The organism is Paenibacillus sp. FSL R7-0210, assembly GCF_038009085.1.
GTDB classification, from domain to species: domain Bacteria; phylum Bacillota; class Bacilli; order Paenibacillales; family Paenibacillaceae; genus Paenibacillus_AQ; species Paenibacillus_AQ silagei.
Window position 1 is genome coordinate 2,594,976 of sequence record NZ_JBBPAR010000001.1, and the last position, 57,671, is coordinate 2,652,646.

Below are 57,671 nucleotides of genomic sequence, written 5' to 3' on the forward strand. Positions count from 1 at the left end.
GACCAGCTGGCGGTGCGCTGCGCCCAGGAATTTCTCCAGACTCTTGAGTGAACTCAGACCGTCCACCCCAAATTCACTGTGCAGCAGATTATCGTTGCTGCCATATAGCTCATAATGATACGGGTTGCCCATGTACTTCCAGTGACCGTGTACATCATGCCCCTGCCCCTTGGTCTCGCTAATATACTCCACCGGACCGGAAGCCGAGGTTGGCAGGAACAGCCGCTGCGGATCATACTGCTCAACGAGTTCCTTCAGCATTGCCAGATTGGAATCGCTTAAGTCCGAAGGCTTATTCGGCTCGCTCATTAATTCATTGCCGCCGCTCCATATCGTCATGGCGACATGATTACGCTTCGCCTTGAGTGCTGAGCGGGCGGACTGGTGCAGCAGCTCAAGGAACTCCGGCTGCTTGGAAGGAATATTGTCAATCCCCGAGCTCGACTGGATGAATTCCTGCCAGACCATAATGCCGTTCGCATCGCATAGGTCGTAGAAGACCTGCTTCTCAATGATCCCCCCGCCCCATACCCGGACAAGATTGACATGAGCCGCCTTCATGAGACGGACCATAAGCTGATACTGTTCGACTGTTACATTTCCATAGAGATGGTCCAGAGGGGTCATATTCACCCCTTTCATATAGATCCGGCGGCCGTTGATGACTACTGTATAGGGCAGCGCATTGTCAGGACTGTCAACATTTCGGATATAGTCAAGTTTGCGGATGCCGGTTCGTATAACCCGAGTATCCAGCTCCTTCCCGTCTTCATCCAGCAGCTTCAGTTCAAGACTGTAGAGCGGCTGCGCCCCGTAACTATTGGGATACCATAGCTCAGGTTCAGGGATGTCCAGCGTGGTCTTGAGCACCGATCCAGCACAGACGGGATGCGTCTGCATCAGCAGCAGATTACCTCCGGGATCAGAGCAGGTGATATTCGCCGTCAGTGTCCGGGCAAGCTCTGCTCCAGAAGTGGATGAAACGGCGGCCTGTATTTCAATACAGCCAGCCACCTGAGTGCTGCCGTCCTCTTCAACCTCAGCATCGGTCGTGATGGACATTTCACCCCACGAATAATCCTCATGTATCCTTAGCAGCACATCATCCCAGATTCCAACGTTAACCAGCCGGGTAGAGAAATCCCACTTATAATTGAAACGGCTCTTCTGCGTGAAGGTGGCCGAGGTTTTGCCGATTTGCCCCATTTCATCAGGTGCCTGCTTCAGAAGCACGGAGATCTCAAGCTTCTCCCGAACGGAGAGCAGCTCTGTAACATCGTACACAGCCGGATCAAACATTCCCTTATGCTCTCCAAGCAGGATATGATCAGCGTATACCACTGCTTCATAATCGAGTCCCAGAAAGACCAGCTCAACTCGGGACCCCTTCAACTCCGGTCGTTTCAAGGTCATACGGTACACCCACCAGCGATTCTCTACCCATTCGCAGCTCAAGCTGTTCAAGTCCTCATAGGGATTGGCAATCCAGCCCTGTCTGTAGAGATCGTAATGAACTCCCCCCGGCACCGTTGCCGGCATCCAGTCGGTCACCCCCATTAATTCCTGGCCTAGCTCCATGCTTGTACCCTTCAGCGGCACCCAAGGCCAGTATCCTTTGACTTCCCAGTTCAATTCGTTCAACAGAATTTCTCTCATCGCTTCTTCCGTTCCCCCAGACCCTGGTAATTTGGCGCTGCCTCTAACCAAGAACGGCTCTGGCGCCAGCCCGTTAATGCGCTTACAATCCATAATTCCTGCCGTTTCATTACCAATGATAGCACCGCGCTCCCGAATCCGAAGGCCCCCATATCTGTGAAATCGTTTGTAAATCTGCTCAATTGCGGATGAACCTACAACTTCTTATATTCACACGCAAAAAATGCCCCCAAACTGCATGGGAGCATTTCTCTTATATGCTTATATGCTTATATGCTTACATTATGAGGTCATTCAGTTAACTGACTTGTCATATTGCAAGTAGACAACATGCGTCTGGAGGTATTCGTTCAAGCCATGCTTGCCGTCAGCGCCGCCGATGCCGGATTTTCTCCAGCCTGCATGGAAGCCCTGCATCGCTTCGAAATTCTCACGGTTGATGTACGTCTCCCCGTATTTCAGCCGCTTGATTACTTTCATGGCGACATTCAGATTCTGGGTGTACAGCGATGAGGTTAAGCCGAATTCACTGTCATTGGCGAGTGCAATCGCCTCATCCAGGGTTGAGAATGAGATGACAGGAATAACCGGACCGAAAATTTCATCCTGCACAATCTCCATCTCATTCGTAGCGTCTGTGATTACTGTCGGCTCGAAGAAGCTGCCGGTTCCTTCTACCTTTTTACCGCCCAAGGCGATCTTAGCCCCTTCCTGAACGGCCCGGTCCACCTTCTGCTGAACCGATTCCTGTGCGGCCTTGTTGATGAGCGGTCCCATCTGGATGTCTGTGTCCTTGAGCGGGTCTCCGTACTTCACGGCCTTCATCGCTTCAACCAGCCGCGTAGTGAACTCCTCCTTAATATCTTCATGGACATAGACACGCTCCGCACAGTTACAGACCTGGCCTGTATTAATGACCCGGGAAGCCACAATCGCCTGAACAGCCAGCTCCAGATCGGCATCCTTCATGACGATGGCAGGCGCTTTGCCGCCCAGCTCCAGGCTGACCTTGATGATATTCTCAGCCGCCGCCTCCATAACCTTCTGCCCTGCCGGTACGCTGCCTGTAAGACTAACCATGCCTACCTTGGCATTACTGGACAGCTCGTTGCCCACTTCCGCGCCTCTGCCAGTAATAAGGTTGAATACCCCCTTAGGCAATCCGGACTGATCCACGATCCGGCTGAACGCCATGGCATTGTTCGGAGATTCCGCGCTGGGCTTCACGACAATCGTGTTGCCGGTGATGAGCGCCGGGGCCATTTTTCTCGCGATCAGGAAGAACGGGAAGTTCCAGGGCAGAATGCCCGTGGTGACGCCAATCGCTCTTTTGAATACAAAAATATGCTCATTATCACGGTCGCTCTGCACGATCTCCCCCTCATAACGCCGTGCCCATTCCGCCATATAATCCAAATAATCCGCAGTGAAATGAACCTCTACGGTGGATAATTCCAGGGTCTTGCCGACTTCCTCCGAGATCAGCCTGGCGATGCTGTCCGCCTCTGCCCGAATCCCGTCAGCAATCGCATGCAAATACTTGCCGCGCTCTACCGCCGGAGTCTCCTCCCACGCTGCCTGGGCCTGCTCTGCTGCATCAATGGCACGTATGACATCATTCCTTGTAGCCTTGGGAACCTGTGAGATCACTTCATCGGTTGCCGGATTGGTAACATCCATCCACTCTTTGCCTTCGGATTCCGTAAATTGGCCGTCGATATACATCAAATGCTTGGTCACTGTTTCTCCCCCTCAAGGTAGATTATTCCATTATCCCAATTACCCAATCATAGTGTAAACGCTATCAATATTTATTGTCAATAAGTTTCACATTTTTTATTTGTTTTTGTGTTGTTTTTCATTGACTTATTGAGTTAAGCTGAGGATATAGGTTTTCATTGATGGGAGGGGTAGGAGTGCGAGTCAGTATTTTTTCTACTTGTTTGGTAGACCTTATGAGCCCGAATGTCGGGATCGCCATGGTGGAGGTCCTGGAACGGCTTGGCTGCGAGATCGATTATCCCGCTTCACAGGTCTGCTGCGGCCAGCCTACTTACAACAGCGGTTATCTGCAGGAATCCAAGCTTGCTATGCAGAACATGATGCTGGCGTTCGAAGCTTCGGATTATGTCGTAGGTCCCTCCGGCTCCTGCATTGCGATGTTCCATGAATACCCGAAGATCTTCCGGGGTGACCCCGATTGGGAATTGAAAGCGGTTGCTTTGAAAGAGAAATCCTACGAGCTGACCCAATTCATTGTCAAAGTACTGGGGGTGACCGATGTGGGTGCAACTCTCGAAGGCACCGCAACCTACCATCGTTCCTGTCATATGACCAGACTTCTCGGAGAGAAGGAAACCCCCTTCCAGCTGCTGGAGCAGGTGAAGGGACTGAAGCTTGAGCCACTCAAGAACAGCGATAACTGCTGCGGGTTCGGCGGAACCTTTGCGGTGAAGATGCCTGAAATCTCGGAGCAGATGGTGGATGAGAAATGCGGCTGTGTCATGGATACGGGAGCGGATATTCTAATCAGTGCAGACATGGGCTGTCTGCTGAATATCGGGGGACGCCTGTCACGTAAGGGTGAGCCTGTAAGGATCATGCATATTGCAGAGGTATTGAATCAACATCAGCCTGTAGTTAGCAAAGGGGGAAGCCGGACTTGAGCCTGCAGACGGATTCACGTAATTTCAGCGAACGGACGACGGATGGCCTTGGGGATGCCTTCATGCGCAGTGCCGTGGGTTCGGCGCAGGACAGTCTCAAGACAAGACGTCTGTCTGCGGCCACTGCGCTCGGTGACTGGGAGCAGTGGCGGAATGTAGGCCAGCTTATCCGCCAGCACACTCTGGAGAATCTGGATTATTATCTGGAGCAGCTTGCCGGCAATATTGAGCGACAGGGCGGGCATATCTATTTTGCAGCAACCAAAGAAGAAGCCAGCTCTTATATCCGGGATGTTATTGTGCGCAAACAAGCCACGAAGATCGTCAAATCGAAATCCATGGTCACGGAAGAAATAGAGCTAAACCGCGTTCTGCTTGAAGCAGGCTGTGAGCTGACGGAAACGGATCTTGGAGAATATATCCTCCAGATGGATGATTGGGACCCACCCTCGCATATCGTGGCTCCCGCCTTGCATAAGGACCGGAGGCAAATCAAGCGGGTATTCACAGAGAAGCTTGGTTATACAGGCGATGAAACTCCGGAGAATCTGGCCGGATTTGCCCGCACGGTCCTGCGGCAGAAGTTCCTGGAAGCGGAGGTCGGAATTACAGGCTGCAACTTCGCCATAGCCAATCTCGGAGCGATTAATCTCGTCACCAATGAGGGTAATGGCGATCTTACGGCTGCCATTCCCAAGACGCATATCGCGGTAATGGGCATGGAGCGGATTGTGCCGACTCTGGAGGAGATGGAGGTACTGGATAATCTGCTCTGCCGCAGCGCCGTCGGACAGAAACTAACCAGCTATATCACAGTAATGGGACCCTCCTCCGCCGGTGAGACAGACGGCCCTGAGGAATTCCATCTGGTAGTCGTCGATAACGGGCGATCCGATATTCTCGGAAGTGAATTCAATGAAGCGCTGCAGTGTATCCGCTGCGGTGCCTGCCTGAATGTCTGTCCGGTCTACCGCCATATCGGCGGCCATGCTTACGGATCGATCTATCCGGGGCCGATTGGGGCGGTCATCACCCCGCTGCTTGGCGGTTATGACGATTATAAAGAGCTGCCGTATGCTTCCAGCCTGTGCGGGGCGTGTACAGATGTCTGTCCGGTAAAAATCCCGCTGCATGAGCAGCTCATTATGCACCGCCAGAATATTGTGAAGCAGAAGAGGACCGGTGCTGCCGACCGAATCCAGATGAAAGCCGCCAGCAAGCTGCTCTCTTCCCCTGCCCTGTTCGGCAAAACCCTGCGGTTCGCCCACTCTGCAAGCCGGATGATGAGCAAGCAGGGCCGTATTGTAAGAGGACCAGCCTTGCTTCAGGGCTGGATTCGTTCCCGCGACCTGAAGCAGCCCGTCAAGCAGAAGGACAGCTTCCGGGCATGGCTGGAGAAGCGCAAAGGAGGGGCAACGCAATGACAGCATCCGCGAATACGAATCCAAACATGAACACGAATACGAACAAAGAGGCTTTTCTGAATACGATTGCCGCCAAGCTGGGCCGGGCACGGAAGTCAGAGGTTCAGCGTCCTGCAATCCGGGAGTTCATTCCTGACAGCTACGGCCCGCTTACCACGGACAATCTGGTGGAGATTCTTAAGGAACAGTGCTTCTTCATCCACACTCAGGTGATTGAGACGACGCGGGAGCTGCTGCAGAGAACGTTAGATGATCTGTTAGAGGCAAATGGCGGCGGGAACGTGATGACTTCCGGTGATCCCCGGTTCAGGGAGTACGGGCTGGCCTTCCCGGATGCGACCGTATGGGAAGAAGCTGCGGGACGGGCGGAGAATATCAGGCGTGCTGAATCGGCGAATACAGCCATAGTCTTCGCCGACTGTGCACTTGCGGAATCTGGAACGGTTGTTCTGGAGAGCCGCCCCGATCAGGGACGGTCGCTCCATTTCCTGCCTGCCCATTATATTGCGGTGGTTGAACGTGAGAAGCTGGTGCTCCGCTCCACGGATGCCGCCGCAGCGCTTAACCGGAGAATTCAGGACGGGGAACCGGTGGGTTCATCGATTAACTTCATCTCTGGTCCCTCCAATTCCGCCGATATCGAAATGAAGCTTGTCGTCGGGGTGCATGGGCCGCTGAGGGCTACCTATGTGCTTATTTAGAACGAATCCTGTCCCTTAAGGACGGTATAGCAGCGATTCTACACGTAGTCCGTGACGTCAAACTCTCTATCCTTGTAATAGAATTTCCGGTCTTCCTCCGTGATCTCACGGACAATTCTGCACGGGCTGCCTACGGCGATCACATTATCCGGGATATCCTTGGTCACTACGCTCCCCGCTCCGATAACTACATTATTCCCGATGGTTACCCCCGGATTCACAATGACATTGCCGCCGATCCACACATTGTTGCCGATGGTGATGGCAATCCCGTATTCATAGCCTGAATTCCGGGAATCGGGATGGACAGGATGTCCTGCTGTGTAAAGCGATACATTCGGAGCGAACATGACATTCTCGCCGATGACCACCTTGCCTACATCGAGAATCGTACAGTTGAAATTGGCATAGAAATTATTACCTACAGTGATATTCGATCCATAATCGCAGCGGAAGGGAGTCTCAATATGCACAAGCTCCCCCGTCTTGCCGAAAAGCTTGCGGATCAGCCCGTCTCTCTCCTCATGAGCGTCTGGAGAAAGTGAATTGAGCTGGTGAACCAGCAGCCTGGCGGCTGTCCGTTCTTCGGTTAATCCGTCCAGCCATGCTTTATAGGGTAATCCTGCAAGCATTCTATCTTTTTGATTCATTAGATTCATAGGTGATTCCTGCCTTCTCTTAGTGTTGTGTGTTCATGGGATAGGTCCAGAAGGCTTCCTGCCCGAAGCGGAGCTGAATCTCCTCCGCCGTCAGCTCCTGATTGCCGACAAGCTCCGCCGCTTGGAATTGCGAACGGTGTGCCTGGATAGAAGCCATCTTCTTGTCCAAGTATGCGGTGACATCGACATGCACATCCGATAGTCCGATATGCTCCTCATGGCCGATGGAGAAGGCGCAACAGTGGACAACCGGCCGATCAGCGGCAGGCAGGCGGTGGACTGCCCGGATGACCGCCGCTCCGGTGGCATCGTGATCCGGATGCACGCTGTAGCCGGGATAGAAAGTAATCACTAGGGACGGCGTCAGCTCCCGAAGCAGGGAAAGTATTGTATTCTCCAGCAGGCGCGGGTCGTCGAATTCGATCATTTTATCGTGGAAGCCTAGCATTCTTAAGTCCTGTATCCCGATAGCTTGACAGGAAGCACGCAGCTCCTCCCGGCGGATCTCCGGCAAGGTTACCCGGTTCGCGAATGGAGGAATCCCCATATTCCGGCCCATCTCGCCCAGCGTCAGGCAGGCATAGGTTACTTCTGAGCCTTGCTCAATATACTTCGCCAGTGTGCCAGCCGCTGTAAAAGCCTCATCGTCAGGATGCGGGAACACCACCAGTATGCGCTTGTGTTCTGTAATCTGTGTGTCGTTCATAGGTTCATTCCTCCCGGTGACATTATAGCTTAGCGAAATATTCGATAACAACCTCGCGGAAAATCAGGCCCGCCTGTGAAATATAGCGGTTCTTATGCCATAACAAGGCGATTTCCCTGACCAGTCCCTCGTCTTCCAGCGGAATCAGACGGATATGATCCTGCGCATTCCTCGCCGTACCCGGGATGAAGGCTAAGCCGATTCCGGCTTCCACCAGGTCAATCAAGCGGGCCGGTTCGTCTCCCTCATACACATAGCGTGGCAGGAATCCTGAAGCCTGGCAGACGGAATCCACCAAATCTCGAATCCCGTAACCTTGTTTGACACCCACAAACCACTCATTCTTAAGCTCTATCAAGGCGAGGCTCTTGCGGTCCGCCAGAGGGTGAGCGGCTGGAACGGCAAGGTAGATGTGATCGTTACAGACCACCTGACATTCCAGCTCTTCCCCTCTGACCGGAGGAGAGGACAAGCAGAAATCAACTTCTCCCCTCTGAAGAAGGGGAATCATCTCCTGCATGGGCAGCATTTGTACGTGAAAATGTATGTCCGGCAGCTTGAGGCGAAACTCCCGGAGAATACCGGGCAAGGTACTCGCGGTGGTTACCGCTAATTCAAGGTTGCTGGACTCCAGGCTGGACAGGTCTTTAAGCTCCTGCCTCCCCTGCTCCAATTCGAACAGCGCCTTCTCTGCACGTTGAAGAAATCGGCGTCCCGGCTCGTTCAACCGCAGCTTCCTCCCGCTCCGGTCAAACAATGGAACTCCGAGATCCTCCTCAAGCCGCTGAATGGTCTTGCTCAGTGAGGATTGGGTAACATGCAGCCTGTGTGCAGCCTCGGTCATATGCTCCAGGCGGGCAACCGCGATGAAATACTGCAATTGAAGAAGCTCCATATCCCGCCTCCATTCATTCCCTCAAGTCTATGAAATCATAACATGAAATGCGTTGGAGTAAATAACTCATATCCTGTACGATAACTGTACAGCACTTGAGGGGGAATAACAATGAATGCACGCAACTGGTGGTTAATGATATCCGTTGGGCTGGGAATCATGCTTAACCCGCTTAACTCTTCGATGGTAGCTGTGGCGATCCCCAGGTTACAGCATGTGTTCGGGCTTGAGTTCACTGTGGTTTCCTGGATCATTTTCTCGTTCTATATTGGCAGCGCTGTTGCCCAGCCTGTCATGGGCAGAGCCAGCGATATCTTCGGCCGCAGGAGAATATTCATGGCCGGACTGGTAATCGTCTTCGCAGCCTCCCTGCTCGCCCCTTGGTCTCCGGGCTTCGGGGGACTCGTTGTTCTGCGGATTATCCAATCTATCGGAACCAGTATGGTGGTGGCTGTAGGGATGGCTATCATCCGGGTGAATATTACAGACAGGCAAGCCTCTGCTCTGTCCGTGCTGTCGATGTTTACATCAGGAGCGGCAGCGGCAGGACCGTTCATCGGCGGGGTCTTGATCCATGTGTGGGGCTGGTCTTCCATTTTCTACATCAACCTGCCGTTTGTAATGGCGAGCTTCCTGTTAGCCTGGAGAACCATCCCGCAAGATAAGCCGCCCGCAGCCTTATTACCCAAGCCGTCCTTGCGGCAATGGATGAGCCGGATGGATGTGCCTGGAATCCTGTTGTTCACTGTGGGGCTGGTGGCTGTACTTGCGCAGATGCTGTCGGCCAAGTCCTCCGGTCATGTCTCCCTATTCAATGTAATCATCGGCCTGTCCGGGTTCATCCTGCTTGCAGTCTTCGTAAGGCATGAGTTAAGAACAGCCATGCCCTTCATTCCTCTGCGTACCTTCGCCGGGTATCCCGGGCTGATCCGTGTCAATGTCGAATTCATGCTGGTTAATCTATTATTTTATTCCGTCTTCTTCGGTCTTCCATCTTATTTGCAGCTCGTTCGTAAGGTCAGTGAATTCCACACCGGGCTTCTGATGTTAAGTCTGGGTCTATGCTCACTCGCCGTTTCTCCAATCGCCGGAAGATGGATCAATGCCTCAGGGCCCCGGCCCGCGCAGGCAGGTTCGGCAATCCTCATGACCATCGGGTCGCTATGGATCGTGATGCTGAATCCGGCATCGCCTGTAATCAGCATCATCCTGGCCCTGGCTGCCTTCGGAATCAGCAACGGACTGAACAACGTCGCCATGCAAGCCGCCTTGTTCAACCACTCGCCAAAAGAGATCATCGGCGTAACCTCCGGCTTATTCAGCACCTCCAGATATTTCGGGACGATCCTCTCCTCCCTGCTCATCGGAATCATTATGGGCGACCAGTTCAGCTTCAGCGGATTCCGGCTGCTGGGAATGATCCTCACCGTGATTGCCCTGTGTCTGCTGTTCATGTCCCGGCGGCGTTCCCGCAAGACTAAAGACTCCCATCACAGTCTTGATGACCGCTAGGGAGCGCTTGGAAGACGGGTCTTACCCCACTGAAAAATCTAGTCTTCGTCCAAAAGCTGCTGCAGCTTGCCTGCAACGGCTTCACTGTCCGGGTATATTGTAGCAGCGCAGGTAAGAATGCGTATTGCTCCCTCCCGGTGGCCGCCATAACTTAAGGTATCAGCAATCCGCATAAATTCAAAATCCGCTTCATAATACTTATCCTGCTCTAAGCGCCGGATACGCTGGTATTCGTTAATGGCCTCACCTGCGCCGCTCGTGACAACGGTCTTGGCAAGATGATGTACCATCGACAGCTTAAGCTGGCGGACCTCCATGCCCAGCAGCAGATCCAGAATAGGACGGGTCACACTGCCCAGCCACACATGGTCACAGTTGGTCATTACAGAGATGCCGAGATTCTCATCCGGCAGCAGAATAAGCTCACTAAGGAATCCGGTATCCCAGCCGGAATGCGAGAGTATCCGTGAGCCATTATAGTGGCCCAGGAACCAGCCCAGCCCCACAGCTTCATGCTCCGGCCCCCAGCCTGTAGCCATAGTAGGGTTCCACATCTGATCATAACTGCCGGGCTGTAAGGCGTTATATCTATCCTTAGCTTTGCCCTGACCGAGCTGCATCAGCATATATTGGCACATCTCCTGCGCATTGGTATACAGTGTGGAGCTGGGAGCATGCGCTCTATTGTAAGGGAACACTTCACTAACGTATGGCCCGTACCCTGCAGAGCTCCTCAGCACATGGGGCGCAGCCAGCACCTGTTCAACCTCCATTTTCAGAAAAGAACTCGTGCTCATCCCAACAGGCTCCAGAAGATGCTGCCGCATATACTCCTCGAAGCTGAGGCCGCTAACCTTGGCAATCAGATCTCCAAGAATTTCATAAGCGATATTACTGTATGCAAAATGAGTACCCGGATCACTCAGCAGGCCGAGATGGCAGATTCCTCTGACATACCTCTCAAGACTCTCTTCATCATATTCAGGCCGGTCCCAGGCATAATCCTCCTCATCCGGCATCCCGGAGGTGTGATTCAACAATTGTCTGACTGTAATCTGATGATAGCGTTCATCATTCATTTTGAAATACGGAAGATAGCTCACTATAGGTGAGTCCAGCTCTACCTGCCCACGCTCTGCCAATTGCATCACAGCCGTAACTACGAAGGTCTTGGAGACGGATGCCTGGTGAAAAAGAGTGCTGTTAGCCACTGGCTCCCCTGTAGACACATTAGCGCTGCCATACTCTCCTGTAAAAAGAATCTTGTCCTCACTAACGATCCCCACCTGCAATCCGGTAAACGGTCCATTCTCCATAAAGCGGGTCAGCATCGTGTGAAGCTCTTGTACTCTGCTCTGATATGTATTCATTCTGGTTCCCCCAGTTCTTATATGTACTGGATCAATATAACATCCGGGGAGCATACAGAATGTGTAAAAAACAGCTTAATCCGAACTTTACTCAGCCTACCCCTCAACCACATCGGCCCGCAGGTCCGTGGCAATCTCAAGGATCACGGGTACAATAGCCTCCGTTGACAAAGCAACGTACAGATCGCCCATATACAGACGGAACGGATACTCCGTCCCCTCATGGCTCCACATGAAAAAATCTCCATCAATCGACATCGTGCTCTCCGCACCTTGTACGGTGTAGACCCCGGAATAGCTGAAGCCCGATTTATCGGCAAAGTATTGCTTGCATTCCTCTAAGGTTAGCGCCTGCTCTGCATTCTCTTCCTGCATGGAACGGGTAATTCGTAAACGCTGGCTCATTGGTGATCCTCCACAAGGTTAATATTTAAGCTACTAATCCGTGCGTTAACTCCGTTAACTAATATCCGCCGGGTTGATAATCGCGAGAATCTGGTGGTCCTTCCACACCCCGCGGATCTTCACATTCAGACGGGCAATGCCTTCCTTATGGAAGCCTGCATTCTCCAGCACACGGATGGAGCCGGGATTATCCGGTGAGGCTTCCCCAGTAATCCGGTGGAACTTCAGCTCCTCGAAGGCATAGCGCACGACCTGCTGCACCGCCTCCGTCATATAGCCTTTACCGTTATAGTCCTTGTCCAGACTGTACCCGATCATACAGCTCTGCAGCGGTCCCCGCACCACAAAAGACAGACTGACAGTACCGATAATCCGGCGGTCAGCCTTGTGAATGACCAGGAAGTCGTATCTCTCATCCGCTGCCCTGAACTCTTCATACTGCGCAAGCTTGTCAAGCTGGTAGTCTTCCGTATAGAAATCCCCGCTGATCTCCGGAGAATGTTCTTCAAAAAATTCACGGTTACGCAAATACATCGCCGTCAGCTCCGTAGCATCTCCCGCCTCAGGGTAGCGGATGTATACCCGTTGTTCAGTCATCTTTACGCCTCCATTCTTAATTGCAGCACAATGCCGCTTCCTCCGGCTGTTCCTTGCATTCTGGGAACCGGTAGGTCCAGAAGCGTTCCGTACCATACTTGCCGCAGATTACTGGATCAGTTGGCAGAAGGCTACCAAGCACTTTATCCTCCTGGAACTGGGTGCGGTGCGCCAGAATGGAGTTGATTTTGACAGTGATAAAAGGCGTTACATCGATGACTACATCGGCTGCTCCAATCCGCTGCTGATGGTTATTCGAGAAAGCCACACTATGTACAACCGGACGTTCCGCTGCGGGCAGCCGGGCCATTGTACGGATCACCGCAGCACCAGTGGCATCATGATCCGGGTGCACGCTATATCCGGGGTAGAACGTAATCACCAGCGACGGGGTAAGCTCCTTCACGAGCGATTCCATCCGCTGATCCAGAAGCGCCGGGTCTTCGAACTCAATCATTTTGTCATGGAAGCCCAGCATCCTCAGGTCTTGAATTCCAATGGCCTTACAGGAAGCTTCGAGCTCCGCTTGGCGGATGGCCGGCAGAGTGATACGGTTCGCGATCAGCGGAACGCCCATGTTCCGGCCCATCTCTCCCAGTGTCAGACAGGCATAGGTCACCTCTGCACCTGCTGCAATATACATCGCCAGCGTCCCGGATACGAAGTAGGCTTCATCGTCAGGATGGGGAAGTACCACCAGGATTCTTGCATGGTCCATAGATTTATTATTCATGTCTGCTTACTCCTCCAGTATCATTAAAAAGGGCTCCGGCTAAGCTGCAACGCCACGATCAGCTTGCCCATATTGTCATGTCCGGCCAGAATCAGCCGCTCGTTATCCTGCTCATCCACATGGGTCAGGCCTTCTGCATAGATCCAGCCCTTCTCTGTCTTCAAACCCACCCGGTAGGGTCCTGTCCCTGAGATGGAGCCGTTCGTGTATCGGATCTCGGCATTGCTGATGAACACCGAGCCCGGAGCACGGGAGCTGTCGAAATGGCTGGCGTAGGCTCCGTTTGTAAGTTCAAGATGGATATATAGATCCTCAGAGACGAAATCGTCGATCCGGGTCTGAATAGCTTGGGGTTGAATGAGCTGCATAATGTCCTCCTAGAGTGTAAAAGAATAGCTGGTTCCAGTGCATTTATTATACATGAAAAAAAGAGCCTGCCCAAGGAACTCTAAGAATTCCTTAAGCAAGCCTGGAGATGCTAAGAATTAAAGATTAACTATAGAGAAGACCTTATCATTGATGAAATAGACGTATTGGTGGCCGTACACTACATACCCGTCATAAACTTCGTCCGGGTCTCCCCAGGAGAGCAGAAGCTCTGTGATCGTCATGCCGCTGACCGCCCGCTCTTCACGGATGGCTGACCACATTTTATCGCTGATCTTGAACTTCGTTTGCGGATTCTTGAAAAACAGTACCTCTTCGACATACTCACTAGGGTCATCACGAGGTTCAATCTTGAGCGGAACCTCCTGCCCGTTGGCCCGGCGGATGATCATTTCTAAATTACCACTTACTGGGTTCGGGCGGAAATTGGCGATGGTTGCTTTCTCAAAGTTCTTGAACGGACTATCGGTAATCATGGCGTTCCGGGTCCACACCGTTAGTCCATTATAGTAATACTTCAAATAATCAATATTCTCCATGGTGTACATAGTATTGTCCACAAAATCGTTCAAGTCCAGAACCCACTCGGTTCCGGCTTCATTTTGCATCACAAAGTTCTGGTTGTTGTCATCAACATACTGTACACTTTTCACCCAATGGCTTCCCGGATGTCCATATAAGTAGACCTTTTTGCCAAGCACAATGCCCATCGTTCCAGGCAGCTTGCTGATCGCGTAGAGCATACTGTTGCTCTTATTCTTGCCGTCCTCTGTACTCCAAACGAACAACGCTATGGCGCTGGAGGCATATTTGCCGTCAATCGCTCCGAGCTTGAGCAGGGTTTTGAAGGCTACGTAATTGGTGCTTTTGTACAAAATAGAGTTATCCTTGTTCAGCTTGGCGCTTCCTTTGCTGCCTGTGAGCGTTACGCCAGTGGCATCTGCCGCCACAGTGAAGCCCGGGATCTGCCCGGCCAGCTTAACCGGAACATAGGCAGAGCCATTCACGAGTACAGATTTGGCTGGCGAAATAAGCAGGTTGCCTTCGACAAACGTAGCAATCTCCGTGTACACTGGTGCGGCTGCGGCGGCTGCCTGTCCGGCGCCTCCCGGATAGACCAGTCCGAGCGCAAGCAGCAGAGTGGTGAGCAGTAATGCAAGTTTTTTCATAGATGTTCTAATTCCTTCCCCCGATGTAAGTTAGGTGTCCCGGCAAGGTGCCGGAATCTTCCAGATCAGTACATTCGACAAGAAGTTAATTATTTCCTCTATATAAAATCACTTATCTGTATTCCTTCAGCCGTTCGCTACTTCGGAATACGGATCACAAATACCGTCGGCTCCCCTTCCCTACTCTCCAGTAGCAGCGTGCCCTCCATCTTCTCTACGTTCTTCTTGGCAATGGACAAGCCCAGACCGGTACCCCCGCTTGCCGTTGTCCGGGCTTCATCTCCCCGCACAAACGGATCAAAGATCGTAGTCCACAGCTCCTTCGGAATGCCGACTCCATTGTCCGCAATCTCGATCCTGATCTGTGTATCCTCGGGAATCACGGATACCCGGATGCGCGTCCCTTCGGGATTATAGGCCAGAGCATTAGAAATTAGATTATTAATGACACTGGCGAACAGCTCGGGATCATAACGGGCATAGACCTCTTCTTCGGGCACCTGCAGGTGAAGCTCGAATTCTTTTTGCTCAATCTCGCCATAGGTATCAGCAATAATCTCCCGCAGATGGTCGCCCAGCTCAAGGCGCTCTATACGCAGGATGAAATCCGGTGAGTCCAGCTTAAGCAGATCCAGCATATGCGTAATGAGCTTCGTGACCTGCACGGACTTGGTGTAGATGTAATTCAAATATTTCGTCTGCCGCTCCGGGTCGGTAACGCGTCCTTCGATAAGGGCCTGCGCGTATCCCTGGATGCTGGTAATCGGGGTCTTCAGGTCATGTGACAGATCGACCATCAGCCGCTGTTTGCTTTTCTCGGCCAGGCGCTTCTCCTCGGTGGTCTTCTCAATCACATCAGCCATGTAGTTGAAGCTGTGGCCGATCCGCAGGAACTCCGTCTCTGCATAGAGAGCGATTCGGGTATTGTAATGCCCTTCCATCATACGGTTCAAGCCTAGATTCAGCACCCGCAGCGGCTTCTTGATCCGTCTGGAGACCCAATAGCTGTATACAAAAATCAGCAGCAGAATCAACCCGCTGACCAGGAATACATAAAAGAACACCGAATGATTCAGATAGGAGACTAGAAACTCGTTATTAATAGAGACATTGATTACATCGCGGGGAATCTTAAGCAACATCCAGGCTGCCCCGCTGTCCTGCTCCGTTACGCTCGTAATAGAATAATAAAAGGGCTGGTCGCTGCCGTTCTCCAGTCCCTGAAACAGGCTGTCCTCGTCATAAACCTGAATCTCATCCTGCTTCTCGCCAACAACACGGATCACACGCTTGCCGGAATCCAGCAGCTCCAGCCAGCCTCCGCTCTTCAGCAGACGCTCACTCTCCGGCCCTTGGCCCAGCTCCTCCCGGTACGCCCCGGCTTCCACAGACAGATTGGGGTCAGGCGTCATTTGCTCCCGGATAACCTCAGCAATATCCTTTTGTACGAATAGATAGACCACTAACACCAGCATCAGCAGCATGCAGTTGAACAGCAGGAAGTCGATGGTCAGCGACGTCTGCAGCGGGCGGTTATCTCTACTTTTCCACGGGTGCTTCAATTTTGTACCCCAATCCCCTGATCGTCTTCAGGTATTCCGGTCTCTTGGAATCTCGTTCGATCTTGTCGCGGATGTTGCTGATGTGCACCATAATGCTGTTGTCCTCATAGACGTAGAAATCTTCCCAGACGGTCTCATAGATCTTCTTGCGTGTAAAAACACGGCCCGGCTGCTGCATCAGCAGCTCCAGGATTTTATATTCGGTAGAGGTCAGAGCGACGGCCTCCCCGGCTACCTCAACCTGACAGGTACTCCGGTCCAGCGTCAGCCTGCCGAGCACGATCTGCTCACTTGGCTTCTCCTCCTCCGGTGCCTTGGCATCGAACTGATGCACCCGCCGCAGCATGGCCCCGGCACGCGCCACAATCTCCAGCGGATTAAAAGGCTTAGCGATATAGTCATCCGCACCAAGCTCCAGACCCAGGATTTTGTCATGATACTGGCTCTTGGCGGACAGAAACAGTACGGGGAAATGCTCATGCTCCCGAATCCGCTTCAGCAGCTGCAGCCCGTCCATCCCCGGCATCATAATATCCAGAAGCGCCAGGTCAATCTTGTTATTCTGCATGAGCTTCAAGGCTTCAATTCCGTTCTCTGCCGTCAAAATGTTATATTCCTTCTCCAGATACAGCTGCAGAAGCTCAACAATCTCCGATTCGTCATCGGCTATGAGAATGGTATACATGGTGAATCCCCCTCTATCTTGTCATGCAAGCCGCGCTCTTTGTAACTATAGCCTGCCATTCTTAATCCAGTCTAAACCAAATCTAAAGAAAAGATAAAGAATATATAAGGCGCACACAAGATTTGAACTTGAAGCTTCATCGTCACTGCGGTGAACATTTGGACTTCCGGCCGCTGTTGACTCCAGATTTCTTCTATTGGACCGCTGTGCGCGGTTGAAATCCGGAGTCAAAGGCGGTCGCTACCGCTCCTACAGTTCCAAATTTCCCCTCCGCTTCTTTTGCTTTTTGTTTATTTCCTAAGTGCTTCTTATACTGGGTGGACCTTTAGCTCAGCTTCGCTGCTAATAAGAAATAATAGCCCGAAACAGACAAAAAGAACAGCCCGCCCAGCCAATGAATGGCTTAACGGACTGTCTTATGAGGTATATGCTGGCTTATGCAGCTCTTACCGGTGAGGATGAAGAATCACCTTACACCGTAGGTACGGTTCCCCCGTCAATCACGTACTCAGCACCCGTAATGGAGGCTGCGCGGTCGGAAGCAAGGAAGGCTACCAGCTCGCCCACCTCCTCGGGGAAGCCGGGACGTCCGATGGGAATGCCGCCCAGCGCGTCCATTACGGACTGCAGCGCACTTTCCACACTGCCGGTTACCTCCGCAATACTCTTTAGGAAGTCCTCGCTTGCTGTGGTTTGAATGAAGCCCGGCGCAACCCGGTTCACCCGGATGCCCTTCGGAGAGAATTCCTTAGATAAGCTCTTGCTGTAACTGCTTAACGCAGCTTTGGCGGCTGCATAGGGGATGGTCGATTCGATCAGCGGCAGCACTCTTTGAATGGAAGAGATGTGGATGATGACTCCCTTGCCCTGCTCCAGCATGAGCGGGATCAGCCCCCGGTCCAACCGCACAGCTGCCAGCAGGTTCAGATTCAGCGCATCCATCCAGTGTTCATCGGATGCTGCGAGAAATCCCCCCGCTGGTGTTGAGCTGCCGCCAGCGTTATTCACCAGAATGTCGATCCGCCCGAACCGGGCCTTGACTGCGGCAATGACTCGCTCCACGCCTTCGGGCGTGGACAGATCGGCCTGGACGAACAAATCCGAAGCGGGCCCTTCCGTCGGAAGTGTCCGGGCAGTAGTCATGACTTCAGCGCCTGCCGCAGTGAATCGGGCAGCGATTGCCTGTCCCATCCCCTTGGTACCGCCTGTTACCAAGATTCTTTTACCTTCGTATTCTGTCAGCGGGCTAGCATAAGTTATAGTCATGTTACGGCCTCAATTCATTAGGGATTCCTCAGGGTAGGCTGCAAGTCCAGCCGTCTAAGGTCTGTATGTCTATCTTAGACTTGATTAATATGTGCGTCTAATTTATTATTTTCATTAAATCCATTAATAATATTAATGTATAAAGGGGCTGTCTGCATGGAGCTTACACAACTGGAGTACTTTCTGACCGTAGCCCGGCTTGAGCATATGACCTCTGCGTCCAAAGCGCTGCGAATTACGCAGCCTGCCTTGAGCCATGCGATTTCCAAACTGGAGAGTGAACTGGGGGTTCCTTTATTCGAGCGCAAGGGACGCAATGTCCAGCTCAACCGCTATGGGGTTATGTTCAGTTCGCGGGTCGAAGAAGCGCTGCGCAATATCGGGAATGGGGTGCGGGAGATTGAGGAGTCGTCCAATGCGGAGAGTGGAACCGTTCATCTGTCTTATCTGAATATTCTTGGCGTGGACCTGATCCCATCGCTTATCAGAGATTATCAGGCTGACCATCCGAAGGTACGGTTTGATCTGTATCAGGGGAATCACGGGGATATCGACGAAGCGCTGGATAACGGGACCTCGGATATGCTGATTACGTCCAGAGAGACTACGGCGGAGAATAAGGAATGGATGGTGATTCGCAGATTGCCGATTTATGTTGTGGTCTCCAGTTCCCACCGGTTCGCCTCGCGTTCCTCGCTGAGTCTGTTCGAGCTGTCGGGTGAGCCGTTTGTAGGACTGAAGACGAATTGCGGACTCAAGAACACAATCACCTCCCTTTTCCAAAATACTAATTTCGAGCTGGCCTCTACCTATTATGCTGAGGATCTGATTACTGTGGCCGGCTTCATCAAAGCCGGGCTTGGCGTCTCCGTGCTTCCACAGACGCTCGGACTGATGCTTGACGGTCTAGTCTGGATTCCCATCAAGGAGCCGGGCTGGGAATGGGAGGTGGGCTTGCAATGGCGCCGGGACCATTATCTGTCCCCCGCCTCCAGAAGATTCATGGAGTATATTCGGCAGAATAGAGAAGTATAAAGAGCTGCCCCAAGCAGCCGCTTCACGGCTTTGGGACAGCTCTATTAGGTCATTTTAACGAATCAAAGTCTGAATCTCTTCAATGGTTGCCTGGTACTGGGGCTGGAAATCAGCAGAATTCATATAACCGGCTATGCTGGTCAAGAATTGTCTGCCTTCAGTGGTCCGGCTCACCTTAGCGGCATCCAGTACACACAGCAGCAGATTACCGTTACCTACACGGCACTCTGTGAGGAAACTTAGCTTGTGATTACGCTCGAAATTATCGATGGTCTGTACGATGGGATTCCAGCTGCTGTCAGCCTCATCCATGATAAGCGATTTGGAATGCTGGGCGATGGTCCACCACGGGTAGGTGGAATGCGCTTCACTCGGGAAATCACGCAGCACCGGATGCCCGTTATCGATCAGCAGGCCCATCGTACCGATGGGAACCGGCCGGTTCATGCTCTCCGAGATCGAGCGGAACATTGGATAACACCAGAAATCCGTGCAATAATAGCCTTCGATTCCGTTCTGAACCGACTCCGGCTCCGGCATCAGCAGCACGTTGCCGCCTTGCTCCAGCAGGGAGACGGCCTCCTCAGACAGCTCTGTGAACACATAGATGCCTTCAGCTTCAAGCGGGTTATCCCTCTGCTCAGGATATATCCACAAGTCATAGCTCTTACGGATATCGGTTCCCTCGACCCGGAGCGTCAGCTCCGCACGGCTCATCCGGTCAACCGCCGGAAGCTCAATCGCCAGATCGCAAATGTCAATGTAATGGGTTCCGGCAGGAATCCAGGCTCCGGCTGAACCCGATGTCCGCACTCCCCCTTCAACCGCAAGCTCCCAGTGCAGCTCAATGGCATCCGGCATGCCGCTGCGGAAGCAGCTCAGCTCCACATGGGCCTCGAAGGTCTCACCAGCGCCGTAGTTATACTTGGGGAATCTTGCCAGCAGCACGGCATCATTACAGAAGGTCCGCCACTCTTCCGGGCTAATCAGCCCCTTGGAATCCATGAAGGCATCCAGAACACCTACCAATGCTGTACCCTGGCCGCTGAAGTCCTGGAGATCCAGAAGCTGGAACCCTGCAAGCCGGCGGGAACGGAAGGCAGCCTCAAGCTCTTCCTTGTAGCAAGCGACAGCGAGCTGGCCTGAGCTTTTGAAGTATGCATCGGCCAGATGACCAAGTCCCTTGCTCTCCAGCCGTTCCCGGAAGATGGCGAAGTTCCCCGCCTTTAGCGGGCCTGTGTACTTCCCGATTTCCTGGAAATCCGGAAACGTAGCATATTGTCCAATCTCATGCGAGATTACCGGAACCTGTGGTATCCATTCGCCGGACTCACTGCCGGATTGTACGGCCTTGGCTTCGGTACCGTACTGGATCAGGATCTCGCCGCCTGCCTCGACGGAGACTCCTTCACCATTCCCGAAGCCCGGCGGAATAATCTGATCGTCGTAATCCTTCATTGTACTTGGCAGCGAAGTCTGGACATGGCCAAGCGGAGCATCGCACATGGCATAGGAGCCTCTGAACAGCCTGTCCCGGGTGAAGCGCACACCGCTGAAGAAATCGTCATGCTCCAGCACCTCCGGCACCCATTGATGGTTATTCGAGCCTTGGGTGTAGAGCGGACGGTCATCGAACGCTTTATAATCTGCAAGGAACGAATCAATCCGCTCCTTGCTGCCCCATAACTCATTGCCTAGCGACATCATGACTAAGGAAGGATGATTGCCGAATTCCCGCAGGATGGCGTATCCTTCGCTGATCAGATAGTCCTGCTCTGCCTGATTATGCCCTTCATCGGTATTTACAGTAATGGTTCCCCAGAACGGCAGTTCCGGCTGCATGTAGATCCCGAGCAGATCGGCAGCGGTGAACGCAGCCTCCGGGGGGCAGCAGGTGTGGAAGCGGTAATGATTGATCCCGTAAGACTTGGAGATCCCCAAGATTCGTACCCATTCCTCCACATCGGTCGGAGCATAGCCGGTGAGCGGGAAGATCAGGCCGTCATGCTTGCCGCGCAGAAAAGTCTTTTCCCCATTAATGGTGAACTTGTCCCCCTCAGCCCGGAATGACTTGAGCCCATAGATCACCTCCTGCAGGTCAACGGTAATTCCATCGCTGCCCTTGAGATCAAGCCTGATAGTATACAGATGGGGAGTGAATTCACTCCACAGCAGCGCATCGGGACCCAGTGCATAGTCTATAGTGAACGGACCCGGTGTGATGACATATTCCTGTTCCTCTACGTAATGTGTTATCTCACTATTGAAGCTATTAGCAGATACCGCGAGTGTAGCACCTTGCATGCTCTCCAGCGTTGCCGAGATCTGCACCGAACGTGCAGGCAGATCAGACTTCAGCCGGATGCCGCTAATCCGGGCTTCCCCATAGAACTGCAGCTCCATCCGCCCGGTAATTCCGTTCCAGTTGGTCTGGGTGTCCGGCGAGGTCATATGCCCGCCTTTGGTCGGATAGCCGGTGTTGTCCACCCGGATAGTAAGCGTATGACTCCCGGGCTGCAGCTGCGGCAGCTCATATACATGCGGAGTATTCAAGCTGTCGCGGCTGCCGATCTCCTGACCGTCCAGCCAGAGGGTGGTAAGCCTTGTACGTTCCAGATATAAGCAGCAGCGCTTACCTGCCAGCTCTTCCGGAATCCCAACCTCTCTGGAGTACCAGACCGGTCCTTCATAACGGAATTCATCCGTCAGAGCGCCTACCAGAATCTCCTCATTCTTCGGCCCTTTACGGGCGAAGGAGGTAGTTCCCGGCAGCATAATTACATCGGTAAAAGGTAGCACCAGTCCTTGCCCCTTCTCTTCCAGTTGCAGCTTCCATTCGCCTTCAAGGCTGATCTTTGACAGCACAATTATCACTCCTAATCATGGTAATCTCTATACTCTTGCGGCCAGATGCCGCCATGAATCCAGCAGTTCATCACTGTGCATCCAGCTTCCGGTCAAATCCTAAATCAAACGCTCCGGCAGCATTTCCCGGCTTCCTGTTAGTTTCTCCCTGAGCAGGGCTGTTTCCTGCTCCAGCAAAAAGCGCATGCCGGATCATACCGGCACGCGCTCAATGGATGAAGCTGATTCAGTTGTCTACTGAATGGAAATTTTCAAAGCGCACCAACGATAGCATGCGGCACGTAGTGCTCTTCCAGCCGGGCAATCTCTTCAGCTGTCAGCTGAAGGGATAACGCTCCCACCGCATCGGTAATATGCGACAGCTTCGTCGCCCCGATAATCGGCGCAGTGACCGGCTGTTTCTGCAGCAGCCAGGCCAGTGCAACATGGATGCGCGGAACTCCGCGCTCCGCCGCAATGGCAGCTACCTGCTCGACAATCAGGCGGTCCTTATCGGCTGTAGCATCGTATTTGGATCTCTGTACCTGATCCGTTTCCGAGCGCAGCGTAGCTTCCGCCCAGTCCCGGGTTAGCCGGCCGGAAGCCAAGGGGCTGTAGGGGATGACCGCAATACCCTCTTCCTTACAGAGCGGGAGCATCTCACGTTCCTCTTCACGATAGATGAGATTCAGATGGTTCTGCATGGAGACGAACCGGGTCCAGCCGTTCATATCAGCAACATGCAGCGCCTTCTGAAACTGCCAGGCATACATGGCGGAAGCGCCAATATAGCGGGCTTTTCCCGCCTTCACCACATCATGCAGGGCTTCCATCGTTTCTTCAATCGGCGTAGTATAATCCCAGCGGTGAATCTGGTACAGATCAACGTAATCAGTTCCCAGCCGCTTCAGGCTGTGGTCGATTTCGCTCATAATTGCTTTGCGGGACAAGCCCCCGCCGTTCGGTCCGGTTCGCATAGGGAAGAATACTTTGGTCGCAATCACCACCTCATCTCTGGCAGTCATGTCCTTCAAAGCCCGTCCGAGCATTTCTTCACTCGTGCCGTCAGAATAGACATTGGCCGTATCGAAGAAATTAATGCCCAGGTCCAGTGCGGTACGGATCATCGTCCGGCTCTGCTCTTCATCCAGCACCCAAGGGTGCACCCAGCGCTTGGCATCGCCAAAGCTCATACAGCCCAGGCACAGTCTGGAGACATCAAGGCCGGTGTTGCCCATTTTTGTATATTCCATTCGTTTGTTCCCTGCTTTCCTGAGAATAGTGTATATATCAGTCTCTCTTATTGTGCAACAGATAATGGATTAGCGTTATCACAATAGTCGCGAATGATTGCCTAATCCTACCGTTCTCATTAACACTCCCGCCGGATATGCCCTATAATGAAACCATATGAAACTAAGGAGGCTCTCAAGTGACTGAAGCAATAGCAACGCAAAAGCTTGAGCTGTGCCGGCTGATTGAGCGGCATACCGGCCGGGACGGCGCTCATGAAACGGCCGTGCCTGCACTGCAATTCATCCGTTACTCCCAGGCGAGTGAGCCTGCTTACCGGGTGTATAACCCGTGTTTCTGCTTCATTACCCAAGGCGTGAAGGAGATTATGCTGGCCCAGGAGCATTTTGTGTATACCTCTTCTGATTTCCTGGTGGCTTCAATGAACCTGCCGGTAGTGGGACAAGTGATTAAGGCGTCCCCGGAGGTTCCCTATTTAAGCTTCAAAATGGAATTCACGCAAAACCAGATTCTGGAGGTCCTCCATGAATCGCAGCTGCAGATTCTCCCCCGGGAGAATGCCCGGCGTGCCTTATTCGTCGGACACATCGACACGGATCTGCTGGATGCGCTTCTCCGTCTGGCGCGGTTGCTCAATACTCCCAAAGACATCCCGTTCCTTGCCCCTCTATATACTAAGGAAATTCTGTATAAACTGCTGCAGGGACCATATGGGGTAACGCTGGCCCAGATTGCCATGGAAGGCAGCAGCACTTACCGGATCAGGGAAGCAATTGAACAGATTGTCAGCCATAGCGAACAGGCTCTGCGGATCGACGAGCTGGCCGATATCGCCAATATGAGCGTCTCCGCATTCCACCGCAACTTCAAGGAAGTTACGGCTATGAGCCCGATCCAGTTCCAGAAGCAGCTGCGCCTGCAAGAGGCTCGCCGCCTGTTATTAGCCGAGTCTGCAGATGCAGCCGATGTTGCCTTCCGGGTCGGCTACGAGAGCGCCTCACAGTTCAGCCGGGAATATTCCCGTATGTTTGGCGCTCCCCCGCGGGCCGACATCAAGCGGTTGAAGGAACAATTTGAGCTTCCGGTACAGATTTGATACCTGCTTAGTCGAGTACAACCTGCTTAGTCGCGATATTCGCGCAGAATTCGCGGTCATGCTCCACGAACAGGATCGTCGGTGTATATTCCAGCAGCAGCTCCTCGATCTGCATCCGGGAGATGACATCGATGAAGTTCAGCGGCTCATCCCAGATGTGCAGATGCACCTGCTCGCTGAGGCTGGCGGCAATCAGCACCTTTTTCTTTTGCCCGCCGCTGTACGTGGACATGTCCTTCTCGAATTGCAGCCGCGAGAAATCGAGCTTCCGCAGAATCGACTTGAACAGGCTCTCGTCGATCCCCTGCTCTCGCGCATATTCACTCAGGCTGCCCTTGAGCTGCGAAGTATCCTGGGATACATAAGAGATAGACAATTGGCTGTCCCGTGCGAAATGGCCGGTATAGCTTATGTCCTCGCCGCAGATCAGCTTCAGAATGCTTGATTTGCCTGAGCCGTTGCTGCCAGAGAGGGAGATCCGGTCCCCCTGTTCCAGAGCGAAGCTAACGCCGGAGCATACCGTTTTGTCGTCATAGCGGATCGACAGATCCTCCAGCTCCACCAATTGCTGCTTATGATAAGGAAGCTGTGCAATCTTCAGACTGTCTGCGCTCTCCAGATTCCGCAGCAGTTTCGACTTCTCGGCGATGGCGGATTCCTGCCGCTGCTGAATCGACTTGGAGCGCTTCATCATCTTGGCGGCCTTGTGGCCGACGTAGCCTTTATCCAATTTGTTGCCGGAGCTCCGGGTGCCATTCTTAGATTTCTCGACTTCATGCGCCCAGCCGCCCGTTCTTTTGGCAGAGTCCGACAAGCGCTTGATGTCCTTCCGCAGCTTCTCATCCTCCGCCAGCTCGAACTGATCCTGTCTGGACTTATTCTCCCACCAGCTGCTGAAGTTGCCCTTCTGGATCTCAATATTGGTCTTGTTAATCGACAAGATATGGTCCACACAGTTATCGAGAAAAGCACGGTCATGCGACACCAGAATATACCCGCTCTTCGTACGCAGATAGTCACTGACCAGCTTCCGGCCCTTCGCATCCAGATGGTTCGTCGGCTCGTCTATGAGCAGGAACTGGTTCTCGCGCGCGAACAGAGCGGCCAGCAGCACCTTCGTCTGCTCCCCGTTCGACAGCGATTCAAACGGCCGGTACAGTGTATCCTCGGACACCCGCAGCAGCGACAGCTCGCGCATCAGCTTCCAGTGCTCCATCTCCGGGTCAATCTCCTGCATAACATCCACGGTCAGAGCCGCAGGGTCAGCCACCGCAAACGGGAAATACTCGAAGCCCACCTGTGCGGATATGGTTCCGCTGTATTCATATTTGCCGAGCAGCAGATTCAGGAAGGTGGTTTTGCCGCGGCCGTTGCGTCCGGTGAAGCCCAGTTTCCAATCTGTATCCAGTTGAAAGCTCACATTCTCAAAAATATATTCGTAAGTGCCCTCATAGGCAAAAGTCAGCTTGCTCACATTAATCAAAGACATACACATATCCTCCTGTATTCACAAAAATAAAAGCTGCAAGAAGGTTCTCCTCCAGCAGCTCAAATAAACACAGCAAATCCCATACCCGGATACTTATCTCCAGGCGGACTTGAATAAGGATATTTGGACCAGAGTGAAAAGAGGCAGACCCTTCCTGCATATCAACCATAAATTGCGCTCCACAAATAACGCTTGTTTATTGGTCACATTACGCAAGAAATGTCCGCACGATACTCTTCAACTCCAATCGCTTAATTAAGTGCATTCTAACACGAGTCTTCCCGGAGATCAACCCGTTAGTCAGATCAGTCCGTGCTTCAGGAAGCAATTATACAGTCCATCGTTCTCAATAGAATCGGTGATATCATCGGCAATTTCTTTGAGCGGCTCGCGGGCATTGCCCATGGCAACCCCCACCTGGACATATTCCAGCATCTCCAGATCATTAAGTCCATCGCCAATCGCCATACTGTCTTCAAGCGGGATATTCAAATGATGCAGGACATCGGCAATAGCCGCAGCTTTATGAACGCCAGGCATCATCAGCTCCCCGCTGTTCTCCCCGAAGATCGGGATGGAGCACTGAATTGCTGTGAACCGGTCCTGTAATTCCTCCTGAATCTGCTGAAAGGGCAGGCTGCTCTCCAGGAAGCATACTTTGTTGACGTCATCCAGATATAATTCCTCGTCCCCATAAGTAAGTGTTGCGATATAGGGATGGGGCGACAGCCGTTTTCTCTCCTGCGCCTCGGGGTCATTCAGCAAGTCGCCATAGATTCTGCGTTCCAGATGAGGCTGTAAATGGCGGCTGCCGTGAAGCGCTGTATTGGATTCCAGAATGAAATCGACCCCGTTCGCGTTAAAATAATCGATCAAATGCTTCGCATCCTCTGGGGTCACTTTTTTATGATAAAGCATTTCGCCACCGCTCTCCACATATCCGCCTGCCGCTCCAATCAGCCCGTCGAATCCGATCTCCCAGATGTAATCATAGATTTCAGCCTTGGAGCGCCCGGTGCACAGGTACAGCAAATGCCCGTTCTTCCGTGCCTGCTGGCATGCCTGCACTGCCGATTCCGGGACTATTCCATTCTCCATGAGAAGCGTTCCGTCAATATCGATGAAAATAATCTTTCTGCTGGTCTGATTCATATCCTCTTCTCCCCTTTGTCTAGTCTTCCACTGAACTATAGGTTATGAAATGCGTTCCAAGTCAAGCGTTATTTCATATGAGTCGCCCGATTCATCCATTCCGGATCTGTCCAAATAAATAGGATAGATAAGATACACTTTAGGTTTGAACTCTAAGCTTGGTCGTCACTGCGGTGAACATTTGGACTTCCGGCCACTGTTGTGTTTGGATTTCTTTATTTAAACCGCTCCTCGCGGTAGAAATCCAAACACAAAGGCGGTCGCTATCGCTCCTCCAGTTCCAAATTTCCCCTCCGCTTCTTTTTGCTTTTCGTTAATTTCTTTAGTGCTTCTTATATAGGCGTTACCAGCAAACCTTATCCCATTAGGAGGTACATAATGAGAACATTACCAGAATCCTTAGCAAAAACAGCAAGAGCGGTGCTGCTCGGTACAGCTCTGACTCTGGCCGGCGGTACAGTGATTGCAGGCGTTGGTGGACAGCCCGTAGTTGCAGCGTCGGCATCCACAACTGATGCCCAGACGGTCTACAACCAGTTCCGCAAATATGCCAGCAATCCCGCAAGCCTCGCACAGGCACGCAAATATCTTATGAACCATATCTCCAAAGTTGGATCCTGGTACGGCACGGTAATGACCCTTCAATTGGAAAATGCCCAGAAGGCGGGGCTTGAGCGGTTCTCTGAGAAGCTATATACAGATGCTGTGCAAAAAGCGCTAATGGATGCCGAAATTAACAACGACATGACCTATACGGAGATTCTAAAGCGGGTTAAAGCGCCTGCGGTCCGCAAGCTGATTGAAGAGATTTGGGATAAAGGCTATAAGCTGGAGTCAAGCGAAGGCATGTATTATCCGGTTATGCATTATGAAGGCTTCAAGGTCTTCAAACCCTATGTCAGCAAGGATATCGCCGCGTATATTGATATCATGGCAACGGAGAGCAACAAGCCGTCTACCTTCGATGCGGGTATCGTGATCACTTGGGATGAATTGATCGGCAGAGCGGCCATCATGAGCGATTACGTCCAAGATTATCCGAAGTCGAACCGGACCGCGGCCATCCGCAATGAAATGTCTTATACGGTTCCACTAGTACTGCTCGGCTCGGATAACACCCCAGCCTACGATTACGACACGAATGAACTCGACCCTGAGCTGCGCCGGGCCTACGACCAAGCCCTGATGGAGGGGCCGGGTGACAATAAGGTGCTGAATATTCTGGCCCAGCTGATGCCGCTGCTCGATGCTGCCGGAAATAAAAAGAGCCCTGAGGTAGCAGCCTACCTGGATCAAGCGGTTAAGCAGTATACTGAGCTGTGAATGGTTAATGGGTATGGGTCAATAGGTAAGCAAAGTTGGTTTATGAAATATTGAATGTACAAAGAAATCGCTCCTTTGGGAATGGTTGGGTGGTACCTCCATTTACCAAAATGAGCGATTTCTTTGTTTGCTTTTTAAGGATGGAAGAATCAATTTTCGCTTAAACAGCGGAGCGGGCAGAATGATTGTGGAAAAGCGAAGCGTTCGCCTTTGTCCGGATTTTCACCGCTAAGGGGGAATAAAAGAAATCTGGACACAACAGCGATTGGAACAACGTTCTGTTTGCGGAGCGTTCACCCAAGTGCTCACGTTGATTCTAATCCAAAATAAAGAGCTATCCCAAGCAGCATTTCATGACTTTTGGGACAGCCCCCTTCGTATACAACAATCCTGCTACACCAAATCCTCTTCCTGCGCTCCAGTAATGACCGTAACAATGCTTGTGCGCAGTTGATCCGCATTCTTGGCCTGATAAGGATCGGCGGCGTAGATGACGGCATCGGCAATATAGCCTTCCGCAATCCGGCCCAGCTCATGGCCGCTTCCAAGTATCGCCGCTGCGTCTTCTGTAGCTGACCGCCAGACCTCCGCCCGGCTCAGGCCGTAGTCCAGCAGCGTGTCGAATTCCTGCAGGTTGTAGCCATGCAGCGCAGGCGTAGCATAATCGGTGCCGAAGCCCAGCCGCACCCCTGCCTCCCTGGCATATCCGAGCGCGATGGCGTGAGCATCGGCGGCCCGGGCGGCCCGTTCACAGATGAGCGGACTTAACGCCAGCACTCCCTTCGGATCGGCGGCGATCCGGTAGATTGAAGTGGTCGGCACGTAAGCCACGCCGGATTCGGCCAGTCTCCCGGCCTGATCCCAGGTCATGAACATCCCATGCTCAATAGATTCCACACCGGCTTGGATCGACCAGTCAATCGTCACCCCGCCCCAGGTATGCACCAATACCTTCTTCCCGTTCGCATGGGCATGACGGACGATGAAGGCGAATTCCTCCCCGGAGAAGTTCGGCTCCGTAACCTTCTCGGTAGGTGCGCCAAGACCGCCGGTTGCCATGATTTTGACCCAGCCTGCCCCGGTCGCGTAGATCTCCGTCAGGCGGTTCTCCAGATGCTTAATCCCCTTGGCATCGGAAGCTCCCAGCATTTCACTGCTGGTCTCTACCCGCAGCGGCTGCTGGTAATACTTCACGAGATGCCGGATCGTGGCAGGCAGAATACCGCCGGCATCGCGGGCTGTAGTTACTCCCGTCCGCAAGGTAGCGGCGAAGGCCTCCGCCTGCATGACCTCAATCTCGCGGGAGTCCCGGCGGAGCTGGTCGTCATGGTCGAAGTCGGTCCAGGCCAGATGGGTGTGCAGATCCAGAATGCCCGGACTGATCCATAGCTGCTGCTGCCTAGAGCCTTCCGCCTGTCCCGGCTGCAAACCCGCTTCTGCCACTGAGGTGAACCGCCCGTTCGTAATCTCGATATCGAAGCGTTTCCCTTGGATACCTGCAATATGGATTCCAGTGTATGCCTGAAATTGCGGCTGCTTGAGGATCATTCCGCTTCCCCCCAGACCTGGCGGACGGCCTGCACTGCCGGTTCAGCATCCAGCTTCAGCAGTCTGGCCAGCGTCTGCACCGCTGCTTCGACACTCTCCCGGCTGGCATTCGTTCCGAAATGATTGATCCGCAGCAATTGACCGAATAATTCCCCGTCCCCGGGAGCTACGATACCGACAGGCTGCTTGATCAGCAGAAGCGGCTGCTCGTCAATCCGAACAGTCGTAGTCAGCGTGGAATAATGACTGCTGTCCTTCTGCCAAGGCGCAAGCCCAAGCTCCGCGACCCCTGCGACAGCAGAGGCCGCTGCCCGTTGATGCCGCTGGATTACCTGGGACAGTCCCTCCTCAGCAACAGCCTCCAGGGCTTCGATTAGGGCTCTGGCTTCCAGGACCGGGATATTCGGCGGGACGCGGAGCGGCGCTGCTCCGTCCGGGGACGGCTGCAGATCCAGCAAGGACAGAATGGAATTGCGCGGAGCCCGTTCGTTCGACTCCAGGAAGGCCCAGCCGCGGGGAGAAATACTGACCGCGCTGATTCCGTTAGGACCGGCGAGCGCTTTTTGCGCACCCATTACAGCGAAATCCACCGCCCACTCATCCACAGACAGCGCCTCTCCCCCGACAGCCGACACGGAATCCGTTACCGTAATCAGGTCATGCCTGCGGGCCAGCTTGAAGATCTCCTCCGCAGGGTTCGAGCCGCCTGTAACCACCTCTGCCTGTACCAAAGAAATCGCAACCGGCTGATGCTTCTCAATCGCTGCGGCCACTTCCTCTACTGTAACCACCTGGTCGAAGGGAACTTTCACTTCCTTAACGGTGGCCCCGCCGCGCTCCAGCCACGCTCCGAACAAGCTGCCGTACGGTCCGGTCACTACGTTCAGAATCGTACGTCCCGGCGCTGCAATTCCTGCTGCTACCGCCTCAATGCCTAGAATCGCCTCCCCCGGAATGATTACCGGAGGATGCTGTGTCCCTAATAGCCGGGATAGCTGCTGTGTTAATGTGTCCAGTTCAGATAGCGTGAGTGGTACGAATCCTGTAATTTGACGGTTCATATAATCCTCCTGATGGTATGAATGTTCAATATTGCGGCATCTTGGGCACCGCAGACAATAGGTCCCGGCTGTATTCATGCTGGGGCCGGACGAAGAATTCATCCTTCGAATTCACCTCGACCAGCTGCCCCTGGCGCATCACAGCGACGGTATCGCTGACGGCATGAATGACTCCCAGATCATGGGAGATGAACAGCATCGTCAGATTAAGCTCGGCTTGCAGCGTATGGAATAGCTCCAGCACGCTGCGCTGCACTGAGACATCCAGTGCGCTGGTAGGCTCATCGGCGATCAGCAGGCTAGGCTCCACGCTAAGCGCGCGGGCAATGGCAATCCGCTGGCGCTGGCCGCCGGAGAATTCATGCGGATATCTGTCCAGAGATTTGGCATCCAGCTGCACCCGGCTAAGCAGCTCCTTACTTCTGCGCTCAACCTGCGAACGCTCTACAATCCGGTGGAACAGCAAGGCTTCCGCCAGAATCTGCCGGACAGTATGCCTGGGATTAAGCGAAGAATCCGGGTTCTGAAAGATCATCTGAATCTGCTTATGCTGCGCCTTGCTCCGCTTCTTGCCTAACGGCTCCGCACCCAGCAGAAGCTGTCCTGCATCCGGGGTAATGAGTCCGGCAATGACCCGGGCCAGCGTAGACTTCCCGGAGCCGGACTCACCGACAAGCCCCAGCGTGGTATGCCGCGCAAGCTCCAGCCGGATCTGATCGAGGGCGGTGAACCCGCCATAACGGACGGTTACATCCTGCACCTGTAGTGCTACTTCCATGAGATCCCGCCTCCTTCCAGCTCCGGCAGAGGTAGCACCGAATCCATTAACATCTGTGTATAGCCCTCAGCCGGATGGCGCAGCAGGCTATGCGTCTCGCCTTGCTCAATGATCCGGCCCTGCTTCATCACAACCAGTCTGGAGCAGAGGTTGGCGGCAATCGCCAGATTGTGGGTCACAAAGACCATAGCGAAGCCCAGCTCCTGCTGCAGACTCGTAATCGTATCTATAATCTGGCGCTGAACCGTCACATCCAGCGCGGTGGTCGGCTCATCACAGAGCAGAATGCCCGGCTTGCAGGCCAGCGCCAGAGCAATGACGACACGCTGGCACTGGCCGCCGGAGAGCTGCCCCGGGTAGCGGTCTGTTGTCTTCAGCGAAGCTGGCAGACCGAGCCGTTCAAGCAGCTCCAGGGCGATGCGCCGCGCAGCCTTCAGACTGGTTCTCTGTCTGTAATAGACAACCTCAGTCAGTTGCTTCACTACCGGACAGAGCGGGTCCAGTGCTCCTCTGGGGTCCTGGAACACCATGGCACTGCTTACCTTGCTGCGGACCTCTCCCCCGGTCTGCTCCACACCGCGCGGAAGCAAGCCGAGAATCGCCCGCAGCGTCAGCGATTTGCCGGAGCCGGATTCGCCCACTAGTCCCAGGCTTTCGCCGCGTTCAAGGGAGAAGCTGACGCTGTTGACCAGGATTTCTGTGGAAGAGGCTGCGAGTGTCAGTGTTTCGAGTTCAAGTACAGGTTGTGTTGTCATCCTTTTCTCCTCCAGATATCGGCCAGTCCGTCTCCCAGGAGAGACAACGCAATTCCCGTATACACGACTGCGAAGCCGGGAACCGCCGACAGCCACCAGGCTGTGGTAATGAAGGGCTGTCCGTCTGCGATCATCGTTCCCCAATCCGGCGTAGGCGGGGCAATCCCTATTCCCAGATAACCCAGCGTAACGATGGCTACCAGGAGTCCAATCATATCCGTCATCAGCACGACAACGGCTTGCGGCAATACATTCGGCAGAAGATGGCGCAGAAGGATACGGTGTCCGGGCAGACCTAGCGTCTGCGCCGAGGCGATCCATTCCTGCTTCCGGAAGGATGCGCTGAGTCCTCTGACCACACGGGCGAATACAATCCAACCTACGAGAATGAAGGTAATATAGATTCCGCGCTCTCCTGCCCCGCTGGCGAAGGCCACGATAATGACGATCAGATAGAACGGGAAGGCAATAAAAGTGTCCGTGATCAGCGCTATAATTCTATCGGTCCATTTGCCATAGTATCCCGAAATCATACCCAGCATGACGCCCGTGCAGAACGGAATCATCTCAGCCAGCACCATGATCGTCAGATCCGTCCGGGCGGCATAGATCAATCTGGTGAACAAATCACGGCCAAGCTGGTCGGTACCGAGCCAGTGGGCTGCAGAAGGCGGCTGCAGGAAGGCGCTCAGATTCTGCTCCGTCGGGTTGTATGGACTTAAGTAGGGGATGAATATGGCGAGCAGTATAAGTATAGTGAACATAATGATCCCGATCAGCAGTGACGGGGTGTTCAGTACTCTTCGGAGTCCGCTTGCGGGCTTCCCGAGGTCCGGCAGGGTTGTATCTATCTGTGTAGTATTCATGATTTCCCCTTCGTTCTGGGATCAAGCCACCCGGAGATAATTTCGATTAGCAGACTGATAATCACAACAGCCAGCGCACAATAGAGCGCAATCCCCTGAATCACCGGGAAATCCCTGTTTGAGATGGAGGTGAACAGCAGGCTGCCAATGCCCTTGATCCCGAAGACCTGCTCCACAACGAGCGTTCCCCCGATCAGGTAGGACACATTGACTCCCAGCAGCATCACGGTCGGCAATGCCGAATTGCGCAGCACATGCTTGAACAGGATGACTCTGGACGGGATTCCAGCTGCACGGAGAGTGACCACGAATTCGGATTCCAGCACCTCCAGCATTTGCGCACGCAGCGAGCGGACCAGCGTAGGAATCTGTGAAAAAGCAATCGTGACCGCCGGAAGCACCAGACTATGGAGCGTACCCGACCATCCCTCGCCGATTCCCCCTACGGGGAACCAGCCCAGCCGCACACTAAAGAATAGAATGAACAGAATCCCAACCCAGAAGACCGGCATCCCAAGGGTGACCGCTGGAATAATGCGGATCAGATGGTCTAGCAGCTTGTCCTTGTGGGTGGCAGCAACCGTTGCCAGCAGAAGGGCTACAATTATCGCAAGCACCGAAGCAATTACAATCAGCAGTAGTGTGACCGGAGCACGCTCTGCAATCAGCTCTCTCGTCGAGGTGCCGGCAATAATAGAGTTTCCGGTATCTCCCTGAGTGAACAGCAGCTTCACGAACCGGGTGAACTGATCCCATAAGGAGAGATCCAGTCCCAGTGTGTGGTGCATATTCTTAAGCGCTTCAGGTGTGCTGTATTCACCGAGAATCATTTTGGCGGGGTCGCCGGGTACAATTCGGATCAGGAAAAAGACCGCCGTCATTACGCAGAGGATAACAAGTAAGGCTCTTACAAGGGCTAAGGCCAGCCACTTGTAAGAACCGTTGTTTCCAGCTGCACCGCTTAGGGTCAGCTTGGATTTCATCATTTAGCTAGTCGGACATCTTCCAGACGGATGCTGCCGTTAGGCAGAACCACAAGTCCGTCTACAGAAGACCGCGCGCCGATCAGGATATCCGGATAGTACAGCGGAATGTAAGGAACTTCATCGGCAAGCGTCTGTAAAAGCTCGGTGTAGATCGTAGCCCGTCCTTCACCATCAGCTGTCTTCTGGCCTTCATACAGCAGCTTGGTTACCTTCTCATTCGTGTAATGCGTCCAGTACGATTTGCTGAAGCCTTCCGGGTCGGTCTGGAACGCCAAGATCGAGTTCGCTTCCGGGGAATCCGCCTGACCGCTGTTCAGCATCGCCGCGAAATCATAAGCGAAAAAGCGTTCGCGGAAGGTAGCCAGCTCCACCGATTCAATCTCAATCTTGATCCCGATCGCCTGGCCGGCGGCCTGGATAATCTGGGCTTCCTGAGCCCGGGTGCTGTTGCCGGAAGCAACCAGCAGCTTGGTGGAGAATCCGTCAGGGAAGGCCGATTTGGCCAGCTCTGCCTTGGCAGCCGCCGGATCAAAGCTCAGTGCCTTGATCTTATCATTGGCATTGTAAGGAATCGTAGTTGGCAGCAGCGAAGTCGCAGTCTGTGCATAGCCGAAGGTCAAGGCCTTGGTCAGTCCGTCACGGTCAAGCGCCAGTGCCAGTGCCCGGCGGACATGCACATCGGAGAAGTGCTTATCCAGTGTGTTGAAGAAGAGCTGTTCTGTCACCCAGCTGCCGTTCGTTACTACTGTGGTGTCTGCACCGTCCTTGATTTCGCCCGCATTCTGTAGTGACAGGGCTTCAACTGCATTCACTGCCCCGGCTTTAAGCTGGTTAATGGCTTGACTGTCGTCCTGGATCAGCTTATAGACGAGCTTGTCGATATAAGGCTTACCTTCCTTCCAGTAGTTAGTATTCTTGGTGAAGGTCACATCACCTGCCGGGTCCCATGTCTCGATCACGAATGGCCCGGTCCCTACCGGCTTCTTGAAGAATTCCTCTTCGCTCACTCCGCCGAAGTTATTCGGGATGATCCCGTTCGAGAAGTTCGACAACTCCGAGATGAACGGAGTGTAGGGTTCTTTTAGCGTGATTACGAGTGTCTTCTCATCCTGTGCCTTCACCGTATCTACCTTGGCCGAGATGGCCAGGGGACCGCCAACCTTCAGATGCCGCTGGAGGGAGAATACCGCATCCTCTGCGGTCACCGGCGTACCGTTCGAGAACTTCAGGCCGTCACGGAGTACGAACGTATAAGTTAAGCCGTCTTCGCTGATCGTATGCGAGGCTGCGAGCTGATCCGTAATTTCACCCTTGCTGTCAAAAGCAACCAGTGACTCAAACACTTTATCAATCGCGAATGCATTATTCGATGTAATCTGGTTATGCAGATCAAACGACGTTACGGAAGCCGGGCGGCCATACACGAAGGTGCCTCCAGTTGCAGGCTCTGCAGTGCTTGCACTTTCCGTTGCCGCTGGAGCCGTACTGGCCTTAGCCCCATTATTGGAATCCGCAGGATTGGCAGACCCGGAGCAGCCGGCAAGCAGCGATACAAACAATACCGCAAGTGTGCCCAGCCCTGCTGTTTTTCTCATAGAAGCTTTTAAATTAATCACGTGTGATCCACCCTTCCTATAAATCATATATGTTTAGTATGGATTGTATTATGGATCAGACCTTCACTTCTGTCAAACAAAAATTCATCCGGCAAGCCGAATTGAATCATAATGTTCCAATGAAGGAAATGTATTCGTAATCATCCGCCCGTTATGGCTCTCTGAAGGCTATAATCGTCCAGCTCCAGATCAGGCTCTCTGCCGAGTGCCAGCTTCGCCAGCTCATAACCGATATACGGCCCCATCGTAAGTCCTGAAGCTCCCAGACCATTGGCCGCAAGGACTCCGCTCCACCCGGGGACAGCCCCTATGACCGGCAGAAATCCCGGAGTGAACGGACGGAAGCCGACCCTCACTTCACTATAAGTACCGTCCGCCAGTCCAGGAGCTACTTCCAGTCCTTTAGTCAGAATCTCCTGCATCCCGCCGGCGGTCACTCTGGTATTATATCCTTCTACGTCATTCTCATGAGTAGCTCCGATAACAATCTGCTGCCGGGCAAAAGCGAGCAGATATTGATCGCTTGGCGGGATCACCACCGGCCAGACTTCCGTGTCTTGTTGGTCAGATACCTGCAAATGCATGATCTGCCCCTTCTGGTAGCTCACCTTGAAGTCAATGCCCAGCGGCATGAGCAGCGGGTTCGCCCATGCGCCTGCACAGATAATAACTTCATCCGCCGGATAATAGTGTCCTCCTGCGTTGACTCCGGTGACCCGGCCCGGTTCAAAAGCAAGCGCAGCGTCACCGCTTATCATGACCGCCCCCTGCTGCTGCGCAGAATGAAGCAGAGCGTCCCGCAAAGCGCGGCCATCCACTCGGGCAGCTCCACTAATATGAACCGAGGCATATCCTTCCGCCAGCAGCGGGAAGCGTTCACGGGTCTGCCCTGCGCTAAGCCGCGTGATGACTCCGATCTCCGGGGCATCTGCCAGCCGCATCCGTGCCCGCTCTTCTATTCTGTCGAGCTTGCTCTCATCCGTATGTATACTAAGCGCTCCAACCCTGGCATAACCGGTATGCGCTTCGCCGCCTTCCTTAAGCTGGCTAATCAGCTCAGGATAGAACCGCGCCCCCGCCTTCGCCAGCCGGTACCAGGCCTGATTGCGCCGCTGCGACAGCCAGGGACAGATGATGCCTGCCGCTGCATCCGTTGCTTGTCCAGGGTCTTGACGGTCTATAATCAGCACCTCTGCGCCCATCACTGCTAACTGGTAAGCTGCCGAGGCTCCGAGAATCCCTGCTCCGATCACGATGACTTTCTTCATCTGTACGTCCTTTCTGGATGTGTACATCCCCTTGTGTTAGTGGATAGGGTTGTGTGCAAGGAATTCAAGAATCGTATCGTTCACCAGAATGGGCTGTTCCCTTAACATATGCGGGCGGTGCCCCGCTCCCTGAACGATCAGCGTCCTTGCATCCGTAAGGAGGGAAGCTAGCTTCACGGTTCTATCCTCTCCCGCGAACGGGTCATGTTCCCCTGAAATTAGCAGTGCCGGGCAGGTTATACTGCCCAGTTGCTCCTCCGTGAGATCCGGGTATCTGATCCAGTCCTGCACCGTTTGCCGCAGATAGTATTGCCAATTCCCCTGATGGGCCTCCTGATGCCTCTCCATCATCTGATCTATGAAGGCTTGCTGCTGATTCGCCAGCAGCTGTTCAGGCTCGTATTCTCCGGCTCCAGCCGGTTCACAGAATCCGCTGGTTCCAATCGTAGTAAGCGTAGCAATCCGTCCCGGATGATTCACCGCCAGGTACAGCCCTACGCCCGCGCCCATACTATATCCAATAAGATGTGCCCGTTCAATGTTCATCCTATCCATGAATCCAGCGACATCCTCAGCTATTCGTGGAGTAGACCAGTCCAGATCCCGGCAGCGGGTCCTGCCATGCCCTCTAAGATCAGGGAAGTAACAACTGTAATGGCTCTGGAAGTCCAGAACCTGGCTGCTGAAGGCCAGCATGCTGCGGGAATAATGACTGTGCAGGAAGATTACCGGTTCCCCGGTGCCCATCTGTTCATAGAACATTTCAAGATCGTGTACCTGTATGTATGGCATAATACCCCTCCCTCTCAACTTCTAGCAACAATTGATTGCTTAACGGGCTACAAACTACTAGCTCATGAGATTTCAACTTATGAAAATTACTTTAACTAATCGCTGCTGAGGGTTTACTCCACCCCAATTAGGATGCAAAGGGTAGGCTTAAATGCAATTTATACAACTAAAACGTCTGATGCGCCGCCAAATCTCCGTTTAGTTGTATTTCGTGCAAATATAATGCTTCTCTACCTGGATTTTCGCCCATCCCGGCAAATATAGTTGTACAAAATACACTTAGAAGAGGAAAGCCTTTCGTCTCCCTGTTTTTAGTTGTACAAAATACACTTATCGCTAATGATTCGCTACGAACAGAATGGATTCTTCCTCCGCCCACCCCAATATCAGCTCGTTCATGCTCAGACTTTAACACCCCTGAGGTTCATTCTTACAGTGTTAAAGCTGATACTGTCTACTCTCAGCTTACCACAGGTCGTCCATCAGAAGTAGTAACCCGCCCCCACTCAACAAGTGGAAACGAAACTAAAAACCCCCGGAATACCATTCCGGGGGAAGTTTGCAGCCCATCTCATTATAGATTCAGTTCTCTGATCCGCTCCGCAAGCTTAGGGAACACGCGGAGTGAATTATTATAAAAGACATCCTCATGATAAGCTTCCGGCACCAGGTGCTTCACGAAGGGAATGTAGGCGTCCAGCGGGACCAGCGGCCAGTCGGTGCCGAAGACCAGCCGGTCGTATTTCTCGGCGAACACCAGCGCCCGGCGGAAATGATCGGTATAGGTCTGCTCGGTCAGCAGCCGGTCCACCTTGGCCTGATCGCCGACAATCCAGCCGGATAGATCTGTGTACAGGTTAGGGTTCTTCTCCAGCAGGGCTGCGGTGTCCATCACCCAAGGATCGCCCAGGTGGCAGAGCATGAAGGTAATCTCCCGGTGCTTCAGGAAGGTCTCCTCCATGGACAGCGGATGGGAATACTTCAACAATCCCTGGTCCGCATAAGTCAATCCTCCATGAATGACCACCGGGAGGCCGTAAGCGGCAGCCAGCTTATAGACCGGATCATAGATCTCATCCCCCACATTGAAGTGGTAATACCCGGCGTACAGCTTGATGCCAACGACATCGGAGCGCTGCAGCGATTGCTCCAGTGCTTCAAGCTGCCCCTCCAGATGAAGGGTAAGCGGATTAATGCCCACGCAGGTGAACAGATTGTCCGGCAGTGTCTCGCTCAGGTCAAGCAGCATAGGATTCAGGGCAGCGGAATCGGGAAAAGCTCCGGCAACCGTCTCGGTCACTCCCATGCCGACACCGGCAATGACACCGCTGCGGCGGAACTCCTCCTGGAGTCCCTTGCCGGTATAATCGATATGCGCCAAGGTCTGCGCCGTTTCGTGGAAAGCTGCAATATTGGAATAATGCACATGTGCGTCAATGATTTTCATAGAAGCTTCCTTTCTCTGACTCACTTCTTGAACCGGATCGACAGCAGATCGCCATAGGCCTGCTCAGGTACCTGGAGATCCGAGATCAGATAGAATTGCGGCTTGCTGAACTGCTCTTTGCCATCCTGCAGATGCAGGTACTCTTCCGCATACGATAATATTGCAACAGCATTAACCATAAGAGAAGGTGAGGAATCAGGTGCTGCAATTAACGTCAAGCGTTGCTTCCGCTCCTCAGAACCCAGTTGCAGAAGCCCATTTGAACTTTTAGCTCCTGACTGTATTCTCCCTGCCTTATATACCAGCTCTTGACCCTTGCTGTTCTTCAGATATCCTCTTCCATCCTGTATGCCTGAGGCGGCAGTATAGAAGGTTGAAGTCTCAAGCTTCAATGGGCATAGCGGGCCGCCTGTATTCTGCTCCACATGTACCGTAGAGGCAAGCACCGGAACGCCTGGCAGCAGCATGTAATATTGATGCAGTACGAGTCCTTTGTATTTATCATTCTTCTGAATGGTGACGCTCATCCGTATACCAGACCAGCGGTTCCCCTTGTTATCGGTTAATTCAGCGAAGTCAGCCGTTAGCGGCTCCTCCATGAAGCTGCGCAGGGCGATGTCTTCGGCATGAGTGACAATACCGCCCACCCAAGGATTCCACCAGGATTTCGCTATAGGCTGCGGAAAAGAAGATTCAAGCCATTCCTCGCCCTGATGGACCAGCGAGAACAGTCCCGGTGCAAAGTCAGGGCTGGCCTGTATCCGCAGTACCCCGTTGTCTACAGCCAGTACCTGCGCCCCTTCTGCTACAAGTCTCTCCTGCCGGACACGTTCATCCGCGACAGGCAAGACCAGGAAGGATTGATCCTGCACATAACTGTCCATATCCAGATGCAGGGTCAGCACATCCGGGGCAGCGCCTGCCGGTACTGTCAGCGGCAGAGCCGCTTCTCTGAGCTTCTCTTCCTCTTGAATCGTTAACCGCGCTTCCTCCATGCTGCCTGCTTCGGAAGAGATCCGAATCTCACCCACCAGATAGCTCTTCTTCTGCTCCTGAAGGAGAAGCTTAGCCTCTCCAGCCATGAACGGATTCCCGTTATTCAGGCTCAGCTCCAGCTGCTCTGTAGTGGTCAGTTCCTCAGCATTCCTGTTACCGCTTTGCAGCGCATAAGCACGGAAATCCTGCCAATGGTCCCAGGTTCCCAGAGCGATCCGCAGCGGCTGCGTTTCCTTCCGCCCGCCGGCGGGAATCCGCCCCAGGGAATGCTCCACGGCATGCATCCAAGAGTCCTGAATCAGCTTAAGCTCTGACGGCCAGCTAATCCCTCTGGAGAAGCCTTCATCCGCAGCGAACATCCAGTTCTCCGTGAATTCCTGCGCTTCCCAGTAATCCATGCCGGAGGCTTCTGCCCCTGCGCTCAGATCTATATATTTGCCGCGGTAAGGGATGACGCCTCCATGCAGGTTGAAGCGGAAGCAGTCCTTCAAGACCAGCTCATCCACTTGTTCGGTAGCCTGCGGGTTGTCGATTCTGAAATAACGGGAGACAATCCCGTTGCCGAACAGCTTCACGACCATCGTCAGCAGCAAGCCCTTCCGGATGCCGACCTCATAAGTGGCCTCAAGCACGATAGCCTCTTGATCCCTGGAGATCTTCACATCCAGCGCTGAGAATTTATTGAATTCATTCGTATAAGGCAGTCCAAGCTTCGGATAAGGCAGGTTCATGAGGTATTTACGGTTCTCAAAAAAAGTAAGCCAATGGTTCGTTTTGTTCAGAACGGCGGAATAGCGGCCATTGCTGATGATCCAGTCCTTATCGGTCGGGCCGCCGAAGACCGTCTCTGCTCCGGTGAAGACCAGGCTGAGCTCCTGTTCCAGGATGGCGGCCGCTCCTTCTTCTGCACTGCGGATGCTCACCGTATGGTGCCAAATGCCGTATCCGAGCAGCCGGGCTGCTGCGGTGACGGTTCTCCGGCTCTTGGCAGGAACCTCAACGGTGTACTGCTTTTGACTGAACGACAGAATCTCGTCCTCCGGCAGCTCGAAGCTGAACACGGTGTCTGTGCTGTACTCATTCTCCACTGTCACATCCAGCTCCACCTCTTCGCCCGCGAAAAGCGTTCTGTCCGGTACCTGGAGCTTCACCTTGACCGGGAACTTTGGCTTGATGCCCAGCTTGAATACGGCAGGCAGGCCGTTAATGAGCAGTTCTGCCTCCACCACAGGATGGGTCTGATAGAGATCCTGCTCCTCCTTCACCGGATGGATGAAGAAGCGGCCTTCGATCCGCGCCTCGGATTCGATATCCTGAGCAGCCTCCAGCTCCAAGCGGATTTGCGCATTGCTTTTACCGCTAATCTGGAGCGACAAGGGCTTCCCGCTTTTATTAACGGCTTCATAAATGACAGGGTATTCAGCTCCAAACGGCAGCTCATGCTGCGCAGGAATCGTTACCTGTATCCGGTAATCCTCCGTCTCAATGAGGCGCAGGCCGCGGCCTGTCCGCTCATATTCCATTTTCAGCGACAGGCCATCCTTCAGCCATTCATATGTAAAATAGTCGAAGCCGTTTTCCCCATGACCATCAGGCTCCACCTTGATCTTACGGATGCTGTCGTTATACCAGTCTATCTTCTCGAAATAAGATTTCACCGCTCCGGTCTGAAGCACCGAGGGAATGAAGTTCATCAGGTGAGTCGTGTCATCCCGGTTCTCCCAGAAGAACCCGCTTTTCTTATACGTAGGCACCGCCTTGACATTACCGGGCCACGTATAGAGATCCAGCCGCGGCCAGCCCAGCTTAATCGTCTCTTCGATCGAACGCCTTACCAGCGCCTTGCCCACCTTGCGTCCATGGTAATCCGGTCTCACGTTGAGCAGAGCGATATAGAGCGCCCCGGTATCCTCTTTATAGTGAGAGAAGCTGCAATATCCGATGACCTCTGAGCCGCTTACCGCCAGGAACAACTTGAGCATGGGGCTGTTCTCGTGTTCCCGCAGCACACTTTCCTCTGTCCGGTACGCTCCGTCTCCCCCCCAGCTCTCTGCGCTTCTGTTCCACATCTCGGCAATGGAAGCGGCATGCTTAGCCGGCACATATTCTTCAATCTCGATCTCTTGTAATTCGGGCATTACAGTCATACCTCCTCGGATCGCTATAATTCCTAGCTTCATAGCAATAAATACTACTTGCAGTATATAACAGAACGTTAAGCCGCTGTAAGTTCCTGTTTGATTATAAAAGATTATTACTTAACTCAAGCAAAGGTTAGCCTCGAACCGATCAGATAACCGATCGAGACAAACAGGAGTGACCAGATAAAGGCACCAGCCAGGGTGACCATTAAGTATTTTCGGAAGGACATGGCACTGATGCCGGAGATGTAGCTTGTCACATGCCGGATGCCCGGAACAAAATAAGCGATGAATATCGTCCAGTTGCCGAACCGGAAAAACCAGCGTTTGACATAGGCGAACCTTTTGGGCGTCAGGCCTACCCATTTCCCGTACCGGTCCACGACAGGCTGCCCCACTCTGAGACCGATGGTATAGCTGATCAGCATGCCTGTAATCGAACCTATGAAACAGACCAGAACCGAAAGTGAAAAATCCAGCACCATGGTAGAGGATAGATAGCCAACGAACAGCGTCAGCAGCTCATCGGGAACGGGAAGTCCGACAAGCCCCAGCGCCAGCAGCGCGAATATAGCTATATAACCGTATTGTGAGATCATCTCGATGACCCATGGCATGAACAATCACTTCCTGTTACCGAATTTTTTGAACGAAGGGAACGGAACCCTGCTTATCATCAGTATAGACAACAGTCCCATAATTAAAATGACCATTTCCGGCTTCAGCCGCTCACCTATAAGTGTGGTCATCGACAGAAGCAATCCGGCTGCCGTAATCGGCATGCCCACGAAGCCCTTGGAAGGAGCCGAGATATTGAATCTGGCCAGCCGCAGCGCCCCGCAGATCAGGAATGCGACCGCAGCGACAGGTCCGACCCACTGCACGTTCTCCAGCCGGTATAACAGAATAAGAAAGACGGGAGCGATGCCAAAAGAAATAATATCCGCCAAAGAGTCCAGTTGTTTGCCGAAATCACTGGTGCAATGCAGCATCCGGGCGAGCAGTCCGTCCATAACATCGCATATCGCAGCCAGCAGTATCATTAATAAAGCAAGATCATAACGTTCTTCAATCGTGAATAGCAGGGAAATTGATCCGAAGCCCAGGTTTCCCAGTGTGCACATTGAAGGCAGCCAGCTCCATTTCATGCTGTTCACTCCTTTCCTGACAAGTTAGTAATGGGCGGCTCAGCCTCCAAAGGTTACACTAAAACAGACGCCGTCCGAGGTGTTCATCACTGCATACCTGCAGCCATGCATATCTAAAATCTGCTTAGCAATGGATAATCCGAGTCCGGTCCCGCCCGTCAGACGGCTGCGTGAAGCCTCGATCCGGTAGAAGCGCTCCCAGATATGCGCCAGCTGATCCTCGGGGATTCGCTCCCCTTTGTTGTGTATGGTGAACAGCAGCTTCTTGGGTGAACTCTCCAAGGTGACGGTTATCGTACTGCCCTCTTCAGCATGACGGATCGCGTTGGTCAGCAGATTGCTGAGCACCTGTTCAATCCATGTAGCATCCGCATATACGGGCAATTCATTCGCCGGAATAATGACCACATCCAGCTGCTTATTTTGAAGGGAATGCACCAGTTTATCGGTCACCTTCTCCGTCATTTCGCTCAGCATGAAGGAGCTTTTGCGCAGCTTGATCGTGCCGGACTCCAGCCGGGCAAGGTCCAGCATATCTTTTACCAGGAACTCCATCTTGTCGGCCTCTTCGATAATGACCTTGATGTAATGATCCTGCTTGCCGGCGCTCACCCCATCCTCCAGCCCCTCGGCGAAGCCCTTGATAATGCTAAGCGGCGTCTTCAGCTCATGGGAGGCACTGGCAAAAAAGTCCTGCTGCATCTGCTCCAGCTTCTTCTTCTGCTCCATCTCCTCCACCAGCTGCTGATTCGTCTCCCGCAGCTCGCCCAGTGCAGTGTCCAGACTTTGGGACAAGGTGAACATGCTTCTGGACAGATTGCCCAGCTCATCCTTCTGGCGGATGGAGGCATGGCCGGTGAAATCGAGCGCTACCATTCGTTTGGCCGTATTATTGAGCTTGATCAAGGGCCGGGTCACCATCTTGGAATAGAACAGCGAGAGGACCAGAATCAGCACGAACCCGCCAAGCCCTAAGTATAAAAAGAACCAGCGCAGCGCTTCATTGGAATCCTTAACATCCTGCAGCGAGGTCACTGAGAACAACAGCTCAATCTCCCCGCTGGCCTGCTTCACGGGCAGAATCATCACGGAATTGCGGATACCGCTCCAGGGAGCCGTCCACTCTTCCTTGACCATATTCAGCTTGCCCAGGCTCTCCAGCTGCCCCGTATTTAACGGGAACCAGTCCTCGATGGCCTCGAAAAGGATGCCCTGGCGCGGGTTCCATATTTTCAGATCCGGCAGGACCAGCTCCGTAATCGTCCCGGTAATGCTTGTGTTGCCCAGCTCCGCCTCCTCGCCTACCGGCTGGAACCCCTGTTTCGTAATCGTGAGCGGGAAAAACTGATTGCCGAGGTCATTCTCCCCAGTGACAAGCTCTCCCTGGATGGTAACCCGGTCATTCTCTTTCAAATGGGCCGACCGGAGCATATCTCCGAACTGATTCATGAACAAGGACATGGGGATCACCTGAGTCTGGCCTTTATCGTCAATCAGCTTCATGCGGAACGGATCTTCCGACTTCATCCGCCCGTCCAGCTTCAGAATGACCATCTGTGTCTTATTGCGCAGCATGAACCGGACCAGCTCGCGGGAAGTGCGGGTTCTGCCCCAGGCTTCTTTGGTGTAGCTTGTCCCGAAGCTCTTAAGATGCTTCTCTACACGGGACTCCTTCTGCGTCTGGTAGAAGCGGTCGAACAGCAGGAACTGGCTGAGGATTACCATCCCGTAGAAACAGACGAAGAAGATCACGGTCATCACGAACAGTTTGAAGGTAATTCCCCATCTTTTCATTCTTCATCCTCGAATCTGTAGCCGGTTCCAATCACTGTTCGGATGTGTCGGGATTCATACCCCAGCTTGCTGCGCAGTTTCTTGATATGGCTGTCCACGACCCGGGAGTCCCCCTCGAATTCAATTCCCCACACCCGGCTGAGGATGGTATCCCGCGAGACCACATGGCCCTTGTTGCGGATCAGCAGCCACAGGAGATCATATTCCTTCGGGGTTAGCTCGACATCGGCGCCTTCCACCTCTAGACGGTGCGCCATGGTGTTGAAGATGGCTGAGCCGAATCTCACTACCCCGGATTCTGGCTGATGTGCGCCTTCAACCCGTTTCATCAACGCGGCAGCCCGAGCCACCAGCACCTTGGGACTGAACGGCTTGGTTACATAATCATCGGCGCCCAGCTCGAAGCCGTGTATTTTGTCGTCATCGGCGGATTTGGCGGTCAGCAGAATAATCGGGGTCGCCGATTTCTTGCGGATCTCCCGGCATACCTGAAATCCGTCCATTTTGGGCATCATAATATCCAGAATCAGCAGATCCGGCTCAAGCGAATCGAACCACAGGAGCGCGTCCTGCCCATTATCGGCTTCGCGCACCTCCCAGCCGTCCTGTATGAAGTAATCCGACACCAGCTCACGGATACGCAGCTCGTCTTCGACAAGCAGTAACTTTTTCTTCAATGTACTCCCTGCTTTCAACCCGTTTATACCTCTCAGCATAGTCGAGTGTTATGTCCTTTATGTGTCCTGTTGTGAAATTGGCTGAAAATTAAGTGGAAAGTGTGTTCTGAAAAGCATGTTGGAGTTACATGGAAGGCCCTTGGTTTCGAGTATGATATACGTCTTAGCTTGGGTGAACGCTGCGCAAACGGAACGTTGTTACAATCGCTGTTGTGTCCAGATTTTTTTCATTCCCCTTTGCGGTGAAAATCCGGACACAAAGGCGAACGCTTCGCTTTTTCACAATCGTTCCGCCCGCTCCGCTGTTTGAGTGTAAGGTGCGAATCTAAAACATACTGAAAGAGAAAGTGGTCCCACCCACTAACACAATCTAAAAGGGAAGTTTCCTCACCAAACGCTCCACTAAACACCTCACCGAACACCTCACTGAACGCCCCACTAAACACTTCACTGAACACAAATGTTGTAGTTTTTGCAGGAACTCTGTTCGTTTAAGCTCAGATCATGCACATTGTTGTATTTATTGCAGGAATTCGGTTAGATTCACAGCTGAGGAGCGCAGATTGTTGTAATTAGTGCAGGAATTCCATCTGTTCGGAGCTGGATAAGGTGCATTGTTGCACTTTGTAACCAATAATATGAACATTCGAAAGAAAGCGATACCGTGAACGGTCACAAATTCAATAGCGACTGGAGCAAAAAACGAAAAACAGCAATTCTCTTATAAAAGGAGGATCGCTGTTTTCCTGTAATTATAACTTTAAGATACAATATTCGGCATTCGCCGCCTTAGTTACCCGGCTTCAAAGGCTTGCTTAAACTGGCTGTTATACAGCTCGGCATATATCCCTTGCAGCGCAAGGAGCTGGCTGTGGCTTCCCTGCTCGGCGATCTGGCCGCCTTGGATGACCAAAATCCGGTCAGCATCCTGAATGGTGCTGAGCCTATGGGCGATCACGAAGCTGGTACGGCCCTTCATCAGTGTCCGCATGGCCTGCTGGATATGCATCTCTGTCCGGGTATCCACGCTGCTCGTTGCCTCATCCAGAATGAGGATGGCCGGATCGGCCAGGATGGCGCGGGCAATGGTCAAGAGCTGGCGCTGGCCGTGGCTTAAGGTAGTCCCGTCCGTGCCCAGCAGCGTATCGTACCCCTGCGGCATCCGCGCTATGAAGCCGCTGACGTTGGCGAGATTCGCGGCCTCTTCCACTTCACGGTCCGTGGCCTCCAGACGGCCGAACCGGATATTCTCACGGATGGTCCCCGAGAAGACATGGGCATCCTGCAGCACCATGCCGAGCTGGCGGCGCAGCCCGTTTTTACCCAGCTCCCGGATATCCCTGCCGTCGATCAGCACCTCACCGCCGCTCACTTCATAGAAGCGCGTCAGCAGGTTGACAATGGTCGTCTTCCCCGCTCCGGTCGGCCCGACCAGGGCGATCGTCTCGCCTGGCTGTGCGGTGAAGCTTACACCGTTCAGAATAGGCGCGCCCGGCTTATAGCCGAACACTACATCCCGGAAAACAACTTCCCCGCGAATCCGCTCCAGCTCCTGCGGCTGCTCCCCGCTGTACTCAGATGGCATATCCATCACTTCAAATACGCGCTCCGCTCCGGCGATTGCCGATTGGATCAGGTTATACTGGTTCGCAAGGTCGGAGATGGGGCGGCCGAACTGCTTGGCATAATTCAGCATACTGACGATGACCCCCACGGTAACCAGCTCATGATAAGCCATCCAGCCGCCAATTCCGGCAATCAGCGCGAAGTTCAGATTGTTAATCAGGTTCATTACTGGTCCTACCAGGCCGGATACGATCTGCGCCTTAATGCTAGCTTGGTTAAGCTCCCCGCTTATTCCGCGGAATCTGGTGACCTCCGCCTGTTCTCTGCGGTATTGCTTAATCACCTTCTGGCCGCTGACCGCTTCTTCAATGAAGCCGTTCAGCTCACCCAGATGCTGCTGCTGATCCTTGAAGTAGATCCGGCTTAAGCCGGTAATCCGGCGGCTAGCCAGCACGACCAGCGGAATGGTTACCAGAGCAACTCCAGTCAACGGCACATTCAGCATCAGCATAATGCCCAGAGAGCCGCTAAGTGTAATCAGACTGTTCAGCAGCTGGGTTACACTCTGATTCAGCGAGTTGGAGACGTTGTCAATGTCATTAGTTGCACGGCTCATTAGCTCACCGTTAGCATGGGTATCGAAGAAGCTGACCGGCAGCTCCTGATATTTGGCGAACAGGTCCCGCCGCAGCTCGTACACCGTGCGCTGGGAGACGGAGGTCATCACATAAGCCTGGACCCACGAGACGGCGCTGCCCAGCAGATAAATGCCGCCCAGAAGGAGACAGAACCGGACCAGCAGACTATAATCCTGCGGGAGGATCGCGGTATCAATGGCTTTTCCTAGCAGGTAGGGTCCGATCAGGGCGAGGACAGCATTCAGAATCGTGAATACATAGACCATAATCAGCCCTGTCCGCTGACGGTTCAGATAGGACCAGATGCGGAGGATCGTTGCCTTGCTATTCTTCGGACGTACCTTGGGTGTTACGCCAACACGGCCGGGAGGCCCGCCGCCTAACACTCCAGGTCCGCCGGGAGCCTGCTCCCTTTTACGTTGACTGGACATAAGGCTCCTCCTCTTCCTTAAGCTGGGAATGGCGGATGTCCCGGTAGATCTCGCTGCCTGCCATCAGCTCGGTATGCGTACCCTGTGCGGCGATCCGGCCGTTCTCCAGAATCAGAATCCGGTCGGCATCTATAATGGAAGACACCCGCTGGGCAATCATAACAACAGTAGAGTCCTGAAGCTCCGTCTTCAGCACCAGGCGGATGCTTGCTTCGGTAACCGCATCCAGAGCGCTGGTGCTGTCATCCAGAATCAGAATGGTCGGCTTAATTAACAGCGCGCGTGCAATGGACAGACGCTGCTTTTGTCCGCCTGACAGGTTCACCCCGCGTTGTCCGAGCTGCGTGTCGTAGCCTTGCGGCATAGCTGTAATGAATCCATGTGCTTCTGCGGCCACAGCCGCCTGCTCCACTTCTTCATCTGTTGCTTCCGGCCGTCCGTAACGGATATTATCCCTGATACTGCCGCTGAACAGCAGGGACTGCTGCATTACGAAGCCGATCCGGCTCCGCAGATGCTCCAGGCTAATCTCCCGGATGTCTGTTCCGTCGATCAGAACGGCACCGGACAAGACCTCATAGAATCTTGGAATCAGACTAACCAGGGTAGACTTCCCTGCTCCGGTAGCCCCCAGAATAGCGATCGTCTCCCCGGGGCTGGCTGCAAAGCTGATATCCTCCAGCACAAGATTCTCATCCCCGCGGTTATAGGCGAAGGAGACCTTGCTGAACTCAATCCGTCCGAGCGTAATGGCTGCTTGGTCCGCCGCAGGCGCTTCGGTAATTTCACTTGTGGCGGCGAAAACTTCATTCACACGGTCCCCCGACACCTTAGCCCGTGATACGAAGGCAAGCATCGTGCTCAGCATCATCATCGACATGAGCAATTGAGTAACATAGTTAATGAAGGCAATTAGTTCACCAACGGGCAGCGCCCCGTTCCAGTTCTGTAGGCCCCCGAACCAGAGCACGGCAACAATGCTGGCATTCAGAATCAGCATCATAAGCGGCATATTCAGCGCCATCAGACGGATCGCCCGGATTCCGGTATCCGTATAGCCGGTATTGGCGGTATCGAAGCGCGTCTGCTCATGGTCTCCACGGACGAAGGCTTTGATTACACGAATGCCGGTGAGATTCTCCTGCAGTACATTGCTCACCCCATCCAGCTTCTCCTGCATCCGGGCAAATAACGGAAAAGAAAGCCGGATCAGCACAAACAGCAGGATGAACAGCAGCGGAACCGCAGCCAGCAGGATCAGCGCCAAGGACGGGCTGATCCGGACCGCCATGACCAAACTGCCGATCAGCAGCAGCGGTGACCGCACGAAGCTCCGCAGAATCATCTGCACGAAGGTCTGGAGCTGCACGACATCGTTCGTCAGCCGGGTGATCAGCGAGCCGGTCTTCAGCCGATCCAGATTGCGGTTCGAGAAGGTCTGGATATGCTCAAACAGCTTGATTCGCAGATCATTCCCGAAATTCTGTGAGGCGATACTTGCACATATCGCACAGCCCACACCCCCAGTCATCCCGATGATAGCGATTCCAATCATCATTCCGCCTGTTGAAAGGATATGCGATAAATCATTCTTCATCAGGCCTTTATCCACAATGCTGGCCATAAGTGCAGGCTGCAGCAGGTCCATCACTACTTCAACTACCATTAACAGCGGGGCAAGCACGCTCCAGAGGGCGTACGGCTTCATGAAGCCCCTGAGCTTCCACATTCAGTTCACCTTCATCTCATCAGTTGTTGCATCTGTTCGTCCGTTTAGGGTAAATATGTGATTTTATCAGTTATTGGTGTTCTCTGTTTGGCAGCAGGCACTTCTGAAGGATACCCTACGGCAAGCACCGCAATAACATCCTGTTCTTCAGGAACGCCAAGCACCTCGCGGCCCTTGGCTGTACCGCCGAGTGACGACCAGAACACGCCTGCTCCTGCCGCATGGGCCGCTAGCATGAAATTCTGGATATAACAGGACACGGCCATGATGTTCTCTTCACGTTCCATTGTGGTAGCGGCAGATTTGGATAAGACTCCAATCAACAATGGAGCACCGCCAAAATCTGTCTTATGGTTCAGCGCTGCACGGGTCTGCGGCCCAATGAACAACAGCTCCCAAGGCTCATTCATCCGGTGGTTCGGAGCATAGCTGGCAGCCTCCAGCCAAGTATTCAGCTCCTCCTCCTTAATCGGGTCTGGCCGGAAGGCTTTGATCGTTCTTCTCGTTTGAATAGTATCGATGATAGTCATAGGTAGTCCACTCCTTCTGTTGTATTTGTATCCACATGGTAATAAGCATATCTCTTTAACACGTTAAATTACAAGGCTTTATAACTAGAATGGAACATTATGTATGTTATGTTGATAGCGGCATCTGGCGAATTCATGGGAAAATGTTGCTGCACTGGCTGCCGCTCATTTGCTCATTTTGGGCAGCAGCATGCTCACACAGCTTAAGCCCGACAAATTGTATGTGGTTTTCGGCATACATTGGGCCCCCGGGCTCCCTCGTACCAGCATATTGTGTGTGGTTTTTAGCATACATTGGGCCCGGGCGCCCTCGTACCTGCACATTGCATGTGGTTTTTAGCATCCACATAAGAAAACCATAGTGATTTACTTAATTAGCAAAAACAGCCCAGCAAACTCCGCCTTAGCGGAGCTTCCTGAGCTGTTCTTTTGGAGGAGTTGATCTGTTCATATGTTCATCTGTACTCCGTGCACTCGTTCATCCTAGGCCTGCTCCAGGGCATATTTCCGCATCGTCTGCTGCTTGAAGTCATCCCAGGCTGGTGTGGACAGACGGGCTTGCTGCATCAGAGGTTCAAAGGCTTGATAGAGCGCCGCAATCTCGCTGAATGAGCCATCAATCAGCTTCATGAAGGGCAGCTTTTGTAACAATCTGAACCCTTGGGCGAGCAGTGCCGGGTGCTTCTTCGCCCCGTTAACCAGGGAGGCGGGGTTAACGGGTAGGCCAAGCGCGGAGAGCACGCGGAACCCTTCATCCATTACAGCAACCGCCTGTTTCCAGCGGGCGGAGTCTTTGCTTGCTTTTTCCAAATCAAAATCATATAGATAAATGACCGACATCACCGGAATAATTGAAACAATGTGACTAAGGAGCCAGGCGTTAATATCCTGCGAATAATCCAGCTTATACTTCGTCTTATGGAAGGCTTCTGCAAGCTCCGTCTTGAACGGAACCTCACCCTCCAGGCTGCCCAGTACCATCTTGCCGCCACCGCTTACAACGATCACACGCCCGTCTTCCTCACGCGTCCCGCCGTTTATCTGGAAGCCAAACGCAATATTCTGCGGAATCCGGCTATTCTCCTTGAAGAACTGCTGCATCCCGCGGGTATCCCCGTTATTGCCAACAAGCACAATATTCGTACTTCCGTTGTCCGCCAGAGCCGGCAACACCGCCGGGAAGTCATTGTATTTCATCACGACGAAGATCAGATCATAGACATCGTCCCTCCGCAGCTCGGATATCACCTTCACCTGATCTACAGTCGTTTTGCGCTGAAAATAATGCCGGAGGACCAGTCCGTCCTTCTGCAATTGGCCCGCCCGCTTCGTTCTGGCCAGCATCGTAACCTCATTCCCGCCCCGTACCAGCACATGTGCCAGATAACTGCCTATCACCCCTGCACCCATCACTAATATTCGCATCCAGTATCCCCTCTCCGCTTCAAACAGTTTTATTAAAATGAACATCTGTTCATTAGGTTAGCAGCGGGGACTCTACTAGCGCAATTGCCAATGGTGCCAAGGATGTCAATTACTGAACAAACCCGTGTAAATTGTACATTATCCGTACCACTCCTATGCCGCAGAGCCGCTTCATTCCATTATCTGCGTATGAACGGCCACGATCAGCATATCCATATGCCGGGCATGCCGCAGCAGATATTGAACGAAGCTCGTTATGAACAGGCTGCGCAGGAAGGGTCTGCGGGATTGGCCGATGATTACCTGCGTAGTCTGCATATCATTCATCCGCTGGAGCAGATGCTTATAAAGATGCTTGCGGCTTCCCGCCTCCGTAATGTCCATTACCCCGCCCAGCCGCTCGGTCAGAGCCCTCAGCGTATCCAGCCGCTTCTGCTCCTCCGCCGTCTTCATGCGGGCACAGTGCACGTAGTGAACATGCCACTCTGCCTTCAGGCGGTGTGCAATGCGGAAGCCGCGGCGGACCAGCCGTTCAGCCTGCGGTCCTGTGTCTACACAGACGAAGATAACCTCCCGTCTGCTCCAGGGTCCGCGTAAGGCAGGCTCACGCTCCCAGGCCTCCAGCCGCTCATCCACATCATCGGCAATCTCGCGCAGGGCCAGTTCACGCAGCGCGATCAGATTGCCAATTCTGAAAAAAGACTCCAGTGCCTGATTGACCTTCTCCTGCGCATAGATCTTCCCTTCCCGCATCCGCTGCTGTAGCATCTGCGGAGTCACATCAATCAGCTCCACCTCACTCGCCATCCGCAGGATGGCATCCGGCACCGTCTCGCGCACACGCACACCGGTTAACTGCTCCACAGCATCGTTCAGGCTCTCCAAATGCTGTACATTAACCGTGGTAATGACAGAGATCCCATTCTCCAGCAGCTTGATCACATCCTCATACCGCTTCTTGGTGAGGCTGCCGGGGACATTGGTGTGGGCCAGCTCATCCACCAGCACCACCTCGGGACGGCGGGCGATAATGGCCGCTGTATCCATCTCCGTAAGCTCAGTGGACTGGTAGGCAATCCGCGCTCTCGGAATCATCGTTAACTTGCCCACCTGCTTGCCGGTTTCCTCTCTCCCATGGGTCTCCAGCAGTCCGATAACCACATCGATGCCCCTGCCCAGCAGCAGATTGCCTTCCTGGAGCATTTTGTAGGTTTTGCCTACGCCGGGGGCTGCACCGATATACACCTTGAAGGTGCCCCGGCGGATATCCTCGATCCGCCGCTCCAGCTCCCGGCCGGTCAGCCGGTGGAACGGTTCCGCCGCCATCTTCACAGCGGGACGGACCGGCAGAACCCGTTCTCCCTCCTGCTCGGCACGGTCAGCCATCAGGAACACATCGATATTCCGCGTCCGCCGCAGGACACGGCTGGCAATGGAGCCTTGCCACTTCTCCTGCCAGCGGCTTTTCTGCGAATGCCCCATCACAATTCGGGTGACATTGTTCTGAATGGCATAGCGCACAAGCATGGAAGGCAGCATCCGCAGGCGCAGCAGCTCCAGCTCCTCGAACCGCGCCTGAATCCGTTCGGTCAGCTTTCGGATGGAGCGCTTGAATACCTGCTGATCCTTGGTCAGGGGACGTCCGCGCAGGAGGAACGTAACGATTAGCAGGTCTCCGTTCAGCCGTTTGGCAATCTGCTGTCCCCTTCTAATATAGAGGGAACCGTTCCAATGATACTGCGCGGATACCAGAATCCGCTCTGTTGCACCCGAAGGGCCGATCAGTCCTTCGGCCTCGCGATGCTTTTCCAGGGAATCATTGACTCCTTCGGCCATCAGCCGCAGCGACACCTCACGGAGAACGCCAAGGTTGCCCCGGAGGGATAATGCCGGATGTGCTCCCTCACCAAGCACCCCCTCCTCCAGCCGCTTGAGAATCGTTTCCGGCGACACATCGATCAGCCGTACCTCATCGGCGAGCTCCAGTGTATTGAGCGGCACGGTGCACTCCGCACGGATGCCGGTCATTTCATAGATCTGCTCGCCCACACCGGCCAGCTCATAGACATTAATAGTCGTGATTACGCTGATTCCCTGATCCATCAGATAACGGATGTCCGCAAGTCTTGTCGGGAAGCGGGCCTCCGGACGGTTGCGGTGGGCCAGACCATCGACCAGCAGCACCTCAGGATTGCGCTCCACCAGCGCCTCAAGCGGCAGATCCTTCTCCTCCTTGCCGTCCTTCAGCCAGTGAATGCTGGGCACGCGCTCCAGATCGCCAAGCTGCTGAACCGTCTCCGCCCGGCCCATAGTGGAGACGGCACTGATCACCACATCAATTCCCTGTTGCTTCAGCAGCTTGCCTTCCTCCAGCATATGATAGGTTTTGCCGGAGCCGCTGACCGAGCCGATGATGATCTTCAGCCGCCCCCGCTGGAGCTGGTAGATAGAATATAGAATCTCCTCAGGAGACTTGCGTTTATAGGGCGCCACGGACTCACCTTCTTTCTATTCTCACAACTCACAACTGGAGGAAGCAGTCTGTGCGGAGTCCGCTTATTTCGCCATCTCCGTCAGCGCCAGATTCAGCTTCAGCACATTCACCCGTTTCTCTCCGAAAAGCCCCAAATCGCGCCCTTCGGTATGCTCTTTCACCAGCGCTTCCAGGGTATCTGCCGGAATGCCGGTCAGCTTGCTGATCCGGGGAACCTGCACGAGCGCCGCAGCCGGAGAAATATGCGGATCAAGACCCGATCCGGAATTCGTAATCAAATCCACAGGGAGCTGACTTACAGGGACGCCGGGATTGTCCAGCTTCCACTGGGCAATGGAATCCTTGGTGCGTTGAAGCATATCGGGATTTGACGGCCCGTAGTTATTCGAGCCCGAAGCTTCGGCCTTGTACCCGATACTGGAGACACGGCTCTGGAACATAGCCTGGTTCGTGAAGCTCTGCCCGATTAGCGCAGAACCGACGACCTTCCCGGAAGCATCCTTCAGCAGGCTACCGTTCGCCTGGGTAGGCATCAGCACCTGGGCAAGCGCGGTGGAAGCCAGCGGATAGATCATTCCGCAGAGAATAATGAATACGATGCTTAACCTCACCGTAGTAAAGACAAAAGCTGCTGGTGAAGCGGAGACCTGCTCTCCGGTTGTCTCATGTGTAGATTGTGGCATGATGATTACGCCCTCCTTATATATTCAATCGTCTGCCGGACCCCTAGATCCATATACTGACGAGCATATCAATCAGCTTGATGCCGGCGAATGGAACAGCGACTCCGCCCAGACCATAGATGACAATGTTGCGCGTCAGTAGTCTGGTCGAACTCATCGGCTTATAGGAGACCCCGCGCATAGCGAGCGGAATCAGCAGCGGGATGATAATCGCGTTGAAGATCAGCGCCGAAATAATAGCGGAGCTTGGGGACCCTAGACCCATGATGTTCAGGGCTTCCATCTCAGGAATTGCGAGCGTGAACATCGCCGGAATGATGGCGAAATACTTGGCAATATCGTTAGCGATGCTGAAGGTGGTCAGCGCCCCGCGTGTCATAAGGAGCTGCTTCCCGATGGCTACAACCTCGATAATCTTGGACGGATCAGAATCCAGATCGACCATATTGGCCGCTTCCTTGGCAGCAGTTGTCCCGCTGTTCATCGCCAGCCCCACATCGGCCTGGGCCAGCGCGGGAGCGTCGTTCGTTCCATCCCCGGTCATGGCGACCAGCTTGCCCTCGTTCTGCTCCCGGCGGATCACCGCAATTTTATCCTCCGGAGTACTCTCAGCTATAAAATCATCGACCCCGGCTTCACGGGCAATCGTAGCGGCGGTCAGCGGGTTATCCCCGGTACACATAATCGTCTTGATCCCCATGCTGCGCAGCTCGTCGAAGCGCTCCTTCATCCCGGGCTTGACGGTATCCTTCAGATAGATTAGCCCGAAGATCCGGTTATCTACAGCAACCGCGAGCGGAGTGCCGCCCAGCCGGGCGATAGCATCCGAGTTGCTGTCCAGATCGTTCGGTACGGCACCGCCTTGCGACAGCACCCACTTCTTCACGGAATCGACCGCTCCCTTGCGCACATAGCGTCCGTCCCGCAGATCCATCCCGCTCATCCGGGTCTCTGCCTTGAACTCAATGAACTCGCCGCCGTCCGCGAGGCTGCTCTCATACTGAAGCTCCAGCTTCTTCGCCAGCTCCAGGACAGAGCGCCCTTCGGGCGTCTCATCCTTCAGCGAGCTGACCGCCGCCCAGGCTGCAAGCTCGGCTACAGTTGCTTCGCCTACCGCAACGAACTCACTGGCCATCCGGTTGCCGAAGGTAATCGTCCCCGTCTTATCCAGAATCATCGTGTTGATATCCCCGGCAGCTTCCACCGCCTTCCCGGACATCGCCAGGACGTTGAACTGCGTCACCCGGTCCATTCCCGCAATCCCGATGGCCGACAGCAGCCCGCCGATGGTGGTCGGAATCAGGCAGACGAGCAGTGCAATCATGACCGGAATCTCCAGCTTCACCCCGATATAATCCGCGATGGGACGCAGGGTGACTACGACAATCAGGAAAATAATCGTAAGGCTGATCAGCAGCGTGTTCAGAGCAATCTCATTCGGTGTCTTCTGGCGCTTCGCCCCTTCGACCAGCGAGATCATCCGGTCCAGGAACGATTCTCCCGGATCACTGGTGATCCGCACCTTGATCTGGTCGCTGACTACCCGGGTACCGCCGGTCACGGAGCCGAAGTCGCCTCCGGCTTCCTTAATGACTGGAGCCGACTCCCCGGTGATGGCCGATTCGTCCACAGAAGCCAGCCCCTCGGTCACTTCCCCGTCGCCGGGAATCAGTTCACCTTGGCTGACGACCACGATATCGCCTTTGCGCAGCTCAG

Annotated in this window: 48 protein-coding genes (2 of these 48 cut by a window edge); 7 read left to right on the forward strand and 41 right to left on the reverse strand. The window is 53.6% G+C overall.

Annotated features, from left to right (window positions below; translation table 11 throughout):
• Together MKY64_RS11230 and aldA are read right to left on the reverse strand one after the other, a co-directional pair.
• Positions 1–1,656, reverse strand: the 5' portion of a protein-coding gene (locus MKY64_RS11230) for a glycoside hydrolase family 2 protein (protein ID WP_340953000.1). Its footprint begins 990 nt before the window's first position; 1,656 of the gene's 2,646 nt are visible here — the first part of the coding sequence; the start codon lies at positions 1,654–1,656; its stop codon lies beyond the left edge, outside the window.
• A gap of 294 nt (positions 1,657–1,950) precedes the next feature.
• Positions 1,951–3,396, reverse strand: coding sequence for an aldehyde dehydrogenase (gene aldA / locus MKY64_RS11235; protein WP_340953001.1), 1,446 nt, complete (start codon positions 3,394–3,396; stop codon positions 1,951–1,953).
• 176 nt (positions 3,397–3,572) lie between these two features.
• Between aldA and MKY64_RS11240 the strand changes: the two genes are divergently transcribed.
• The 3 genes from MKY64_RS11240 to MKY64_RS11250 are packed head-to-tail and all read left to right on the forward strand — an operon-like array spanning position 3,573 to position 6,447.
• Positions 3,573–4,322 carry a (Fe-S)-binding protein gene (locus tag MKY64_RS11240; protein ID WP_339314175.1) on the forward strand — a complete coding sequence of 250 codons (750 nt, stop codon included), beginning with the start codon at positions 3,573–3,575 and terminating at the stop codon, positions 4,320–4,322.
• A complete protein-coding gene (locus MKY64_RS11245) occupies positions 4,319–5,746 on the forward strand; it encodes a LutB/LldF family L-lactate oxidation iron-sulfur protein (RefSeq protein WP_340953003.1) in 1,428 nt (475 codons plus the stop codon). Before MKY64_RS11240 ends, MKY64_RS11245 begins: the two co-directional genes overlap by 4 nt.
• Positions 5,743–6,447, forward strand: coding sequence for a LutC/YkgG family protein (locus tag MKY64_RS11250; RefSeq protein ID WP_340953005.1), 705 nt, complete (start codon positions 5,743–5,745; stop codon positions 6,445–6,447). Before MKY64_RS11245 ends, MKY64_RS11250 begins: the two co-directional genes overlap by 4 nt.
• Positions 6,448–6,485: 38 nt before the next feature.
• Here MKY64_RS11250 and MKY64_RS11255 read toward each other — a convergent pair whose 3' ends face one another.
• The 3 genes from MKY64_RS11255 to MKY64_RS11265 are packed head-to-tail and all read right to left on the reverse strand — an operon-like array spanning position 6,486 to position 8,707.
• Positions 6,486–7,097: a sugar O-acetyltransferase gene (locus MKY64_RS11255; protein WP_339256690.1), complete on the reverse strand. Its 612-nt coding sequence runs from the start codon at positions 7,095–7,097 to the stop codon at positions 6,486–6,488.
• 28 nt (positions 7,098–7,125) lie between these two features.
• Positions 7,126–7,812, reverse strand: a complete 687-nt coding sequence (gene bshB2, locus MKY64_RS11260; protein WP_339314172.1) for a bacillithiol biosynthesis deacetylase BshB2 — start codon at positions 7,810–7,812, stop codon at positions 7,126–7,128.
• Positions 7,813–7,834: 22 nt separating this feature from the next.
• The gene (locus MKY64_RS11265; protein ID WP_036728425.1) at positions 7,835–8,707 is read right to left on the reverse strand and encodes a LysR family transcriptional regulator; all 873 of its coding nucleotides are present in this window, start codon (positions 8,705–8,707) and stop codon (positions 7,835–7,837) included.
• Between the two features lie 111 nt (positions 8,708–8,818).
• Here MKY64_RS11265 and MKY64_RS11270 point away from each other — a divergent pair, with 111 nt between their 5' ends.
• Positions 8,819–10,219 (forward strand): MFS transporter, encoded by a 1,401-nt coding sequence (locus tag MKY64_RS11270; RefSeq protein ID WP_339314171.1) that lies wholly within the window; start codon positions 8,819–8,821, stop codon positions 10,217–10,219.
• Positions 10,220–10,257: 38 nt separating this feature from the next.
• Here the strand turns inward: MKY64_RS11270 and MKY64_RS11275 are convergent, their stop codons facing one another.
• The 9 genes from MKY64_RS11275 to MKY64_RS11315 form a co-directional block, all read right to left on the reverse strand.
• Positions 10,258–11,589: a serine hydrolase domain-containing protein gene (locus tag MKY64_RS11275; RefSeq protein WP_340953007.1), complete on the reverse strand. Its 1,332-nt coding sequence runs from the start codon at positions 11,587–11,589 to the stop codon at positions 10,258–10,260.
• A gap of 96 nt (positions 11,590–11,685) precedes the next feature.
• Entirely contained in the window at positions 11,686–11,994 is a 309-nt protein-coding gene (locus tag MKY64_RS11280; protein WP_036728430.1) for a hypothetical protein, read from the reverse strand.
• A 54-nt stretch (positions 11,995–12,048) separates the two neighbouring features.
• Positions 12,049–12,591, reverse strand: a complete 543-nt coding sequence (locus MKY64_RS11285) for a GNAT family N-acetyltransferase (protein ID WP_340953009.1) — start codon at positions 12,589–12,591, stop codon at positions 12,049–12,051.
• Between the two features lie 16 nt (positions 12,592–12,607).
• Positions 12,608–13,324 carry a bacillithiol biosynthesis deacetylase BshB2 gene (bshB2, locus tag MKY64_RS11290; protein ID WP_340953011.1) on the reverse strand — a complete coding sequence of 239 codons (717 nt, stop codon included), beginning with the start codon at positions 13,322–13,324 and terminating at the stop codon, positions 12,608–12,610.
• Between the two features lie 23 nt (positions 13,325–13,347).
• Entirely contained in the window at positions 13,348–13,692 is a 345-nt protein-coding gene (locus MKY64_RS11295) for a YojF family protein (RefSeq protein ID WP_340953012.1), read from the reverse strand.
• A gap of 117 nt (positions 13,693–13,809) precedes the next feature.
• Entirely contained in the window at positions 13,810–14,880 is a 1,071-nt protein-coding gene (locus tag MKY64_RS11300) for a hypothetical protein (protein ID WP_340953013.1), read from the reverse strand.
• 137 nt (positions 14,881–15,017) lie between these two features.
• The gene (locus MKY64_RS11305; RefSeq protein WP_340953014.1) at positions 15,018–16,442 is read right to left on the reverse strand and encodes a sensor histidine kinase; all 1,425 of its coding nucleotides are present in this window, start codon (positions 16,440–16,442) and stop codon (positions 15,018–15,020) included.
• Entirely contained in the window at positions 16,420–17,127 is a 708-nt protein-coding gene (locus tag MKY64_RS11310; protein ID WP_339314167.1) for a response regulator transcription factor, read from the reverse strand. Before MKY64_RS11310 ends, MKY64_RS11305 begins: the two co-directional genes overlap by 23 nt.
• A 471-nt stretch (positions 17,128–17,598) precedes the next feature.
• Positions 17,599–18,393: an SDR family oxidoreductase gene (locus MKY64_RS11315; protein ID WP_340953016.1), complete on the reverse strand. Its 795-nt coding sequence runs from the start codon at positions 18,391–18,393 to the stop codon at positions 17,599–17,601.
• 156 nt (positions 18,394–18,549) lie between these two features.
• Between MKY64_RS11315 and MKY64_RS11320 the strand changes: the two genes are divergently transcribed.
• Entirely contained in the window at positions 18,550–19,428 is an 879-nt protein-coding gene (locus MKY64_RS11320; RefSeq protein ID WP_340953017.1) for a LysR family transcriptional regulator, read from the forward strand.
• Between the two features lie 54 nt (positions 19,429–19,482).
• On the opposite strand, the gene MKY64_RS11325 is transcribed toward MKY64_RS11320, so the two are convergent.
• Both MKY64_RS11325 and MKY64_RS11330 read right to left on the reverse strand, forming a co-directional pair.
• On the reverse strand, positions 19,483–22,293 hold the full coding sequence (locus tag MKY64_RS11325) for a glycoside hydrolase family 2 TIM barrel-domain containing protein (RefSeq protein ID WP_340953018.1): 2,811 nt from the start codon (positions 22,291–22,293) through the stop codon (positions 19,483–19,485).
• 251 nt (positions 22,294–22,544) lie between these two features.
• The gene (locus tag MKY64_RS11330) at positions 22,545–23,525 is read right to left on the reverse strand and encodes an aldo/keto reductase (RefSeq protein WP_340953021.1); all 981 of its coding nucleotides are present in this window, start codon (positions 23,523–23,525) and stop codon (positions 22,545–22,547) included.
• A 179-nt stretch (positions 23,526–23,704) separates the two neighbouring features.
• Between MKY64_RS11330 and MKY64_RS11335 the strand changes: the two genes are divergently transcribed.
• Positions 23,705–24,622: an AraC family transcriptional regulator gene (locus MKY64_RS11335; RefSeq protein WP_340953024.1), complete on the forward strand. Its 918-nt coding sequence runs from the start codon at positions 23,705–23,707 to the stop codon at positions 24,620–24,622.
• A 7-nt stretch (positions 24,623–24,629) separates the two neighbouring features.
• Here MKY64_RS11335 and MKY64_RS11340 read toward each other — a convergent pair whose 3' ends face one another.
• The 3 genes from MKY64_RS11340 to MKY64_RS11350 all read right to left on the reverse strand — a co-directional run bounded on the left by MKY64_RS11340 (position 24,630) and on the right by MKY64_RS11350 (position 27,263).
• Entirely contained in the window at positions 24,630–26,111 is a 1,482-nt protein-coding gene (locus tag MKY64_RS11340; RefSeq protein ID WP_340953027.1) for an Lsa family ABC-F type ribosomal protection protein, read from the reverse strand.
• Positions 26,098–26,280, reverse strand: a complete 183-nt coding sequence (locus MKY64_RS11345) for a hypothetical protein (protein WP_339314160.1) — start codon at positions 26,278–26,280, stop codon at positions 26,098–26,100. Before MKY64_RS11345 ends, MKY64_RS11340 begins: the two co-directional genes overlap by 14 nt.
• A gap of 131 nt (positions 26,281–26,411) precedes the next feature.
• Positions 26,412–27,263, reverse strand: coding sequence for an HAD family hydrolase (locus tag MKY64_RS11350; RefSeq protein ID WP_340953029.1), 852 nt, complete (start codon positions 27,261–27,263; stop codon positions 26,412–26,414).
• 378 nt (positions 27,264–27,641) lie between these two features.
• Here MKY64_RS11350 and MKY64_RS11355 point away from each other — a divergent pair, with 378 nt between their 5' ends.
• Entirely contained in the window at positions 27,642–28,586 is a 945-nt protein-coding gene (locus MKY64_RS11355; RefSeq protein WP_340953032.1) for a hypothetical protein, read from the forward strand.
• Positions 28,587–28,979: 393 nt separating this feature from the next.
• Here MKY64_RS11355 and MKY64_RS11360 read toward each other — a convergent pair whose 3' ends face one another.
• From MKY64_RS11360 to kdpB, 22 genes are all read right to left on the reverse strand, one after another.
• Positions 28,980–30,134 (reverse strand): amidohydrolase family protein, encoded by a 1,155-nt coding sequence (locus MKY64_RS11360; protein ID WP_340953036.1) that lies wholly within the window; start codon positions 30,132–30,134, stop codon positions 28,980–28,982.
• Positions 30,131–31,195 (reverse strand): pyridoxal-phosphate-dependent aminotransferase family protein, encoded by a 1,065-nt coding sequence (locus MKY64_RS11365; RefSeq protein WP_340953039.1) that lies wholly within the window; start codon positions 31,193–31,195, stop codon positions 30,131–30,133. The genes MKY64_RS11360 and MKY64_RS11365 overlap by 4 nt, the downstream gene beginning before the upstream one ends.
• A 25-nt stretch (positions 31,196–31,220) precedes the next feature.
• Positions 31,221–31,973, reverse strand: coding sequence for an ABC transporter ATP-binding protein (locus MKY64_RS11370; RefSeq protein WP_340953041.1), 753 nt, complete (start codon positions 31,971–31,973; stop codon positions 31,221–31,223).
• Entirely contained in the window at positions 31,964–32,728 is a 765-nt protein-coding gene (locus tag MKY64_RS11375; protein ID WP_340953043.1) for an ABC transporter ATP-binding protein, read from the reverse strand. The genes MKY64_RS11370 and MKY64_RS11375 overlap by 10 nt, the downstream gene beginning before the upstream one ends.
• The gene (locus MKY64_RS11380) at positions 32,725–33,594 is read right to left on the reverse strand and encodes an ABC transporter permease (RefSeq protein WP_340953047.1); all 870 of its coding nucleotides are present in this window, start codon (positions 33,592–33,594) and stop codon (positions 32,725–32,727) included. Before MKY64_RS11380 ends, MKY64_RS11375 begins: the two co-directional genes overlap by 4 nt.
• Positions 33,591–34,580, reverse strand: a complete 990-nt coding sequence (locus MKY64_RS11385; protein ID WP_340953050.1) for an ABC transporter permease — start codon at positions 34,578–34,580, stop codon at positions 33,591–33,593. The genes MKY64_RS11380 and MKY64_RS11385 overlap by 4 nt, the downstream gene beginning before the upstream one ends.
• Complete coding sequence (locus MKY64_RS11390; protein WP_340953053.1) at positions 34,577–36,196, reverse strand: ABC transporter substrate-binding protein; 1,620 nt, start codon at positions 36,194–36,196, stop codon at positions 34,577–34,579. The genes MKY64_RS11385 and MKY64_RS11390 overlap by 4 nt, the downstream gene beginning before the upstream one ends.
• Positions 36,197–36,336: 140 nt before the next feature.
• Positions 36,337–37,464, reverse strand: coding sequence for an NAD(P)/FAD-dependent oxidoreductase (locus MKY64_RS11395; RefSeq protein ID WP_340953055.1), 1,128 nt, complete (start codon positions 37,462–37,464; stop codon positions 36,337–36,339).
• Between the two features lie 36 nt (positions 37,465–37,500).
• Entirely contained in the window at positions 37,501–38,256 is a 756-nt protein-coding gene (locus MKY64_RS11400; protein WP_340953061.1) for an alpha/beta fold hydrolase, read from the reverse strand.
• 574 nt (positions 38,257–38,830) lie between these two features.
• Complete coding sequence (locus MKY64_RS11405) at positions 38,831–39,703, reverse strand: amidohydrolase family protein (RefSeq protein WP_340953063.1); 873 nt, start codon at positions 39,701–39,703, stop codon at positions 38,831–38,833.
• A 20-nt stretch (positions 39,704–39,723) separates the two neighbouring features.
• Positions 39,724–42,837, reverse strand: coding sequence for a GNAT family N-acetyltransferase (locus tag MKY64_RS11410; protein ID WP_340953068.1), 3,114 nt, complete (start codon positions 42,835–42,837; stop codon positions 39,724–39,726).
• A gap of 125 nt (positions 42,838–42,962) precedes the next feature.
• Complete coding sequence (locus tag MKY64_RS11415; protein ID WP_036728489.1) at positions 42,963–43,457, reverse strand: DedA family protein; 495 nt, start codon at positions 43,455–43,457, stop codon at positions 42,963–42,965.
• 6 nt (positions 43,458–43,463) lie between these two features.
• Positions 43,464–43,988: a CDP-diacylglycerol--serine O-phosphatidyltransferase gene (gene pssA, locus MKY64_RS11420; protein WP_036728490.1), complete on the reverse strand. Its 525-nt coding sequence runs from the start codon at positions 43,986–43,988 to the stop codon at positions 43,464–43,466.
• 39 nt (positions 43,989–44,027) lie between these two features.
• On the reverse strand, positions 44,028–45,782 hold the full coding sequence (locus MKY64_RS11425) for a sensor histidine kinase (protein WP_209870581.1): 1,755 nt from the start codon (positions 45,780–45,782) through the stop codon (positions 44,028–44,030).
• A complete protein-coding gene (locus MKY64_RS11430; RefSeq protein WP_036728495.1) occupies positions 45,779–46,459 on the reverse strand; it encodes a response regulator transcription factor in 681 nt (226 codons plus the stop codon). The genes MKY64_RS11425 and MKY64_RS11430 overlap by 4 nt, the downstream gene beginning before the upstream one ends.
• Positions 46,460–47,252: 793 nt before the next feature.
• On the reverse strand, positions 47,253–49,094 hold the full coding sequence (locus MKY64_RS11435; RefSeq protein WP_340953075.1) for an ABC transporter ATP-binding protein: 1,842 nt from the start codon (positions 49,092–49,094) through the stop codon (positions 47,253–47,255).
• Positions 49,078–50,823, reverse strand: a complete 1,746-nt coding sequence (locus MKY64_RS11440) for an ABC transporter ATP-binding protein (RefSeq protein ID WP_340953078.1) — start codon at positions 50,821–50,823, stop codon at positions 49,078–49,080. Before MKY64_RS11440 ends, MKY64_RS11435 begins: the two co-directional genes overlap by 17 nt.
• A gap of 44 nt (positions 50,824–50,867) precedes the next feature.
• A complete protein-coding gene (locus MKY64_RS11445) occupies positions 50,868–51,353 on the reverse strand; it encodes a nitroreductase family protein (RefSeq protein ID WP_339256625.1) in 486 nt (161 codons plus the stop codon).
• 483 nt (positions 51,354–51,836) lie between these two features.
• Positions 51,837–52,778 carry a ketopantoate reductase family protein gene (locus tag MKY64_RS11450; protein WP_340953081.1) on the reverse strand — a complete coding sequence of 314 codons (942 nt, stop codon included), beginning with the start codon at positions 52,776–52,778 and terminating at the stop codon, positions 51,837–51,839.
• A gap of 171 nt (positions 52,779–52,949) precedes the next feature.
• Complete coding sequence (locus MKY64_RS11455) at positions 52,950–55,271, reverse strand: universal stress protein (RefSeq protein WP_340953083.1); 2,322 nt, start codon at positions 55,269–55,271, stop codon at positions 52,950–52,952.
• A 63-nt stretch (positions 55,272–55,334) separates the two neighbouring features.
• Positions 55,335–55,955, reverse strand: a complete 621-nt coding sequence (gene kdpC / locus MKY64_RS11460; RefSeq protein WP_340953086.1) for a potassium-transporting ATPase subunit KdpC — start codon at positions 55,953–55,955, stop codon at positions 55,335–55,337.
• A gap of 43 nt (positions 55,956–55,998) precedes the next feature.
• Positions 55,999–57,671 carry the 3' portion of a potassium-transporting ATPase subunit KdpB gene (gene kdpB / locus MKY64_RS11465; RefSeq protein WP_340953089.1) on the reverse strand. Its footprint extends 361 nt past the window's final position, so 1,673 of the gene's 2,034 nt are visible here — the last part of the coding sequence; its start codon lies off the right edge, out of view; the stop codon is at positions 55,999–56,001.

What these genes read in the sequence shown, in the direction of transcription:
- MKY64_RS11250 (WP_340953005.1), top strand. Translation starts at nt 5,743, where the DNA reads ATGACAGCATCCGCGAATACGAATCCAAACATGAACACGAATACGAAC.
- MKY64_RS11255 (WP_339256690.1), bottom strand. Translation starts at nt 7,097, where the DNA reads ATGAATCAAAAAGATAGAATGCTTGCAGGATTACCCTATAAAGCATGG.
- bshB2 (WP_339314172.1), bottom strand. Translation starts at nt 7,812, where the DNA reads ATGAACGACACACAGATTACAGAACACAAGCGCATACTGGTGGTGTTC.
- MKY64_RS11265 (WP_036728425.1), bottom strand. Translation starts at nt 8,707, where the DNA reads ATGGAGCTTCTTCAATTGCAGTATTTCATCGCGGTTGCCCGCCTGGAG.
- MKY64_RS11270 (WP_339314171.1), top strand. Translation starts at nt 8,819, where the DNA reads ATGAATGCACGCAACTGGTGGTTAATGATATCCGTTGGGCTGGGAATC.
- MKY64_RS11275 (WP_340953007.1), bottom strand. Translation starts at nt 11,589, where the DNA reads ATGAATACATATCAGAGCAGAGTACAAGAGCTTCACACGATGCTGACC.
- MKY64_RS11280 (WP_036728430.1), bottom strand. Translation starts at nt 11,994, where the DNA reads ATGAGCCAGCGTTTACGAATTACCCGTTCCATGCAGGAAGAGAATGCA.
- MKY64_RS11285 (WP_340953009.1), bottom strand. Translation starts at nt 12,591, where the DNA reads ATGACTGAACAACGGGTATACATCCGCTACCCTGAGGCGGGAGATGCT.
- bshB2 (WP_340953011.1), bottom strand. Translation starts at nt 13,324, where the DNA reads ATGAATAATAAATCTATGGACCATGCAAGAATCCTGGTGGTACTTCCC.
- MKY64_RS11295 (WP_340953012.1), bottom strand. Translation starts at nt 13,692, where the DNA reads ATGCAGCTCATTCAACCCCAAGCTATTCAGACCCGGATCGACGATTTC.
- MKY64_RS11300 (WP_340953013.1), bottom strand. Translation starts at nt 14,880, where the DNA reads ATGAAAAAACTTGCATTACTGCTCACCACTCTGCTGCTTGCGCTCGGA.
- MKY64_RS11310 (WP_339314167.1), bottom strand. Translation starts at nt 17,127, where the DNA reads ATGTATACCATTCTCATAGCCGATGACGAATCGGAGATTGTTGAGCTT.
- MKY64_RS11315 (WP_340953016.1), bottom strand. Translation starts at nt 18,393, where the DNA reads ATGACTATAACTTATGCTAGCCCGCTGACAGAATACGAAGGTAAAAGA.
- MKY64_RS11320 (WP_340953017.1), top strand. Translation starts at nt 18,550, where the DNA reads ATGGAGCTTACACAACTGGAGTACTTTCTGACCGTAGCCCGGCTTGAG.
- MKY64_RS11330 (WP_340953021.1), bottom strand. Translation starts at nt 23,525, where the DNA reads ATGGAATATACAAAAATGGGCAACACCGGCCTTGATGTCTCCAGACTG.
- MKY64_RS11340 (WP_340953027.1), bottom strand. Translation starts at nt 26,111, where the DNA reads ATGTCTTTGATTAATGTGAGCAAGCTGACTTTTGCCTATGAGGGCACT.
- MKY64_RS11345 (WP_339314160.1), bottom strand. Translation starts at nt 26,280, where the DNA reads ATGGTTGATATGCAGGAAGGGTCTGCCTCTTTTCACTCTGGTCCAAAT.
- MKY64_RS11350 (WP_340953029.1), bottom strand. Translation starts at nt 27,263, where the DNA reads ATGAATCAGACCAGCAGAAAGATTATTTTCATCGATATTGACGGAACG.
- MKY64_RS11355 (WP_340953032.1), top strand. Translation starts at nt 27,642, where the DNA reads ATGAGAACATTACCAGAATCCTTAGCAAAAACAGCAAGAGCGGTGCTG.
- MKY64_RS11360 (WP_340953036.1), bottom strand. Translation starts at nt 30,134, where the DNA reads ATGATCCTCAAGCAGCCGCAATTTCAGGCATACACTGGAATCCATATT.
- MKY64_RS11365 (WP_340953039.1), bottom strand. Translation starts at nt 31,195, where the DNA reads ATGAACCGTCAAATTACAGGATTCGTACCACTCACGCTATCTGAACTG.
- MKY64_RS11370 (WP_340953041.1), bottom strand. Translation starts at nt 31,973, where the DNA reads ATGGAAGTAGCACTACAGGTGCAGGATGTAACCGTCCGTTATGGCGGG.
- MKY64_RS11375 (WP_340953043.1), bottom strand. Translation starts at nt 32,728, where the DNA reads ATGACAACACAACCTGTACTTGAACTCGAAACACTGACACTCGCAGCC.
- MKY64_RS11380 (WP_340953047.1), bottom strand. Translation starts at nt 33,594, where the DNA reads ATGAATACTACACAGATAGATACAACCCTGCCGGACCTCGGGAAGCCC.
- MKY64_RS11385 (WP_340953050.1), bottom strand. Translation starts at nt 34,580, where the DNA reads ATGATGAAATCCAAGCTGACCCTAAGCGGTGCAGCTGGAAACAACGGT.
- MKY64_RS11395 (WP_340953055.1), bottom strand. Translation starts at nt 37,464, where the DNA reads ATGAAGAAAGTCATCGTGATCGGAGCAGGGATTCTCGGAGCCTCGGCA.
- MKY64_RS11400 (WP_340953061.1), bottom strand. Translation starts at nt 38,256, where the DNA reads ATGCCATACATACAGGTACACGATCTTGAAATGTTCTATGAACAGATG.
- MKY64_RS11405 (WP_340953063.1), bottom strand. Translation starts at nt 39,703, where the DNA reads ATGAAAATCATTGACGCACATGTGCATTATTCCAATATTGCAGCTTTC.
- MKY64_RS11410 (WP_340953068.1), bottom strand. Translation starts at nt 42,837, where the DNA reads ATGCCCGAATTACAAGAGATCGAGATTGAAGAATATGTGCCGGCTAAG.
- MKY64_RS11415 (WP_036728489.1), bottom strand. Translation starts at nt 43,457, where the DNA reads ATGCCATGGGTCATCGAGATGATCTCACAATACGGTTATATAGCTATA.
- pssA (WP_036728490.1), bottom strand. Translation starts at nt 43,988, where the DNA reads ATGAAATGGAGCTGGCTGCCTTCAATGTGCACACTGGGAAACCTGGGC.
- MKY64_RS11425 (WP_209870581.1), bottom strand. Translation starts at nt 45,782, where the DNA reads ATGAAAAGATGGGGAATTACCTTCAAACTGTTCGTGATGACCGTGATC.
- MKY64_RS11435 (WP_340953075.1), bottom strand. Translation starts at nt 49,094, where the DNA reads ATGTCCAGTCAACGTAAAAGGGAGCAGGCTCCCGGCGGACCTGGAGTG.
- MKY64_RS11440 (WP_340953078.1), bottom strand. Translation starts at nt 50,823, where the DNA reads ATGTGGAAGCTCAGGGGCTTCATGAAGCCGTACGCCCTCTGGAGCGTG.
- MKY64_RS11445 (WP_339256625.1), bottom strand. Translation starts at nt 51,353, where the DNA reads ATGACTATCATCGATACTATTCAAACGAGAAGAACGATCAAAGCCTTC.
- MKY64_RS11450 (WP_340953081.1), bottom strand. Translation starts at nt 52,778, where the DNA reads ATGCGAATATTAGTGATGGGTGCAGGGGTGATAGGCAGTTATCTGGCA.
- kdpC (WP_340953086.1), bottom strand. Translation starts at nt 55,955, where the DNA reads ATGCCACAATCTACACATGAGACAACCGGAGAGCAGGTCTCCGCTTCA.